The following is a 41,189-nucleotide window of genomic DNA, read 5'->3' on the forward strand; positions in this document are numbered from 1 at the left end:
AAAAAAATCCCGCTTGGATAAGCAGGATTTTCACTCTTCACAGCACCGCTTTAGCTAATGCAGTTCACAAAGCCTTTGTGTCTGTACAGCTGCTGGATTATTGACGTTCCGGATTACGGCCTCTAAGACCGATAAGGCCTGCAAGACCGAGCAATCCCAGCCAGCCCCAGTCAGTTCTGTTGTTATTGCCAGCCGTTGCATTAGCGTTGTATCTGTTGGCATTCATGTTGTTCGTGTTCACCGTGTTGGTGTTCATGTTGTTGGTGTTCATATCATTCTGATTCGTGGTGTGATTTTGCGCAAAGGCAGGAACAACAAGAATCAACGCAAGGCTTAACACAGCCAGGAATGAAGCTACCATTTTCTTCATTTGAGTTGGACTCCTTTCGATTTGATGTGGATTGAAAAGCCTAGGGGACAGGTTCCAAAATTATGTTGCCCGTAACAAATATTAATATTCTTTCCCCGTCTCCAGGTAAATGTTTCCACTCAATAAATAAAGCCCCCGATTCCCATCATGCTGGGCGGGGGCAAAAAAGGCATACGGCGAAGATTCACACTTGCAGTTGCACCGTCGGCCAGCTGTTCCAGTTCATAGAACATGTTCGTTGTGCTACAAGCGTACCGTTAAGGTCACCGGGCAATGATCGCTGCCCATGATATGACAGTCGATGTCGGCGTCGACCAGCTGATCCGCCAGCTTAGCCGAGGCCAGGAAATAGTCGATGCGCCAGCCGATGTTCCGCTCCCTGACCTTGGGCATAAACGACCACCAGCTGTACACATCCGTGCGATCCGGATAGAAATGGCGGAACGTGTCGAGAAAGCCGCTGGCCAGCAGATCGGTCATCTTTCCGCGCTCCTCAAGCGTGAATCCTGAATTGCCAAGATTGGATTTTGCATTCTTCAGATCGATCTCTTGGTGGGCGACATTCAGATCTCCACACACGATGACCGGCTTGATCACATCCAAGGCAAGCAGATAGCTGCGGAACCGATCCTCCCACTCCAGACGATACGGTAGCCTGCTTAAATCCCGCTTGGCATTCGGTGTGTATACGTTAACCAGATAGTAGCTTTCAAATTCAAGCGTAATGACCCGCCCCTCCGGCTCGCTGTCCTCCTCGATTCCGTAACGGACGGACAGCGGCTCAATCCGGGTGAACACCGCCGTGCCCGAGTAGCCTTTCTTCTCTGCATAATTCCAGTATTGACGGTACTCTGGCCCAAGCTCCAGCTCGATTTGCCCCTCTTGCAGCTTCGTTTCCTGAACACAAAATATATCCGCATCGGCCTGCTGAAAATAATCGGTGAACCCTTTCTTGACACAGGCTCGCAGACCGTTAACATTCCATGATACCAGCTTCATTGTCAACCTCTCCCCTTGTTGCAATCTATCCTGAGCGCAGGCTCTGATAGGCATAATATATAGCCTCTAAATCACATAATGATACCATGCCAGCTTTTCGGCGAACAAGGCCCCCTTCTCGAACAGCGAAGTGATCGTCAGCCCAATGTATATTTCCCGGTCAAAACAGGAACAACATAACCGTTAACGTGAAGGAACCCGTGTTCCCGATCCTGTAATGATACATTCAGTATGGAGGTGGCATGGTTGACAGGAAGAAACAATAAGCCAAAAAATGACGGCCCATCCAGCAGTCCAGAACGACTGGATCAATATGGCGACAAGCTCGCCTCTGACAATGAGGAGGAGTTCACATCTGCGGCTGAAGAGCATTGCCGCGATGACGAATATTGATAGACAGCATCAGTAGCCAGAGTACCGCAAAATAACAAAACACGAGCGACGGGAAGGTAAATCCCCCTCCCGAGCTCGTGTTTTTTGTACATCCGAGCAGACCTCCGTGCATAGGACCCCAATTCCAAATCCTCTCCTAAACACCGCGCTCGAACGTTACAGCAGCCTTGTTTACTTCACCAGACTTTCCAGAACATCATCGATGATCTGGCTGTTGGCAACCGCGCCGGTGTACATCCAGGCACTGCCGACTTCATACTCATACACATGGCCGTTTTTCACCGCAGGAATGTTCGCCCACAGCGGATCCTGCAGCATCTGTGAGCCGCTCGATTTGTCGCTGTTGATCAGGAACAGGTGATCCGCGTCAAGCTCCGCCAGCTTCTCCAGCGAAATCGACAGCCAGTTGTTATCACCGCTTTGCGAAACTTCCTTCACCACGTTCGGCACGGTAATCCCGAGATCACCGTATAATACCGCTCCGCTGGACAAATTCTCATTGACGACAAAAAAGCTGTTGTTTACGAGCCAAATCGCAGCTGCCGTTTCCGACCCGATCGCATCTTTCACGCTCTCCTTCGCTTCGGCAGCCTTTTGATCATAGTCCCGGAGCACTTGCTCCGCCTTCTCCTTCTCGCCGAAAATCTCCCCGATCGTCAGCAGCTCTTCACGCCAGTCATTGTTCAGCTCTGTGCCAATGACATAAGTCGGTGCGATTCTTGCATATTGGCTGTACTTGCCGCCTTCGACCATAGCAGCGGAGTCCATGATCAGAAGATCCGGCTGGAAGCTCGCTACCGCTTCAAACGGCAAATCATGCGCGATCGTCGGTATTCCCTGCAGCGCGTCCTGCAAGTATTGCTGAATGCTTGTCCCGTCCATAACCGACCACTGGGCAACCGGGGTAATGCCGAGAGCGACCAGACTATCTTCAAGGTAAGAAGCGATGACCCGCTTCGGCTCCGCCGGAATCGTCACCTCATTGCCCATGGCGTCGGTCAGCGTGCGCTCGGTCTTGGCTTCGCCAGTGTCCTCGCCGCCGGTTTCGCTTGCGCCCGAGTTCTCTTCCTGGGCAACCTGCTCATCAGCCCCCTGCGCCGGATCAGTCTCATTTCCAGCTTGGCTATCGTTGCCGCAAGCCGCGAGCAACATCAAGGCCGCCAGCAAGCCGGCCAACCAAATCATTTTTGCACTCCTATTTTTGCTGCGAATCATGTATAATTCCTCCTATGTATATTTTCACAAATCACTCTAGCTTCGCTCGCATAAAGTGATATAATGTTGATAGAAAAATGATAATGAAATTCATTATCAATTGCAAGTGCAGATTTTAAAAATCCATAAATATGTGACAAAAGGTAAGGTTGAACATGCAGGCACAACAATCTCACAAACATGCAGGCAAGCAGGCTAAATCCAGGCCCAAAACCGCGGTGGCTTTCCTGGTACTCGGTCTCGTCTTGCTCGTTATCGCAACAGCTCTATCCATCCTTTATGGTTCGTCCAACATCAATCTTCGGACCGTCTGGGAAGGATTAACCCAATTTGATCCGAGCTCCACCGCACATCAGATTATTCACCGGCTGCGTATTCCAAGAGCGCTTGCCGCTGCGCTGATCGGCGCAAGCCTTGCCGTGTCGGGAGCGGTCATGCAGGGAATGACGCGCAATCCGCTCGCCTCCCCTTCCATTATGGGAGTAACGGCAGGCGCAGCATTTCTGATGACGCTCGGCTATGCCTTCATGCCGGCCGCATCCAGCTTGGTCATAATGCTGCTCGCTTTTGTCGGCGCAGGGCTTGGAGCTGGCCTGGTATTTATGATCGGCGCGTTGTCCAAAAGAGGGCTTACCCCCGTCAAATTGGCACTCGCCGGCTCGGCAGTCACGGCGCTGCTGAGCTCGGTATCATCCGGTTTGGCCCTTCGCTTTAATGTAGCCAAGGACATCAGCTTCTGGTACGCCGGCGGCGTAGCGGGGGTGCAGTGGGTACATATTCAACTGCTCCTTCCGGTCGTTGTCATCGGATTGGTCCTGTCCATAGCGGTTAGCAAGTCGGTCACCGTCATGAGCCTTGGCGAGGATATCGCCACCGGGCTGGGGCAGCGCACGAACATCGTCAGGCTGCTCGGCACGCTTGTCGTGCTGCTGCTTACCGGCGCCGCTGTATCCGTAGGCGGCTCCATCGGATTTGTCGGGCTTGTCATTCCGCACATCGTCCGGTTTATCGTAGGGCCAGACTACCGGCTGATCATTCCATGCTCTGCTGTGGCCGGCGGGCTGTTGCTTGTGCTGGCAGACATCGCGGCACGGATGGTCAATCCTCCGTTTGAGACTCCGGTAGGGGCTGTCACCGCGATTATCGGCGTTCCTTTCTTCCTGTATCTGGCAAGACGAGAAGGGAGGGAGCTGTAATGCTTCACACCGGCAGAAAAGTTGTCTTCGTCTCGGTCATTACCGCGATTGCCATTGCAATCGTATTTATAATCAGTCTGAACCTGGGCACCATTCGCATCAGCCCGGCTGAAGTGCTGCAGGTCATCACCGGCAGCGGTTCAGACCAGAACCGGACGGTGCTGATTCATTTCCGGCTGCCCCGGATGGTGATCGCCCTGCTGATCGGCGCCGGAATCGCCATTTCCGGTGCGATCTTGCAAAGCGTCTCCCGCAATCCGCTCGCAGACCCCGGCATCCTTGGCATCAACGCCGGAGCCGGCTTGTCGGTCGTTCTGTACATTTTTTATTTCCAGGGCGGAGCCCTTGGCTCCGGATGGCTGTCGATCTATATGATGCCGTTTGCCGCCTTGCTCGGCGCTTTTGCCGCAGCACTGCTCATTTATACCGTCGCCTGGAAGGATGGCGTCACGCCCGTGCGGCTCATCCTGTCCGGCATCGGGGTGAATGCAGGCTTCGGCGCATTCATTATCGTCTTCCAGCTCATGATGGACCCGAATGATTTCATGAAAGCCACCATATGGCTATCCGGAAGCATCTGGGGAACAAGCTGGCCGTATGTGGGCGCCGTGCTGCCATGGATCGTGCTGCTCATCCCGTGGGTGCTGTATAAATCGCGCTATCTGAACGCGATGCAGCTCGGAGATCAGGCCGCGGCCGGACTCGGCATCCGCGTGGAACGCGAGCGCCGGGTGCTGCTGTTTATCGCCGTAGCGCTGGCTGGCGCCTGCGTATCTGTTGGCGGCGGCATTACGTTCCTCGGGCTTATTGCACCGCATTTGGCCCGTAAGCTGGTAGGCCCGCGGCATCAAAGCTACCTTCCGGTCTCCGCACTCCTCGGCGCGCTGCTCCTGCTGGGCGCTGACATGATCGGTAAGATGCTGATGGCCAACGCAGAGGTCCCTGTCGGGCTCGTCGTGGCCTGCCTCGGAGCCCCTTATTTCATCTATTTGCTGATCAAGGATTAGCAGCGAATGCCAAAAACAGCGGTTCCCTGTCCTAAACAGGGCCGCTGTTTTTTTAGGATTTGCGATCTTCAGCTTTTGAAAAAATGCGGCAAATAACGGCGGTTGGTCTCCAGCATTTCATCCAGCATCGTCTCCGCCACGCTGACGGAATCCACCAGCGGGTGAGCGGATAGTGACAGCAGCGCAAGCTCCCTGCTGCCCGTCACGGCCGCCTCGATCGCCAGGCTTTCGTACGTTTTTACAGCTTGAATGAGGCCGGACACGCCGTCCGGAATCCGTGTAATAGGCACCGGAACAATACCTTCTTTTCGTACGATACAGTTCACCTCGATGCTCGCATCATCCGGGAGGAAGCCGATTGTGCCGTTATTGCGAACATTCAGCGTCTGGATCTCCCCGCTGTCGGTATGGATCGCCTTCATGAGGTTGACAGCCGCCTCGGAGTAATAGGCCCCGCCGCGCTGCTCGAGCTGCTTCGGCTTCTCGGCAAGCTCCGGCTGCTTATAGATATCGAACAGCTCATCTTCCAGCCGCTTGACGATCTGTGCCCTTGTTTCGCCACGTGCTGCCAACGCCTGCTGCTCTGCCAGCATTTCCCGATGCAAATAGTAATATTTCAAATAATAGGACGGGATCGCGCCCAGTGTGCGGATAAGCGTATCATTCCAGGCCAGCTGCGGCACATTGCTGGCGGAGTAGCTGCCCCCGGCCTCCAGCAGTTCCTCCAGCTTCGACTCGCCGTCCACCTCGATCCGGCTGATCCAGTGCAGATGGTTCAAACCGACAAATTCACAGTAGAAACGCTCAGCAGGAAGATCATATAGCGAAGACAGCCACTTGTATGCCGCGATCGGTGAATTGCACAGCCCGATCGAACGAATGCGGGTATGTTTCAGTATCGCTTCCGTCACCATGCCGGCCGGGTTGGTAAAATTAAGCAGCCACGCTTCCGGGCACAGCTCTTCCATGTCTTTGCATATGTCGAGGAGAACAGGAATCGTCCGCAGCGCCTTCATCATGCCGCCGGCCCCGGTCGTCTCCTGACCGAGCATCCCGTATTTCAGCGGAATTGATTCGTCCCAGCCCCGGGCCTCCAACAAGCCGACTCGCATTTGGGTGGATACATAATCCGCATCCTTGAGCGCCTCTCTCCGGTCGAGCGTCAGCTGAAGACGTATAGGCAGCCCGCTTCTCTCTACCATCCGCTGGGCGAGTCCACCGACAATCTCCAGCTTGCCGCGCCCCTCCGGAATATCCGCCAGTACAATATCGGTTACAGGAAACGAATCGTAATGACGAATGAAGCCTTCGATCAGCTCCGGCGTATACGACGATCCTCCGCCAATGACAGCAATTTTTAATCCAGCGCCCATTCTGTGTCCATCTCCTTTATCGCAAGCTCTGCATACAGCTGATTGTACACCGCCGTGTCTGGCGGGCCCATATGCAAGTCCATTCCCAGTAAGATCGCCCCGGCAGCCGGCTCCAGGTCGAGAATTCGAAGCCGGCTCTGCGGAGCTGTCCGGGACACAAGACGTTCAATATGCGAAACGACATAGTCCCCTTGTCCTCTCGTAAGGACGCTGCCTGCAAGCACCACGTCAAAAGCATCGTTCTCCATTCCGAGCTTTCGGATAACAGCACAAGCCACCGTTCCCAGTTCCACGCCCTGTCTCTCCAGAATCCTTCTCGCCGCCGGATCCCGGGGGGCAGCGTCAAACAACAGCTTGGCCAAATGATGGGGAATTCTTCTTCCTTCATCCAGCGAGCGGTGAAACATCTCCTCCACATTCGCGAACCCCAATGCCTTTAACGTAGGCGCAGTCAATAACGTGGGCTCTTCGCGGCCTTCCCATGCCCGGATGACCGTCCGGAACACTTCAACCGCCAGATCATATCCCCCGCCAAAATCTCCGTATGCATACCCGAAGCCTCCGATTTGAATTTCCTGACCAGCTGCATTGACCCCATAGCTGTTGGTGCCGCTCCCGCAGATCAGTACAACCCCATCCGTCTGCCTCGTCCCCGCTCTCATGGCGATCACGGTATCACACACAATATGATAATCGGCAAAGCCCAGCCCCCCGATCATCGGTCTTAACACAACATAATCCGCCTCGCGGTCTGCCCCGGCCAGCCCAAATGATGCGAAAGTAATATCTCGATGCACAAGTCCCGATTGTGCAAGCGCTTCATCAACAGCGTGTCTAATGCTGCGCTCCGCAAGCGCCGCACCGAGCTGATGATTGCCACAGCCGCTGCTTCCCCTCCCTCTTATGCGTCCGGTTTCATCCGCGACAACAGCGATAGTCTTGCTGCCGCCGCCATCTACCCCCAGATAATAATTCATGGTTAATCTCTCCTATGTGTTGCCTGGCTATGAAAGCCGCGCCCCAAGCTGAACCCTGCGCTGTCCTCCAGCATCTGCCCGGGCCGCGGCCTCCTGCCAAGTCGATTTATTCTATTTCATCTTCTCGAGGTTTTCTTTCCATCTTGCCGTTTTATACTCCAGCAGTTTGCTGTAGCCTGCCTTCTGCGCATCCTCTTCCGCTTTGTCCAGGATAGCGATAACTTCTTCATCGGACGCTGTCATGCTGATTGCCGTCGCTCTCGCTTTCTCGTATATTTCGAATACGCGTTGAGCGATGATCCCTTCCTCGCTGTCGCCAGCCGGATCCAGGTTGACGAATTCGGTTGTATTCATCTGGGTCTTCCATGTAATCTCGGACTGCCAGTACGTCTCGAAATTCCGCTGTTCCGGCGATAGAGTAGACTCGAACTTCATCTTGGAATTGTCAACGTATACCGTGTTACCGTTCCACTGGAAGTTCACGGTCGAGTTCATCAGCTCATCGCGCCCCTGCGGGTCGTTGACAAATTTGTCGGTGAACAGTGGCATATCCTCTTCATCCGTTCCGTCCCAGTACAACCCTTCAGGTCCCCACATAATGACACGCTGACCCTCCGGTCCTGTGAACCAATCCAGGAATGCAAAGACCGCTTCCGGATCTTTCGCCGACTTTGTAATAACACTGACGTTCCAGCCGAGCTGCTTGTAATCCCCCGGGAAAATTTTGTTCCGGTCGAGCCCCTCCTTATGAACCGGCCAGATCATGATGTAACCGGCATCCGGATCTTCGGCTGACAGGATGCTGTTTCCTTTCGACCCGAACTCTGTCGGGCTGGAGGCGACGTAAACAGCCACTTTGCCCGTAATGATCTTCTGCTCCACCTGCTCGATCTTCTGGGTGAACGTATCCTGTGACATCAGCCGCTCGCGGTACATGCGGCTCATATATTGAAGCAGCTCGCGATAGACAGGATCGGTAAACAGAGAGACCAGCTGATCTCCTTGCGGAACAGCGATCATGCTGTTGAACAAGTACGGACGGTTCTCCGCAAAAGCCGATACCATAATGTCCACACCTGCCGCGGATTGACCGACCTCAAGCGGCACCACATCCGGGTAGTTCGCCTTCACCAGCTTCAAATATTCATACAGATCTTCCGGTGTTTCGAGCGGCGGAGCACCCAGCTCATTGTAGATTTTCTTGTTCACGAGATAACCGGCGTTGCCGTTAGGCTGCGTCGTATACCAGTTCGGGAACTGATACAGCTTGCCGTCCGGAGAACGAAGCATGTCGATGGTTGAATCACCGGCCCATTTTTTCAAATTCGGATATTTGTCTAGATAATCATCGAACGGAACAAGCATGCCCTCCGCACGAAGCTTCTCCACATCCGCACCTCTCTCCATCCAGATCACATCCGGCAGCTCGCCGGACACAATCATCGTGTTCAGCTTGTTTTTGGCGTTTCCGCCTGAGCTGATTGGCACCACGTTCACCTTTTTGTTCTCTTGAATCCACTTGGTGGCCAGGTCGCCGCCCCATTCAGGCATGGTATACCAGTCATAGTGACCGTAGAAGGAAAATTCCAGAGGCTTCTCGCCCAGCACAAACTCTCCGCTTTCCGGCGTGCCTGTTGGCTCGCTTGTCTCTTCGCCGGTGGAGCTGCCTTCTTTTGACCCCGAACACCCCGCTAGAATCATGACCATAACCAGTGTGACTGACCATATGGATAGTAATGCGCGCTTCCCTCTTTTCATCGCTTGATCTCCCTTCTATTCTGTTCATCTATGGTCAAAGCTGACGCTTCAAACCCTTGAATCAAGACCCGCCTTCGCTATTCCTTAAGAGAGCCGATCAGCACACCCTTCACAAAATACTTCTGCACAAACGGGTATACGAGCAAAATCGGGATGGTGGCGACCATCATCGTAGCCATGGACAGCGACTTCGTCGTTACTGCTCTCATGGCACTCATTCTGCCTTGGGCTGCCGCATCCACATTCTGCATCTGCTCCAGCATGATGTTGGCGTTCAAGATCTGCTGAAGCTTCGTCTGAATCGGGAGCAGATCTGTATTGGAAATGTAAATGCTCGGTGCAAACCAGTCATTCCAGTGGTACACGGCCGTGAACAGCGATAAGGTGGCAATGACCGGACCGGAGAGCGGCAGTACGATTCGAAACAATACGCCCCAGTTGGAAGATCCGTCGATTCGGGCCGATTCCTCCAGCCCTGCCGGTATTCCTCGAAAAAAAGTCCGGAATATGATCATGTTCCATACATTGATAATCCCGGGCACAACCATCACCCAAAAGGTGTTCATCAGACCCAGTTCGCGAATGAGCAAGTAGCTTGGAATCAGACCTCCGCTAAAATACATCGTGATGATGCACAGCACCATATACACATTGCGCCCCGATAATTGAGGCTTGGAAATGCCGTAGGCAAGTATGGCTGTCGCCATCACCGATAGCAATGTGCCAACGATCGTACGGAAGATCGAGATGATGAAGCCGTCGATCAGGCGCTCATCCTTAAATACCACTTTATAATTCTCAAGCGTGAATTCCCTTGGCCAGAACGTAACGCCGCCTTGCATCGTGTCTGTGCCGGAATTAAACGAGATCACCGCCGCGTTCCAGAACGGGTAAAATGCAACAAAGGCAAGCAATACCAGAAACACGTAAATCGAGCCAATAAACAAACGATCACCGCTGGATAGTCTCAAGATGCATACCTCCCCCTACCATAGGCTATTCCCTGATTTTCTGGCCAAATAGTTGGCTAACGTCAGCAGGATAACGCTGATGACCGCCTTGAACAGTCCCGCTGCCGTTGCGTAGGAATACCTGCTGTTCTGTATGCCGATGCGGTATACGTAAGTATCCAGCACATCGCTTACATCCCGCAGCACCGGATTGCCTGCCAGCAGCAAGATGTCCTCAAAGCCGGCATTGAGCAGGTTGCCGATGGCAAGGATCAGAAATACGATCACAACCGGCAGAATCGACGGGATCGTAATCGCCGTAATCTGCTTCACCCGGCTCGCACCGTCCATGGAAGCCGCCTCATACAGCTGCGGATTGATACCAGCAATGGCCGCTAAGTATACGATGGAAGAGAAGCCGATCTCCTTCCACACATTGGTCGCGGTCAGAATGCCCCAGAAGTATTTGGGCTCGGACATGAAGTTGATTGGTTCGTCGATGAGGTTTAGCTTCTGCAGCAGAATATTCAGGCTGCCATTGTCGGTGGATAGAATGGAGATAATCATGCCGGATACGATAACCCAGGACAAAAAGTGGGGCAAATAACTGATCGTTTGAATCACTCTTTTGAACGTTCGCCTTCCGATCTCGTTCAGCATCAGCGCGAGCAGGATCGGTGCGGGAAATCCGATGCACAGTTTAAGCATGCTGATCACCAGCGTGTTCCGCATAATCGTCCAAAACTCGGGCGCCTCAAAAAACATCACAAAATGCTTGAACCCGACCCAAGGACTGTTCATAAAGCCCCGAAACAGGCTATAGTCCTGAAATGCCATCAACACCCCATACATCGGAATGTAGCTAAATACAAAAATGAAAAGCATGGCAGGAATGACCATAAGCTGGAGATCCCACTGTCTGGCCAATTTCGTCCATGGCCCCTTCTTGCGATTAGGTTCCGGGTTGCGCTGGATTTCGGATGGCAACGACATTTTACTCCCCCTTTCTACATCTAAGGTCAGTTTATCTGACATATATCTTTAAGAATACTTGTCATTATTGTAGTGCAGCCCTTAGCTCATTTCTCTGCTAAAACGAGTAAAAACCAGCACTATTCCACTGGTTTTTACAACTGCTGTCTCTGTGAAGCCTTTGGCGTCATGCCAACATGCTTTTTAAAGAGCCTATTAAAATTGGTTAATGTGCGGAATCCGCATTCCAAAGCGACGTCCGTCACCTTCATCTGTCCTCCCTCCAGCAGCTTTATCGCCTGCTCAAGTCGGATATGAATGAGATACAGGAGCGGCGGCATGCCTACGGCCCGCTTGAAGATTTCGCTGAAACGGGACGGGCTGAGGTAAACGAGGGCAGCGAGCTCCTCCAGCGTCCAGGGATGGGCATAGTTCTCCTCCATGATCATGATCACCTGGCGCATCTTCTCCAGCTGCCTTTCACTGATGCTCGGCTCACTGCGGCCCTGGCCTTCAAAACGGCACTCCCGATTGACCGTGGCAAGAAATTGCAGCAGAAGCGAGTGTACCATCGTGGTGTAGGATCGCTGCTCTTGCTCATGCTCTGCCTGCATCTGCAGCAAAATAGGGCGGAGTTTATCCATGGCCGGGTGATCGCGGGGAATCAGATTGGAGAAATGCTTGCCCATTTCGCGAAACGGGCTGAACAGCTCGGGGTCGAATCTGAGGTTGTGAATAAACCACGTGGAGTCAAATGAGATGACCAGCATGACAAGGTCCTGGGATTCGTAAGCACAGTGCAGATCATTGGAGTTGATGAGCAGCACATCCCCCTGCTCGAACTCAAATTTCTTCCCGTTGATGACGTAATAACCGGTGCCGCTCTTGATGTAATTAATCTCCAGTACATTGTGCCAATGGAGCTTCTGATACAGGCTGGTCACACCGATCGTATCGGCGATTAGCACCGGATAATTTCTAGCCAATCTTACTTTTTCCTTGGGGATCGCTTCTTCGCGCAGCACAAATGTCATGACTAACACCTCACATCTTTTGTGTGTTTTATAACATTTAAACATACGTTTTTATGTTAATTATACTACCACCTCACCTTTGTTACTGTAAACGAGCAAAGTCTTAGTTTTTTCGCCAACAGAAACAAGCTGTCCCCCGCCATTTTCGGCTTCAGACAGCTTGTTTCTGTGTGACGATATCAAGTAAGACCGTTCATTCGTCAACGAATGACTCGATCGGGTCAGCTTCTCATGTGCTTACGAAGGACCAGCTAGCAGCTAGCTTGCAGGCGTAAATTTAATCCAGTCATAGTAAGCGCGGATCGGATGACCTGGATAGGTGAATTTCCCCGTCCATATTTCTGCCGGCCCCGCACCAGACCACAGGTTGACCATAATATACCCCGGACTTGTCGGCAGCGGGCCCCTCGAACCGGTTTCGGTGTGGACCAGCCTGCCGTCAACATACCACTTGATTGACGTCGGCGACCATTCAAAGGCATAGTCATGGAAATCGAGCGAAGCATCAAAGCCCAGGTCGATCACGGTGCTATGCCCACCAACCCCGTTCGTAAAATAGTTGGTTTCCATCTTCGTGGTGTCTTTGCCCAAAATTTCGATGTCGATTTCGTCATTGGAGGTACCTGGAGCAGCTCCGGAATAAGTAAACAGGCTTGTGACAAGGCCGGCTCCTTTGGCGGCCTTAATCCGCGCTTCGACCCGCCCGTATCCATATTTCTGGGTCGTGGCATATTCGGCTGATGCATAGGGTTTGCCCGAGCAGTTGGACGGGCAGCCTACATTATCGAGACGCAGAGCCATAATGCCATTGGAAAATTCCTGGTTGGACGCTTTCCAGCCAACGCCGAAGTCCACGCCGTTGCCCCAGCCGTCCGATGTGTAGAACATGCCGGGATTCGGCCCGTTCAGCGGCTCGGTAAACGCGGCCCCCTGGGCCTGGACCGGCTGGGTTGCAGATACGCTGATCAGCAGCGCAGCTACGGCCAGCAAAGCCGTCATTTTCACTCGGATTGACATCCATTTTGTCATGAGTCACACCTCTTCCATGGATTTTTGAGAATGTGCTTGAACATCGCTGTCCTTGCCCTCCTGCTTTCTCGATTCCACCTCCTTCTCTTATTTACCTGTTATAATACACGAGCCTTGTTTGATGAACTGCGCTATTCCTATCAAAAACCTACACTATTATACTTTTTTTCCATATTTCTGTTCATCCTGTTTGCCATGCGGATCTGTAACAGGCAGCGAAATATGAATCACGGTGCCTTCGGTCTCTGTATCCAGCCTAACTTGTCCACCATGCTTCTCCACCGCCGCTTTCACGATGGAAAGTCCAAGGCCGCTGCCCCCGTCACTTCTGCGGGCCTGATCTCCGCGCACAAACGGATCGAAAATCGCTCTGCCCAGATGTTCAGGGATTCCTGGTCCGTTATCCCCCACCGTTAGATGAACGCCATTCTGTTCACGTAGCACCACCCAGACCCTGCCTCCCCTGCGGTTATATTTCAGTGCATTGGTCAGCAAGTTGGCAACCGCTCTTCTCATGTAGCCTTCAAGACCATGAAGCCGCACGGGCCGCTCCGGTATGGAAATATCCAGTTCAATCCCCTTCTGCTCGAACGAGTCGTACAGATCGGCTGCGGTGGTCCGGCACAGCTCTGCAAAGTCCAATGGTTTCCGCTCAAAAGGAAGCTCGGTGCTCTCGAACTTCGTTAACGCAAACAGGTCATCGACCAGGGCAGCAATGTAAATCGCCTTGTTAAAAATATGGCTGGCATATTTCCTGCGCTGACGCTCATTCTCCTCGATGCCTAGGCGAAGCACCTCGGCATAGCCCTGGATCGTTGTGATTGGCGTTTTCAGATCATGGGCAATATCCATCAGCATCCGGCGTCGATCCTCCGCAAGCTTTCGATTCATCTGCTCCGCTTGCTCCAGCTTGTCCGCCATCCGGTTGAAATTACGCTGGATGTCCATCAGCTCACGGTTCGCAGGCATATGAAGCCGGCCCCCTTCCTCCCCCTCAGACATCTTCCCGAGCCGCTGGGAAATAGCAGCAAGAGGAGCCGTAATTCGTCTGGCTGTCATGCGGCTGTATAGCCACAGGCTCAAGAGAAATGCCAGCAGAAATAAGAGCAGCCCGCGGAGTATAAAACCCGAGAACACCCTGGTCTGTTCTTCATTCGGCTTCACCATCCGGCTTTCCTTCACAACAGCCCCGCTCGGGATAGCTACGAGCAACCGGTATTCCCGGCCCTCTTCGGTTATAAAAGGCGCCGCGGAATAATAACCTGAGCCGCCTTCATAGAACAGAGCGTTCAGCTCTTTTTCCGTGTAGCTGGTCCGGGCTTGTCCTTCACCTCGCACAAAGACCGAATTCAAGTTATCATCAAGGATCTGGATATAGCCCCCGAAATGGTGAACCGTCTCATACGGGATGTCCTCCCAGTTGTCGCGGATCAATTCATCCGCCTTCACCATAGGCAGCGTTTCGCTTAAGTAGACATCGCGCGCCCCGTACATATGGTTATACACCAGAAATCCGATCAGTCCCAGGATGACGGAAAACAGGATATAATTCATCATCAGGCTCGTATGCACACTCCTGCCCTTCATCTGAAATCATCCCCCTGGAGCGCCAGTTTATAGCCAAGACCCTTGATCGTAACGAGAAAACGCGGATCGCGGGCATTGTCCTCCAGCTTGTCCCTCAGCCTGCTGATCTGCACCATCACGGTGTTGCTGTCCTCAAAATAAGGCTCATTCCACACAGCTTCATAGATTTGCCGCTTCGTAAATATCCGTCCGGGCGCGCCCATGAACAGCTGTAGCAGCTTGTACTCGAGCGGTCCAAGCTGAACGGCCTCCCCCCGCTTGTACAGCATACAGGCACGGTGGTCCAGCGTTAGCGGACCGCATACCGTCCTTGAAGGCGGAGGCTGATCGGCCCCGGGGACAAGCGGCCTCCCCTCGTTTAACTCATAGTAGCGCCGCAGCTGCGCCTTGATCCTGGCGACCACCTCAATCGGACTGAACGGCTTGGAAATAAAGTCATCGGCTCCAAGCGCAAGTCCGGTAACTTTATCCACGTCGCCCGTCTTGGCTGACACGATAATGACCGGAAGGCGGAGCTTCTCGCGGATGCGGGCAATGAGCTGAAAGCCATCCAGCTCCGGCATCATAATATCAACCAGGGCCAAATCCACATGCTCCTGCGAAAGGATATGCCAGGCCTCACGGCCGGAATAGGCTTCCAGTACCCGGTAGTGCTCCCGTTCCAGAAACAGCCGGAGCAGCTCCACGATTTCCGTCTCGTCATCGGCGACAAGTATCGTATGCTTCTTCTGACGTTTTACTTGAAATTCCACAGTGATTTCCTCCCCAACAGTTAACGGCTGACCGCTGCTTCCTATCAGCCCAATATACACGATACTCCGCGAATTCAGGCTGCTGTTTTCACAAATTTAAGTTTTATGTAAGGTTGACTACAACCCGAGGACAGGTTGGCTTGATATGATCGTGATATGATGTAAATATGGAGGATCAATATGCGTACTTTCGAAATCTTACTGCTTATCGTTAACCTCGGACTGCTTATCATCTGCACGCTCTGGCCAAGCAGGCATCCGTTAAGGCTGCGCGCTGCGGCAGCCGGAATAACGGCGCTGCTGAGTATGATCCAGATGGTGGCCGAGGGCTTCCGCTGGCAGATGATCCCCGTGTATGCGGCAAGCGTACTGCTGGGACTGTCAGCACTTGATCTGATCCTAAGCAAGCACAAGCGCTCCCGGCAACCACGCCCAGGACCCCGCTTCGGCATCCGCTGGCTGCGGACCTGTGTTACGGTGCTGCTGCTTGTGATGTACACCAGCGTTTCTGTGGCGCTTCCGTCCCTGCTTCCGGTGTTCGCATTTGCCACACCAAGCGGACCGCACGGCGTCGGGACAACCTCCTTGATTCTCGTAGACGAGCGTAGAGATGAGCCCCATACGGAGGATCCATCCGACCACCGAAGGCTGGCGCTTCAGATCTGGTATCCTGCCAGCGTCGAGGAGCGTCCCCATGACAAGAGGGCCGATTATATCGAGCATCTCCCCGTTATATTGGAAGGCTTAGAGCAAGCGATCTCCATACCTCCGTTCCTGATGAGCCAGTTGCGATATGTGAAAACCCATGCCTACTGGGAAGCTGAAGTCGCTCTAGATCAGGAGCGCTATCCTGTGCTGCTTTTCTCCCATGGATTGACTGGCTTTCGCAATCAGAACACGTTTCAGGTTGAGGACCTGGCAAGCCGGGGCTACATCGTAGTTGGCATCGATCACCCTTATGACGCTGCTGCCGTCGTCTTCCCGGATCATACGGCCATGTTGAAGCTGGATAACCTGTCGGGCTTTGAAGCTTATGAGGCCAAAAACCGGCTGTGGGTTGAGGACATCAAGTTTGTACTTGATTATTTGGAGCGCGTAAGCCCGGCGGAAGAGGAGCATTTCCTGTCAGGCCGCATGGATATGGACAAGGTGGGCATGTTTGGCCACTCCTTCGGCGGAGCAACTGCCGCACAGATGCTGATGGAGGATCCCCGGATAAAAGCCTCCTTGAATATGGATGGCGCGCTGTACGGACAGCCGATTCCGGAAGAAGGCTTTGACAGACCCTATATGCAGATGAACGCGGACACAAGCATCGATTACGAAAATTTTGTCCAGTCTTTGGATGAAGCCATCGAAGCGTCCGGCAGCAGCCGCGAGGAATACGAAGCCTTCTGGGCCGAGATGACTTCCAGGCGCAACCATGCTGCTTCCGGAGATTCAGCGTATTCTATCGTATTGGCCAAAGCCGACCATATGAGCTTTACCGATTTCTATCTGTTCTCGCCGCTGCTTGCGCTGAACAGCACGTCTCCCCGGCAGCTGCACCATTCGGTTAATGAAGTGACGGCGGCATTTTTCGATCAATATGTGAAGGGGGAAGACGGCATATCCATTGAACGGACGATCGACAGCCTGCATGGCATCACAGCGGAACAACGCTGAATGACAGCCGGGGATAAGTCCGATGAACCAACGAAAAACCGGAGCGCACATGGGGTTCAAACAAAAGCCAGCTGTGCATCTCCGGTTCTATTGCGTTATGATGTCAAGCACGGATGATTAGCTTATGCCGAATAAACACAGGCCTTATTGTCCGCTTGCCGCCTGAAACTCTTCCAGATGCAGGACCCGTTCAGCAAAATTCCGTACATAATCCGCATCACGCAGCCTGTCGCGGATCTGCTCTTCCCAGACCTCGGCATCCCGAAGCACGGATAAACTTCCTTCTTCTCCATACCAGGATTCCACCAGCTCCCTGTCCGCCACAAACACAGTCTCATCCTCAAACACAAACTTCAGCTTCTCGAGATTATCGATCATAACGAAATTCGCCGTTGCATTATATAGAAGAATTTCCTTCAGCTTATGCGGGTCCGTATCGCCAGCGGCAGTCTGGTACCGGATTTCTGCCGTCAACACTTCGGGATATAGCTGGAACGTCCGCCCTATATTCCGAAACGGAAGAGAAGCGTTCAAGTTGATCAAATTCCCCGCATCCCCCATATATGGGCTGGCATAAGCCAAAGTGGGCTCAATGTGATGGGTGAGGGGATCATTCTGGTCCATTTCATACTGCTTAGCCTGCCTATCAAGCTGGGGCTTCACGTAACCTTCCATGACGGCCAACCCGATCATGCCGACCACCAGCAGCACGACAATCCATACGCCTGTACGTCTCATGACTGCTTCACCTCATACTTCGTGATATACTGCCCCGCCTTTCGCGCCGCCAGCGGAATAATGATCGTTGTCAGCGGAAGAACAAGCTGCAGCATCGTTTCATAGAAATCATAAGGCCCGCTAAAACCTACCTGTCGCCCAAACCATAGATCTGAGCCAAACTTAATGAGAAGACTGTATCCGGTTATCACGATAGCAAACAGCCCCCATAATATCCACACTCTTCGAATCATCCGCCCAATCTTGCCGGTATCTACCTGATCGATTTCAGCCGAGCTGGGAAAGCCTTTCTGCAGCATCGTAAGCAGCAGCACGCCGCCCGCTATCCCGAGCACCATGAACAGTGTGTTCACCATCACGCCTGAGAGGGTGAGCCTGGCGGGAATGGTCACAATCCAGGCGATGAAAACATACAGCAACGCTCCCTGCATGACATCATATCGATAACGATGAATATACACCGTCTGCTTGTCGTCAATAATGCTGTCGATATCGTCCAGATCCCGGATCGCCTGACTGATGGCTTCCTGATAATCCATACCGCTGCTCATACAGTCTGCGACCTTCGCTTCCAGATTGCTGAGAATCTCCTGTTTCAGCTCCATCACAGCTTTCGTCTTGCGCTTGTTGGCAAATAATCGGTCTACAAAAAGATTCAGATCATTTCTGTCCGTCACCTGATGCCAGCTCCTTTCCATCTCCAATGAGAACATCAATAATGGCTCGTGCAGCTTGCCATTCCTGCCATTTCACCTTAAATCGCTCCCGGCCATCGGGGGTAAGCGTGTAATATTTGCGGCGGCCGCCTTGCGTCTCCTGGCCCCAATAGGATCGGATCAGCCCCTGCTGCTCCAGCCTGCGTAGACTCGAATATAGCGTGGGCTCTTTGAGCTCAAATCTGCCGCCACTGCGAATGCCAAGCTCTTTAATAATCTGATAGCCGTAATTATCCGCATCCAGCAGTACCCGCAAAATAAAGGCGTCGATGTTCCCGCGAACCAGATCACTGTTATGTAACGACTCCATTAGGCTGTAACCCCCTTATTAACAACACAGGTACAATATAACGCATATAACTATGTCTGTCAAAGTAATATTAGAGACATAACGGACACCTTCCCTCTGTACTGTTCATGCAGCAGCGTTTACACATAAAAAAACGACCCGGAAAAGGTTGGCCCTCATTCCGGATCGTTTCGATCCCCATCGATGATGGTGGTCAGGTTACATCCATCTCGTAACCCTGCGCTGAAGTGATTTTATGATTTCGATTCAAGCGTTTTCTTCCAAACGCCAAGCAGCATGGCTGAAATAACAGCCCCAATCGCTACGGCCAGCAGGAAGAGCATCGCATGATTAGCCAGTGCGGCCACAAATATGCCTCCGTGTGGTGCCGGCACATTAATGCTCCACAGCTGGGTCAATCCGCCAGCAACCGCCGAGCCGAGAATACAGGAAGTGAGCACTCGCAGCGGGTCGGCTGCTGCAAACGGAATCGCCCCTTCCGTAATGAAGGATAATCCCATAACATAGTTTGTTATGCCTGATTTGCGTTCCTGCTCTGTAAACTTCGGTTTGAAGAAGGTTGTTGCCAATGCAATCGCAAGCGGAGGCACCATCCCTCCAGCCATAACAGCGGCCATCATAGCTCCATTCGTGTTGCCGCTAGAGGCAAATACCCCGATCGCGAACGTGTAGGCCGCCTTGTTAAAGGGGCCGCCCATGTCAATAGACATCATGCCTCCAAGCACAAGGCCAAGGATAACCGCATTGGCGGTTCCCAGATTGTTCAGGATGTCTACCATGCCCAGGTTCAGCCAACTGAACAACGGGGAGAAGAGGTAGAACATGATTGTTCCGGTGATGAGCAACCCTAACACCGGGTACAGCAGTATCGGTTTCAGTCCATCCAGCGCTCTCGGCAGGCCGGCAAACCACTTGCGAAGCAGAATCACGACATACCCCGCCAGGAATCCGGCTGCCAGTCCGCCAAGGAAGCCCGAGCTCGAATTCAATGCGATCAATCCCCCGACCATGCCAGGCATTAAAGCTGGACGATCGCCGATGCTGATCGCAATGAATCCAGCCAGTACCGGGATCAGGAAATGAAAGGCCCCTTCGCCTCCGCCAATGGTCTGGAGCAGCTGGACAAGCGGATGGTCAGCGCCCGCCAGCTGCTCCAACAGGAATGAAACAGCCAGCAGAATGCCTCCGCCAACAACAAACGGAAGCATATGGGAGATTCCGTTCATCAGATCCTTGTATATTTTGCTTCCAATTCCGCTCTTCTCGCCATCCTCCTGTGCGTCCGCGCCGCCGCTGCTGTGATAAATCGGGGCATCTCCTGCCAGCGCTTTGCGAATCAGCTCCTCCGGTTTGCGGATGCCATCACTGACTGGCCTCTGCAGCACAGGCTTTCCGTCAAACCTGGACATTTCCACCTTTTTGTCTGCAGCGATGATGACCCCTTTCGCGCGCCGAATTTCATCCTCTGTCAGCACATTTCCTGCCCCTTCAGAGCCATTGGTTTCTACACGGATATTGACGCCCAGCTCTTGAGCCTTCTTAATGAGAGCGTCTTCAGCCATGAACGTATGGGCAATGCCGGTCGGACACGCCGTGACCGCTACGATCAAATCGTTTCCCTCATTCATATCCGCGTGTTCCTTCTCGGCTTTCTTCGCCTGCGAAGCTGTTGCCTTCTCCGCCTTGGCCTGTTCGGCTTTGGCTTCTTCTGCCTTAGCTTGTTCTGCCTTGGCTGCTGCTTCAGCCTGCTTGCTATCGAACAGCGCTGTAACTTCATCAGGCGTCCTGGTCTCCATTAACTGGCCGATAAACTCGGCATCGATTAACAGTTTCGACAGCGCAGCTAGCGTACGCAAATGGGTATTGCCCGCGCCTTCAGGCGCAGCAATCATGAAGAACAGATGCGCCGGCTCCCCGTCAAGCGCTGCGAAATCTACGCCTTGGTTGCTTTTGGCGAAGACCACGGTCGGCTCATTGACGGCCTTTGTTTTGGCATGCGGCATCGCAATGCCTCCCCCGATCCCCGTGCTCGATTCGGCCTCCCGCTTTAAGATCATCTCCTTGAACAAGACCGGATCGTTGATGCGGCCGCTAGCAGTGAGGCTTGCGATCAGCTCATCGATCGCTGCTTCCTTGGATGTCGCCTTCAAATCCATGATCATCGTTTCGCGGATCATTAAATCCGTTATCTTCATCGGTTCCACTCCCTTGTCCTCAATTTAGAGCGATGCTCTCGTGTTGCCCGTCATCTTGCTATATGAAAGCCTGCATCACCACTCGGTTATATTCACCTGCGGACAAAGCTCTTCGATCCGGCTTCTTGTCGCCAGATCGTCGGAGAACGCTGTCGCGCTTCCCGAAGCAACGCCGGTTCGAAAAGCCTCCATTAGCCCTTGGCCAAGCGCCAATGTTCCTACAAACCCGGCAATCATGGAATCCCCTGCCCCTACGGAATTGCGAACCGCACCGGCAGGTACATCCGCATGGAATACCCGATCCGCTGTAATCAAGAGCGCTCCTTCTCCTGCCATCGATACAAGAACATGCTGGGCGCCCATATCCAGCAGCTTTCGGCCGTAGGTGACTAGCTGCTGCTGCGTCTCCATCGCCACACCGAACAATTCGGCGAGCTCATGATGATTCGGTTTCACAAGCAGCGGTTTATGTTTCAAAGCTTTGAGAAGCGCTTCCCCGGTTGTGTCGATGACAAAATCAGCACCGGTTGTGCTGCACACCGAAGTTAAGCGATCATAGTAATCTGAACCGAGAGACGGCGGCGCGCTCCCCGACAGCACCACGATGTCTCCTTCACGAATCCGGGATAGCTTATGAACAAGCTCCTCTGCCTCCTCTTCCCGGATCATCGGCCCCAGACCGTTCACCTCGGTCTCATCTCCATGCTTGAGCTTAATATTGATTCGCGTATCATCCTGGATCGTGACAAAATCAGTGCGGATACCGCCCTTCGTTAACGTCTCATCCACGAAGCGGCCCGTAAATCCGCCCAAAAAACCAAGCGCCGTATTCTCCGCACCGAGTTGTCCCAGCACCCTGGATACATTAATCCCCTTGCCGCCGGGAAACTTTAAATCCCGTGTCATTCGATTGAGGCCGCCTAGCTGCAGCTCTTCTACTTCCACGACGTAATCGATGGAAGGATTCAATGTTACTGTATATATCATCATGATCCCTCAATTATTTTGGTTTTCTGTGAAATGACCTTTCTCCACGACGCGGATAAGGATTCCGTAATCAGCACGGCTTCATTCATATCCAGCAGCTTGGCAAAAGACACCTCGCCTATTTTGCTGGAATCTGCCAGGACGTAGCTTGTTGCCGATAACTGATGGGCCCGCCGCTTAACAAGCGCTTCCTCGGGATCCGGTGTCGTATATCCCATCTCAGGATCCACGCCATTGGCGCCCAGAAAGCAGCGGTCAAAGCGAAAGTTGTCCATATTCTGCAAGGCTATGCTGCCGATGACAGCCTTTGTATGCATCTTCATCATCCCGCCCAGCAAATAGCTCTTGATGCGCTTGCTCACCAACGCTTCAATATGAGACAGACCGTTGGTCACTACGGTAATATTATTTGCTTTTATGAATGGAATCATCGCAAGGGTCGTTGTCCCCGCATCCAAATAGATGCTTTCGCCATCCCTCACTAACTCCGCTGCCAATTTTGCGATAGTGTTTTTTTCTTGAATGTTTTTGGAAGATTTCTCGTCCATGCCGGGCTCCAGCATCTTGTCACCAGGCAACGCGGCCCCGCCATGAATACGCTTTAACATTCGGCGTTCTTCAAGGTCGATCAAATCCCGCCTGACCGTTGATTCCGAAGCTCCCAGCAGTTCAACCAACTCCTGAAGCTTTACGACACCGCGCTCTTGTAAGCGCTCTAATATGATTCGGTATCTCTCTTCTGTCAGCATTTGAATCCCCCTCCGATTTCTATCGTACCATAAAACCCGCAAAAAACAATCATATTATTTCATAATCATTCACAATCATTCAAAAATGTCCACGACGTCAACTTACAAAAACATAGATTTCAGAAAGCGCATACGATTCAAAATCTCTGTTCATTCGACATCGTTAGCGGTATAATGACGGAAGCTTGAACATGAAATCGTATATAATAAATACTATAAGGATTTGCTTCTATATTATTTTCCGGGAGGCTACACTTTGTACCGCAAATACAGCCGACAACTGAAGTATTACATCCTCAGACTGCTTCGTATGAAAAACAGCAACCATCGTATCGCAATCGGCTTTGCTTGGGGCTTCTTCCCATGCTGGTATCCTACGTTCGGAATCGGCATGGTGTTGTCCATGGTGTTAACCCGCGTCTTTCGCGGCAATATTCCGGCTGCCATTCTCGCTGCATCTCTCGGATCCTTTATTTGGCCGGCCTTGTTCTATCTGAATTACCGAATGGGCGTACTGATTCATCTGCTCGGATCTTCACCCGAAACGTTTGAAATTCACGAAGCGATCTCGGCTCCCGTTCCCGAAACGGACTATACGGAGTACACGGTCGAGACGGACTATGTTGGTAAATTCGGCCATATGGGCCTGAACTTTGCGATCGGCTCCATCGTGAACAGCATCATCTTTACTTTCTTGATTTACTTGCTGCTGCGCATCATCTTCCCGCGGATCCAGAAACCGCTGTTGAAGAAGCTGAGAACATCAACATCCCGCAAAACGGGGGCCCATGCCTAAACCAGGCGTCGGCTCCCGTTCCTCTTTCTGTTATTTTTTACAATTCTCCCTCCAAAATTTACATATATATGGAATTTAAATCGATATTCAATTGCTAGAATGAGTTCGAAAGACGAATTCATTTGAAGTGGGAGGGATATCATCCGTGAATATGACATGGATCAAGTCAAAATGGTTGAAGCTTGTTCTCGCATTTTCGTTAGCTTTGCCGCTTCAAGCAAGCCTGCTATGGGACAGCCTGGAGCAGATTCATGCCGAAGGGCCTAGCGACCCGGCACCGTATATCGAAGCCAAGGTTGTGAATCACAACGCAGGCAAGAAGGTGCTATTCGACAACACGCATGCTCAAACCGCCGGGGCTGCAGACTGGGTCATTGATGGCGGATTTTCCGACTTTGGACATGCTCTTGCAAACGACGGGTTTTATGTAAAAGAACTGCGAAAGCTAACTCCCTTTACGTATGATGACTTGAAAGATTACGACGTCTTTGTTATTGCCGAGCCGAACATTCCTTTCAAAGCTTCCGAACAGGCGGCGATGGTGCGTTATGTTCAGGAAGGCGGCAGCATCTTCTTTATCGGCGACCATTACAATGCCGACCGCAACAAAAACCGCTGGGACGGATCCGAGTCGATGAACGGTTACCGCCGCGGTGCATGGGATAATCCGACGAAAGGCATGAGCCTTGAGGAGCGCAATTCCGAGGCGATGCAGGGCGTTGTCAGCTCGGACTGGCTGTCGGATAATTTTGGCGTCCGCTTCCGCTATAACGCGCTTGGCGACGTGACGGCCAATCAGATTGTATCCCCTAGCCAATCGTTTGGCATCACGCAAGGGGTATCGGCTGTAGCCATGCATGCCGGTTCTACCTTGGCGATTACCGATCCAACCAAAGCCAAAGGCATCGTTTATCTGCCTCAAACCCAAGCGGCCTGGCCTAACGCAGTCGATCAAGGGGTGTACAACGGAGGCGGCTTCGCCGAAGGCCCTTATGTCGCCATTGCCAAGGTAGGTGCGGGTAAAGCGGCATTTATCGGCGATTCCTCGCCAGTGGAAGATGCTACACCGAAATACTTGCGCGAAGAAAACGGCGCTCGGAAAACGACGTATGACGGATTCAAGGAAGCGGATGATGCTGTTCTCCTCGTCAATCTGATCAACTGGCTCTCTGAGAAAGAGAACTACACGAGCCTGGCCGATGTCAACGGACTGGAGCTTGATCCAGTGACCGCTCTGCATCCGTTCGAGATTCCTTCCGCTTCGACCGAACCGCAGCCTGAACCTTGGTCTGCACCGGCTGCAGGCTATAAATGGTATGATCGTTCTACCTTCAAACCGGGCTCCTATGGCGGTCCCGAAGCACCACCCGTCGTTACTTACGACTTCGTGAAGCAAAATGTGCTTCCAAACGCAGCCGATTTCCAAATTCGTGTCGTGGCAGAGCGTATGCCGCCAAATACAACGGTATCCGGATTCACAGCCGGGATTTACCTTACCGGAGGCACGCAGGTGGCGATGGTACAAAATGCAAACGGCAGCTGGCCGACATCCTATGGCTACAGCGCCCCATTCAGCCTGACCTCCGACAGCAGCGGACGAGCATACACGGATCTGACCGTACGCATCCGCCCTGGAACGAATGGTGCAGCGAATCTTCGCCTGCGGCTGAACGGCAACAATCTGATTACACAGTCGGTAACGATCGCGAACGTGCCGGCCGAGCCGCTTCCAGGCCTTGAGAATCCGGTTCCTTCCCTGCTATCCATCGCTGAAGCGCGCAGCCGCGCTGTCGGCTCCACCGTGACTGTAGAGGGTGTCATTACGACCAAGCCGGGCAGCTTCGGCGGACAAGGCTTCTACATTCAGGACCAAACGGCCGGCATCTACGTATTTCAAAACGCAACCGGGTTCAACCAAGGAGACCGCGTGAAAATTACGGCGCCGACTACACTGTACAACTCGGAGCTCGAGCTGACTGACCTGATCTCGATTGAGAAAAACGGGAACGCCTCCCTCCCTGCACCGGTACGGGTAACTTCCATTCACGAGCAAAATCAGGGCCAACTCGTTCAGCTTCAAAATGTGACCATCCGCAACATTCAAAGTGCAGCGCCCGCAGGCTCGTTTGAATTCAATGCCGTCGCAGCTGACGGTGCTGTAACGCTCGTTCGCGTCGATGCTCGCACCGGTCTGTCGCAATCCTCCTTCCCTTACCGGGAAGGGCAGCAAGTCAGCATTACTGGCGTGTCATCGATCTTCAGAAACACATACCAGCTGAAACCGCGGGATCTGGCCGATTTTGCACTGGCACAGCCATCGACGCTTCACAGCTCGCCGGAAGAGCTGGAGTGGGATCTGGCCAGTTAACATCTGATTTGACTTATCGTCTTATCGTCACCCTGTACAAGCAAATAGTAACCATTCCATCCCCTATCCGTTAATAAATCCACACAACCTAAAAGGTCGAAGCCAGGCTCGCACTGCAGCCATGTCTTCGACCTTTGGTCATTCTGTATAACATTACATACAGCCTCCCTGACCCTTGGTCCGGAAGCTTGGAACGATCAAGCGATAAGCCTGCCTCCGCTTATACAAGCTTCTTGCGAATATAACCGGAAATGAGATCAATTATCGTAATCATGACAATGATACCAAGCAGAATGATGCCAACGCGCGGCCAGTTTCGCGTACTGAGCGCAAAGATCAGCGGCGTGCCGATACCGCCAGCACCGATAACTCCCAGAATGGTAGCTGAGCGCACATTGATTTCAAAGCGGTACAGCGTATAGTTCAGGAAGCCGGGCAGCACCTGCGGCACGACCGCATACCATAGCTGCTGAAGCCGATTCGCTCCCGATGCCATCAGCGCCTCGGACGGCCCGGGGTCAATCGCTTCCACCTCGTCGGCATACAGCTTGCCCAGCATGCCGATCGAGTTCAAGCCGAGTGCAAGCACACCGGCGAAGGAGCCAGGGCCAACCGCTTTGATAAAGAGCAACGCCATGATAATTTCTGGAAAGGTACGGATGAAGCTGAGCACCATTTTACCGGAACCGGAGATGAAGCGAAACCGGCTTATATTGCGCGCAGCCCAGAAGGCAAACGGAATGCAGATCACAGCCGAAATCACTGTCCCCAGAATCGAGATGGCCAGCGTGTCCATCAATCCGCGCAGCAGATCCTCCCCCTCCGGGAGATACACATAATTCCAGTCAGGCGAGAAGATGCCTGCAACAATCGACCGCATAATTTGTCCGGCTGTTTCCTTGAACCCCGTAAACGGAACTCCGGAGAAGGCCCACACGTACAACAGCACGAGCGCGATATAAATCAGCCAACGATATGGATTTTTCCGCGGTTTGCGGATGACAGTTGTCCCATTTTTCATCATAATAATTTCTCCCGCAGCTTCATGCTTACATAGTCGATCACCAACACAATCGCAAGCGTGAACAGAATAATGACACTGGTCTTGTCATATTCCAGAAAGCCCAGGGTCGCCTCATAATACAGCCCGATCCCTCCGGCACCGACAAGGCCCAGGATAGCGGCTGCACGCACATTGATTTCAAAGCAATACAGCACATACGACGTAAACTGGGCAGCTACCTGCGGCACAACGCCAAAGATGATCAGCTGGGTGCCGGTTGCCCCCACCGATCGCATCGCTTCGAGCGGCCCCTTGTCTATCGTTTCCAGCGACTCATAGGTCAGCTTGGCAATCAGCCCGACCGAGAAGACCGCCAATGCCAGAATGCCGGGGACCGGCCCAAGGCCAAATACGGCTACGAATAACGCGGCCAGCAGCAAATCCGGAATCGTCCGGACAAGATTGAGCACGAATCTCGCTGGAAAATAGATCCACCGGCTGGGCATTAAATTGCCCGCACACAGAACCGCTACCGGAATCGCCAGCAGTCCGCCGATCGTTGTACCGATCAACGCCATCCGGATCGTCTCCAGCATGCCGTTTGTGATGTTCTTAAAATAACTCCAGCGCGGAGGGAACATATCCCGGAGCAGATCGAGCATGTTGGGCAGTCCTCTAACCAGCTTGCTGAAACTTGCATCCGTCTGGACGGCACTTGCCCAGATGAGCAGCAGAATGATTACGGCGGTCAGCCCGTGCTTCATTCGAGTCGGCGGCTTGGAAGGATGTACCGCAGACTTGGCTGACGTTTGAAGAGGTGTTTTCATGCTGTCGTCACTTCCCCCAACAGCTCATCCTGCTGGATCGGCCGGCCATAGATTTCGGCAAAACGCTCGTCCGTTGCCTCGGAAACGGGCCCGTCGAACACCACTTCCCCTGCGCGCAGGCCTACAATTCTCGTCGCATATTCCCTCGCCAGGTCAATAAAGTGAAGGTTCACAATCGTAGTAATCCCGAGCTCGCTGTTAATCCGCTTCAGGTCATCCATAACCTGCTTGGTCGTTAGCGGATCAAGAGAAGCGACCGGCTCGTCGGCCAAAATGATTTTTGCCTCTTGCGCCAGCACGCGCGCAATGGCCACACGCTGCTGCTGTCCGCCCGAGAGCTGATCCGCACGGGTATAAGCCTTTTCTGAAATGTTGACCCGCTCCAGCGCTTCAAACGCCAGCTCGATGTCAGACTTCGGAAATCTGCCAAGCAGCGTGCGCAGTGTTGAATGATAGCCGACCCGCCCGGCCAGCACATTGCGCAGTACGCTGGATCGCTTGACGAGGTTGAAGCTTTGGAAGATCATCCCGATGTCGCGTCGAATCAGCCGCAGCGCCTTGCCCTTGGCGGCCGTAATCGATTTCCCTTCGATCAGGATTTCGCCTTCGCTTATATCGTGAAGTCGGTTAATGGATCGCAGCAGCGTCGATTTGCCTGCTCCCGACAAACCCACCACAGCTACAAACTCTCCCTTATCGAACCTCAGATTAATATTATTCAAGCCTTTGGTGTTGTTCGGATACACCTTGGATACATTGTGCAGCTCGATCATGATTAACTCCTTCTTTCCAAAAATAATAAGAAACTTGCCGTCAGCAAGCGGACAGAACGAACAGAGAAATAGAATGAGACAAGCCAGTACAGCGCGTTTGACGCTGAACCGGCTTGTCCGCTGTCCTTATACCTGCTGCGGCGAATGACCGCTATTCCGTTTTTACTTTGTTGTTGTATTCACGGACAATTTCGAAGTTGCTGTCATCGGACTTGACATAGCCTTCGTGGGTGTAGATGTCCTGGATAATGCTGCGGCCTTCAGGATCGTTGCCGATGTCGATAAAGGCCTGCGTAATTTTCTCCGACCATTCCGGATTCATATCTGTTCGCACGGAGATCGTGTCATTCGGAATCGGCTCCGTAAATGCCAGTACCCGTGTATCTTCAAATACCGACGCGTAGTCCTTGACGACCGTGTTGCGCGCATCCTGGAAGATCGCGGCTGCATCCACATCACCGTTCAGAACGGCGATTACGCCTTGGTCATGCCCTTTTACCGTTACCGGCGTTACATCCTGCAGCGGGTCCAGACCGTTGTCCATCAGCAGCGCAGCTGGCCATACATATCCGGCAGAAGAGGTTACGTTCTGGTAAGCAATCTTCTTCCCTTTCAGATCGGCTGGCGACTGAATTGGCGAATCCTTCTTCACAATCAGCATCGATTTATAAGAATCTACAAGTTCTTCTGTCGGGGCTCCCGTGGCATCGTCAACACCATAGCGCTGAGCCTGCAAAATCACTTCTGCAGCGCCCTTCTCTTTAGCCAGCACATAAGCCGTTGGCGGCAGGAAACCTACGTCAACCTGCTTGGAGGCCATCGCTTCAATGATCGTGTTATAGTCTGTCGATACGCTGACCTTTACCGGAATGTTCAGGCGATCACCGAGCAATTTCTCCAACGGCTTTGCTTTCGCTTCCAGCGTGTCGGCATTTTGGGATGGAACGAATTGAACCGTCAGCTCAGTCGGAACATAGCCAACCGGGGCTTCCGCTTCAGTTTCCGCAGGAGTGCTGGCTGGTTCGGACGCTGAACCGTTGCTCGTGCTCCCAGTGTCTGTCGCACCTGTGGATGTGTTGTTACCGCCGCATGCACTCACGAGCAGTACCATGAGCAACAAAGGTAAAAACAATACAGACTTCTTCAATCTAAACCCTCCAAATGAGTTCTATTTTTTATTACTCGTCTACTATAAGTTCCATTTATTTACGGAATGTGAAACAAAAATCATAATTATGTAAAATTATAGGACATGCTGTCAGTTCAGACGCAATCTGCTAGAATAGCTTCAGCATACTGAATTCGCAAATAAGGAGCTGCGAGAATGACCATTCAAGAGCAACCCCGTCGTTTCACATGCGACATCGTGGTAACCAGCGATCTTCACGGTGCCATTCGTCCCGTTAATTACAGCACCAACAAGCCTGTCTCCACAGGTCTGGCCATGCTGGCGTCCCGGATCAGGGAGCTGCGAGAACAATCCCCAGAGCTGCTGCTCATTGACAACGGAGATCTGATCCAGGGCTCACCGCTGGCGGCACTTGCCGCGGCGAGCGCTGCCAGCCAGGGCGAATTCAGTCACCCGTGCATCCTTGCCCTGAACGAGTTGGCCTACGACGCGGCGGTCATCGGCAATCATGAGTTCAATTATGGACAAGCCCTGCTGCGCAAGGCTGTCCTAAGCTCCCGCTTCCCCTGGCTGTCAGCCAATATTGTGGAAACAGCCACCGGTGAACCCGCTTTTGGCCCCCCTTATCTCATTAAGGAACTGCCCCCTGGTATCAAGGTTGCCTTGCTTGGCGTCACCACCCACTACATTCCGAACTGGGAGCAGCCGGATCACATTGAAGGCTTGGCCTTTAAGGACGCGCTGGAAACGGTTCAAATCTGGGTAGAGCGGATTCGTGAGCAGGAGAATCCGGACCTCCTAATCGTCTGCTATCATGGCGGGCTGGAGTGTGATCCTGTCAACGGCGAGCCGACGGAGCGGCTGACGGGAGAAAATCAGGCATATGCCATGGCTCGGCATGTCAGAGGAATCGATGTGCTGCTCACCGGTCACCAGCACCGGCTGCTGGTCGAAGAGATTGACGGCGTTACGGTTGTACAGCCTGGTTCCGGAGGAACGGCGGCAGGCCATGTCTCTGTCGAGCTGGAACAGCTGCCCGGCGGCAAGTGGCGAATTCGGCAGAAACAGGCCCGTCTTCTGTTCCCAGAGAAGCAATTGCCACCGGATCCCATGATCATGAGGCTGACCGACGAGCTGGAGCACAGCACCCAGCAGTGGCTGGATCAGCCGATCGGCCACACCGAAACTGACCTTTCCATAGCCAGTGCCTATGAACTCCGCCTGGCCGCTCATCCCTTTATCGATCTGGTTCATCAAGTTCAGATGGAGGCAACAGGTGCAGAAATATCCTGCACGGCACTGCTAAGCGAAAGCTCCCCGGGCTTCAAGGGGGAAATTACCGTACGCGACGTGCTGTCCAATTTCATCTATCCCAACACATTGACGGTGCTGGAGCTGAAAGGGCAAGACATCCGCGATGCCCTGGAGCAAACCGCACTTTATTTTCAGCTGAGCGAAGATGTCGCTATAATGGTAAACCCGGCATTTACCACGCCAAAGCCGCAGCATTTCAATTACGATATGTGGGCCGGGATCGAGTATGTGCTCGATATCGGAAGACCGCCAGGCAGCCGGGTAGTGAAGCTGGAGCGCGGCGGCATCCCGCTGGATATGGAAGCGACCTATGCCGTTGTCATGAACAACTATCGTGCCGCTGGGGGCGGGGACTATTCGATGTATGTGGGGAAGCCTGTCCGGCTGGAGCTAGCAACCGAAATGGCCGAGCTGGTTCAGGACTATATCAGACGAAATCCGAAACTGTCAGCTTCACCGGTCAGCAGCTGGAAGATTACGGCTCGCGGTGAGCAAGCTGCACACCATTTGTAATAGGAAAGCAACCATCAACGACAATTCTCAGAAGAACCAGAAAGAGCAAGCCGCCGCACGAACGTGCAGTGGCTTGCTCTTCTGGTCTAAGCTGAATCAAGATGTATCTCTGCTTATCGTTAGACCCTTGTCCCCCTGGAAGAATCCACGCTCTACGCGATAAAGATCGAAAAAAAACGCCAAGTTGGACGGGTTAAATTGCTCTCCTCCGGGACATCCACAACTTGGCATGCACAATTATGAATTCTTTCGATAACGCTTTCTGAAAATCAGTTCTTTTATTGTAAGTAATTGGCATATCATATACTACAGTAGACCAGCAGCTAAAGGGTGGCAGAATAGGAGGTGAAGAGAATGGCTGTGAATGAAGCCTTAACCTTAATGATTTCGTTCGCCACTCTGGTCGTGTCCATTCTTGCTTTCCATAATAAGAAATAGATCCATACCGCTAAAGAAGAATCTATTTCTTACGTCTGGCAGGAGCAAGCGGCAATTAACCGCCCTTTTACTAGCGGCGTCTGCTGTCCCAGGAGTCGGCCGACACCCGGCTCCTAAGCAATCCCCGGTTTGCTCCCTTGGTTGATACACAAAAATATCCTATTCCACGCAAAATCAAATTATTACTTGGGAATTTGTCAGTTATGCAAAAGCGGCTTCACCTTTTTAATGATATCCATCAGCTGCTCGGCACTGTTCTCATACATCGTTTTGGCATCTTCATTCGTCGTACTGAGGCTGAACAATTCAAGATCCGCCTGGCTCTTCTTGAGATTGGCGAATAACAGCTGCCGTTCATGGAACTGCGGCGTCTGAAGCATATCATCATACAGATCCACCGTTAATTCACCATAAGTGTCCACCTGTGCCAGAAATACATCCTCGATCTTCGCCTGGTGCTTGGCCAGCTGATCGCGAAGCCAGCCTTCCGTATAGCCCATCATTCGCAGCGGTTCTGTCATCACCCTTCCGTCCATGACCACAATCTCAGACGGCTTCTCGGGGCCAACCTGAATGCCCATATGCTTTGGGGTGAGCGACTGGTTCTCCCGCTTCAGCAGAACGTTAATCTCCCCGCTTCCTTCCATTAGCGCAAACTCGACATCAGCGAGCTTAAATATATTTTTCTTCCGAAGCTCCTCCATTAATTCGTCTGCTGACAAACGCTCTTTTCGCATATTGTCTTCCAGCACCTTGCCATCCTTGATGAGGACGGTAGATTTGAAGCCGATAAAATCTCTCGCCTTCTTGCTCTTGATTTGCGCGTATTCTGTCAGCAGCGTGATGCCGCCCCATACCCCCAGCGCAATCAGGCCCAAATACCAGTTCGATTGCACATCCAGCGACACGTAGGCAGTCAGGTTCCCCATCGTAATCCCGGTCAAGTATTCGAATAAAGATAACTGGGAAACCTGCCGCTTGCCCAGCAGTTTCGTCAGCAGAAAAAGCGCGATGGCTGCTACCAGCGTTCTTGCCGAGACTTCAAGCCATACAGGCATGAGTCCAACCTCCCATCTTTGAACGATCGACAGAGCAATATCTGTATAATTGTATCTGAAACCGGCCGCACCCAGGGTGGAAAAATCCGCATGATCGTTTATGCATGGATCCCACCGAAATGTATCACATTATGAAGCAGGAAAGGAGTTGAACGAGAGATGACGGTGGCTTCAGATGTCAAAACCTGCCTCGCCTCTTTAAAGAGTGCCCAGGCAAGCCTTGAACAATTCGCCTTGTCCACACAAGACCAAAATGCCAAAAATGTCTTCACACAAGCGGCATCGCAAACCCAGCAGATTGTGGATCAACTTACGCAGCGAGTACAGCAGCTGGAGCAGGAAGAGCCGCAATACAAGGGCTTCTAGCGCAACGCATTGAAGCAGTGATTACGACTTGCCAACGATACAACAAGGCGCTATCCCCATCCCCCTGCTCCGCTTAGCAGGGGGTTTTCAGGTGTGCAACATTTGATATTGAGTTCTCCTTCTGCGCAAGGTAAAGTGTTACATAACGGAATTGAATAAGGGGGTAGAACTTATGGCATTAGGCAATCGCAAGTTCGATGTGATTACATTCGGGGAGTCGATGGGGTTATTCTATCCGGAAGGCGCCCGGGGGATCGGACAAGGCGGCAGCATGGCCCAATCGTTTGGCGGTGCTGAGAGCAACCTCGCCATTGGCCTGGCCAGACTGGGCTGTAGTTCCGGGTGGTTCGGTCAGCTCGGACAGGACCCGATCGGAACCGGCATATTAAAGACGCTTCGCGGCGAAGGCGTTGACGTCACTGCGGCCAAACAGACGGACAAGGCGCCGACAGGATTGATGCTCCGGCAGACCGTCCGCGGACAATCCTCCGTCTATTATTATCGGGCCGGATCTGCTGCCAGCGTGATGACGCCAGACGACATTGATCCTGAATACATAGGGCAAGCCCGCATTGTGCATTTCACCGGCATTACGGCCGCGCTCAGCAGCAGCTGTCTGGAGACCATTCGCCACGTCATTGCCGTCTGCAAGGAGCGAGGGGTCAAGCTAAGCTTCGATCCGAACCTGCGGCTTAAGCTGTGGAGCATCGAGCAGGCTCGACCGGTATTGCTGGAGCTCGCCCAGTCCTGCGACTACTTCCTGCCCGGATACGATGAATGCAAGCTGCTGTTTGAAACCGAGGATGAGCGCGAGATCATTCGCCGGCTGCGAGAATTCCCAGCGATGACCGTGATCAAGAGCATCGGGGACCGCAATGTACTTCTCAATGGAAGCGATACCATTTCCCTTCCGTTTGAAAAGGTCGAGCATGTGGTAGATACCGTAGGAGCAGGTGACGGATTCTGTGCCGGCTTCCTGGCCGGCATCGCCAAGGGCTGGTCGCCGGAAGAAGCCTTGTCGCTTGGTGGCTTGACCGGATCGATGGTGATTCAGGCGATGGGCGACTGGGAGGCGCTTCCGACCTGGGATGAAGTGGAGCAGCGGCGCGGTCTTACAGCCCATATCGAGCGCTAAGCCCCGTGATTTCCTTGATGATCGCTTGCAGGCTAACTGCAGTCGCGTCTTGACCTTATTATGACAAACCGATTAAAGGAGCATGAATCTATGAAAAAGCTAAGACTGATCCAACAGATCCAAGATGCCGGCGTTGTTGCCGTCTTGAGAGGAGATTCCCCGGAGGAAGTTATCCGTATGGCAGAGAAAGCAATCGAAGGCGGTATTAAAGTGATCGAAGTGACAATGACCGTTCCTTTTGCCAACGAAGCGATTACCGCACTTGCCAAGAAGTACACCTCCAGCGATCCTGAAGCGGACAATTACGCCATCATCGGGGCGGGCACCGTGCTGGATTCGGAGACAGCCAGAATTACAATTCTGGCCGGTGCAGAATTCGTGGTCTCCCCCGGGTTCGACCGTGACACCATTATGCTCTGCAACAGATATCGCGTTCCGGTTATGCCAGGCGCGGTAACCGTTCATGATATCGTCGCTTCCCTGGAGCTCGGGGTGGACGTCGTGAAGCTGTTTCCTGGCAACCTCTATTCCCCATCTGTCATTCCGTCGCTGAAGGGACCTCTGCCGCAGGCGAATATTATGCCAACCGGCGGAGTCAATCTGGATAATCTCCATGAATGGATTCAGGCAGGCGCCTTCGCGGTCGGCATCGGGTCCGATCTGACCAAGGATGCGCTCAAGACCGGAAACTATGATCTGATTGCAGACAAGGCGGATGCGTATATGAAAGCTTTCGACAAAGCTACAGCTTTCAAGAAGGCCAAGGCCCGCGGCTGACCCCTTGAAATGAAATAACCGTGCACTTCCCGGACTTGCAGCGGAAGGCACGGTTATTTATGATGCCATGAAGTTCTGTTTAACGTAATTAGCCCCGTAGCTATTCCTCCGGCAATTATGGTGCAGAGTGAATAGGCAAACGTGCTGCCTGACAGCAGCACTCCCCCGATCCCGATAATGACCAGATCCATCAGCAGAATAATGACGCCGACATTAAGCCGGACATAGCGGGAGAGAAAATGCGCCAGCAGGTCGGTCCCCCCGGTGCTTGCATTATTCCTCAACATAATTCCAAGGCCTGTCCCGATCAACGACCCGCCGAGCAGCGCGCTTGGAAATGCGCCCGGGGCAAACAGATCTAGGAAGTCTGCTCGGAAAGAAGAGAGAAGATCAATAACAAACGAGGATATCAGCATGCCTGACAGACTGTTATAGAAGATTTCGCGGTTCAGAATCCAGGCTGCCGCGAACATCGGAATACTGCACAGAATAATGACAAACCCGATATGAAGACCCAGCACATAATTGGCAATCAAGGCGATCCCGATCACCCCGCCGTCCAGCACTTTATGCGGGACAAGGAAAAAATCGGTGCCCATTGCAATCAGAAAGCTTCCGAGGACAATAATGACATGCTTTCGAAATGACAGCATTTCCCACATCTCCATTTTTCAGGCATGTCTAATCATATGCTTGTCATTTCAAAAACATTTCTCGACGAGGGGCAGCTCTTCATTTAATCCTTCACATAGATCATCCGTTCGGTTCGGGCCATAACCTTTGTTTTCAGGTACGGATCATACTCATAGCAATAATCTATGAAATATCCCGGCCGTTCCCCGTTCCACGCAAACACATCGTAATGGAGCGGAATCGTAAGATCAAATTTGGCCGCGGAGGCTAATTTCACCGCTTCACGAAAATCCATATTGCCCACGATGCCGTCCTGTCTGCGGAAAGCATCGCCGCCGTTGATCGGAACCATCCCGATATCAATCGGCTGCTCCTGCAGACGCTCCAAGAGCCCGGGATATACAACGGTGTCGCCAGCATGGTAGATCATCACCCCATTCATATCGATCATGTAACCGACATAACGATGCCCGTGCTCCGTCTCCTCCAGCTCCTCATGGGCGGCCGGAATCGGCTTGAGGCGAAAGCCGTCGTATTCCTTCCAGCGGTCGCATTCCGCGGCATAGAGACGGTCTTCCGCCACTCCCGCTTCGCGCATGGCGGCATGACAGCATCCCGGGGCCACAAAGATCGTGCAGGGATTCTGTTTCGCTATCACGGAAATCGTGGTCAGATCCATATGATCGTCATGTTCATGCGTAATCAGAACCGCGTCGGCATTTCCGACATCGGACGGGGACAGCGGAGCAGGATAAGCACGCTGTATCCCGGCTTTCTGCTCAAGTTCATCCGACAGGTACGGGTCAACATAGATGATCCGGTCTCCCCCCTTGATAACGACGCTCTCCTGTCCGAGAAACCAGACGGCTGCCGTATCCTGCGGCGTTCTCGTCCGGTTCATTTCCTCAATCAGCATCTTCGGGGTTCTTGCGGCTTGGGCATGAGCCTGGTCCGTCATAAGCCTTTCATCTCCTTTCAATTATCGAACCTAAGCGGATTTTGGATATGAACCTAGGTTACGCTTATGCATTACATTTCGGTGCCTTCTTGTTCATATACTACTGTAACCGATTTCTTTACTTGCTTGAAGCAGATTTATACCGATCCGTTTCATTTCTCCGGGTTATTTGCATTTCTAGTCAAAAAGTCATGAATCCGTTTGTATCCGGTAGTCCCTTCACTATATACTGTTACTAGGAAACTCTCACAGTACAGAAGAGGTGACTCGCATGGATTCAATGAAAGAAGCCTACGAACGATTGAATTTACCGGAAAATGCGTCCCGTGAGGAGCTTGAGGAACGCTATACACTGCTGATGAAGCAGTTTCGTTCGGAACAGCGCCGCAATCCGGACAACGCCGAAGAGATCGAAGCCCGCTTCTCCGAAATTACAAAAGCGTACAAATTCATCCTGGAGGAAGAGCGCAGACGATCAGTAGAGGAAATGGCCCGGCAGCGTTATGCCAAATTCAAGGGCTTTGCCGGAACGGCCGAGAAGATTGATCATTTCCTTCGTTATTACAGATTTCACCTTCTTGGTGCAATCGCTGTCATTGGAATTCTCGTGTATGCTATCATCAGCTTTATCAATCATCAGGAAGAGAAACAGCGGCTGGCCAGCCTGCCTCCGGTCGATTTGTCCGTCATGTTCCTCGGGACTTACATGCTCGGGGATGCCGGCACGGATTACACACCGGTTGAGGAAGCCATACTGGACCAGTTCCCGGAATGGCAGCGGGTCGAAGTGACGGTGACCTATGTGCCTCCGCTTGACTCTAGCAATCCGCAGGACGCCGCCATGCTGCAAAAAGCGCTGCTTATGCTGTCCACCGAACGGCCGGATATGTATATCATGGACGAGAACGCCTTCAATTGGGTCGGACATCAAGGCATGCTGCAGAACCTGGAGCCTCTCCTCCAAGGCGAACTTAAAGATTTGACGGCATCCGAGCAGATGCTCTCCGCTCCTATAGAAGAGGGCGGGCCGGAAGTGCCCGTACTGATCGATCTGATGAGCAGTCAGCTTGAAGAGCAGCTGCCGCTGCTTCGAAATGAATATTATGCAGGCATCAGCCAAGGTGCGGAGCGCATTGAGCAGTCGGTAACCTTTATCAAGCGTTATCTCGAGAATCCGAAACAGCCGTGATCGCGGCGCTGCTCCCTGAAGGGATGTTTCAATCATTCCTTTTTCACACCAAACAAGTTATTCTATTAGTTAAGTAACCTAGTAAAGGGAGATGTTCATGTCTGGAAAAATAAAAATCTTCGCCGACAGCACCTGTGACCTTCCTTCTTCCTGGATTAAGGAATATAATATCGGAATTGTCCCTTTGTATGTCGTTTTTGGCGATGAATCGCTGCGGGATGGCGTCGACATCACGCCGGAGCAGCTATACGCCCGCGTGGATCAGGAAGGCAAACTGCCGAAGACAGCAGCTCCTTCCCCGTCCGACTTTATTTCTGCTTTCACACCTTTTATTGAACAGGGAGATGACATTCTGTTCATCGGCATATCCACCGAGCTGTCCTCCACATGCCAGAACGCACTGATTGCGGCCTCGGAGCTGCCGGAAGGAAGAGTGACCGTATTCGACTCCCGCAACCTGTCATGCGGCATCGGCCTGCTTGTTATGAAAGCGGTGCGGGCAGCCGAGAACGGAGCTGCCATGCCGGAGATTGTAGAGCTGCTCTCCAAGACCGTCGGCGAGGTCGACTGTGAATTTGTCATTGACACACTCGAATATCTATATAAGGGCGGACGCTGCTCGGGCATGCAAAATATCATCGGCAGCCTGCTCAAAATCAGGCCTGTCATCAAGGTCATTGACGGCAGCATGACCCCGGCTTACAAGGTTCGCGGCAAAAAGGAAAAGGCGCTGGAGCAAATGCTCAGCAACGCCCTCAGCCAGATCGATCAGATGGATAAAGATCTTATCATTGTTGTTCATACGATGGCTGAAGAGGAAGCCCTCTTCCTTCAGAAGGAGCTGCAAGCGAAGAGCGGTGCCCGCGAAGTTCAAATCTCGACCGCCGGCTGCGTCATTTGCAGTCACTGCGGGCCACAAACCGTCGGCATCATGTATACGAAGAAGACCGCCTGAACCGCAATTTCATATCATAGTTCATGAAACAAGACAGTGTTGCTCCCTTAATACAAGGGAGCTGCAGCTGTCTTTTTTTCAAGCACGATTCAGTATGAGTTTAGAAGCGAATTTTGCGCGCTCCGCTAAAATAGCCCGTCCGGTACAACATGGTGTGGAAGATAAATTCGAACACACCGAGTACAGCCACGATCAGAATGAGCTCCATAATGCTGATCTCCCAGCCTGATGTGCGTGAAATGCCCCATAACAGCATAAACGCCAGAAAAGCATCCGCTGCCGTGGCCGCCGCATTATTCGTTCTGGGCAAAATAATTAAATCTCCAAGCAAAAATGCAATTATCGTCAGTGCCAGAGCCGTTGTTGCCGCACCGATAAACGATGCACCCCCCAGCAGCATTAACAAACCTGCAACGATGACACCATTTCCGATGACCTTCACCATGAACATTCTCATGCCATTCACCATCCTCATCAGAGTTATTGGCTATCTGTGACAATATTAAACGGGTTGTCCCTTGATTAAACCTTCCTTATGAATTAGATTGAGCAGCGGATGCCCAATCTATACGTCACTGGACTTTGGTCTAGGTGTACACTTCCCCCGGGACGGAAGACAAATACGAAACCGCATGATATGGTTGTTCTAGCCAACGCCATTCGGCGAATCTTTATAAGAAAGGAGGTCAAGTTGCATGAAGAAACAAACACTCGGGGCGGGACTGCTGATTGTGCTCGGAGTTTTTCTGTTAATGAACCAGGGAAGCTCTATTGAAGCGGGGAACATCTTCTCGAACTTCTGGGCCGCTATTTTTATCATTCCGCTCGGCGTCCTGTTCCATTGGATGTATTTCTCGCTCACAGGGGCTAAAGGTGTCGGTCTTCTCATTCCAGGCGGAGTCCTGCTGACGGTAGGCATTATCTGTCAGATTGCTACCTTGTTTGACAGCTGGGATATCATGTGGCCGGGGTTCATTCTGGCTCCTGCAGTGGGGCTGTTTGAGTTTTACTGGTTTGGGCGGCGCAACAAGTTTCTGCTGATTCCGATTAATATTTTGACCGTGCTGTCCCTGTTGTTCTTTGTTGTGTTCTCGATCGGTCCTATGCTTACATACGTCTCTGCTGTACAACCTTTTATCGCAATTGTGCTGCTTCTTGCCGGAGTATGGATGATGCTCGGCGCCAAAAAGCGCCAGGAGCCTTAATTGACATGACCTTGATAACAGCTGCAAAAGGAGCTATCGCGCATGGGACAACATCTCGCCCATCATGGCAATAGCTCCTGTTGTTGTACAGTGCCATCCTGCTGATCCTTCCTGCTCCTTCGCACCCGGTTGTGATGCCCCTTCAGGCCCGGGACCTTACAAGGAAGAGACGGCTTGCGTGCGGACCTCGGCCACGGGGTCCGCATGCCGGAATCGATGATGGACACTGCGAAGATAACGAACCGTTCGCGTCCCCGAGTACATCATGACCGAATGCGTTTCCGCCCGTTGTCCCGTCAAGTATTTGACCCCGCGCAGAAACTCGCCTGAGGTGACTCCCGTGGCGACAAACATGACACCCTCGGAACCGACCATATCCTCCAGTTGCAGCAGCTGCTCAGGATGCTCCAGTCCCATCCTCGTGCAGCGCTCATAGTCCTCCGCCGTCTCCGGAATAAGCCTCCCCTGAATTTCGCCGCCAAGGCATTTCAGTGCGGCGGCTGCAAGCACCCCTTCCGGGGCACCGCCTGAACCGACATACAGATCAACTCCGCTATCCAGGCAAGTCTCGATCGCGCCCATGACATCGCCATGGGTCAGAAGTTTGATTCGCACCCCGGCATTTCGGAGCGCCTTGATCATGTCCTCGTGCCTTTTCCGATCGAGGATCGATACCGTCATTTCGGACAGCGGTCTGCCCAGAATCGCCGATGCCTTCCGCAGCGTCAGCTCGATTGGATCATCCAGGCTCAGCTTGCCTGCCAGCTCGGGGCCAGCTGC

At 52.6% G+C, this 41,189-nt stretch carries 40 protein-coding genes and 1 pseudogene; 14 read left to right on the plus strand and 27 right to left on the minus strand.

Features of this window, described 5'->3' with window-relative positions; all coding sequences use genetic code 11:
* Positions 1 to 97: 97 nt before the first annotated feature.
* Both CHH75_RS18690 and CHH75_RS18695 read right to left on the minus strand, forming a co-directional pair.
* Positions 98 to 370, minus strand: coding sequence for a WGxxGxxG family protein (locus CHH75_RS18690; RefSeq protein WP_095266415.1), 273 nt, complete (start codon positions 368 to 370; stop codon positions 98 to 100).
* 243 nt (positions 371 to 613) lie between these two features.
* On the minus strand, positions 614 to 1,369 hold the full coding sequence (locus CHH75_RS18695; protein ID WP_095398904.1) for an exodeoxyribonuclease III: 756 nt from the start codon (positions 1,367 to 1,369) through the stop codon (positions 614 to 616).
* Positions 1,370 to 1,615: 246 nt separating this feature from the next.
* Here CHH75_RS18695 and CHH75_RS24940 point away from each other — a divergent pair, with 246 nt between their 5' ends.
* Positions 1,616 to 1,762 (plus strand): hypothetical protein, encoded by a 147-nt coding sequence (locus CHH75_RS24940; RefSeq protein WP_176475611.1) that lies wholly within the window; start codon positions 1,616 to 1,618, stop codon positions 1,760 to 1,762.
* Positions 1,763 to 1,933: 171 nt separating this feature from the next.
* On the opposite strand, the gene CHH75_RS18700 is transcribed toward CHH75_RS24940, so the two are convergent.
* On the minus strand, positions 1,934 to 2,947 hold the full coding sequence (locus tag CHH75_RS18700; protein ID WP_244908231.1) for an iron-hydroxamate ABC transporter substrate-binding protein: 1,014 nt from the start codon (positions 2,945 to 2,947) through the stop codon (positions 1,934 to 1,936).
* Between the two features lie 185 nt (positions 2,948 to 3,132).
* On the opposite strand from CHH75_RS18700, the gene CHH75_RS18705 reads away from it, so the two are divergent.
* Both CHH75_RS18705 and CHH75_RS18710 read left to right on the plus strand, forming a co-directional pair.
* Positions 3,133 to 4,173: a FecCD family ABC transporter permease gene (locus CHH75_RS18705; protein WP_095398905.1), complete on the plus strand. Its 1,041-nt coding sequence runs from the start codon at positions 3,133 to 3,135 to the stop codon at positions 4,171 to 4,173.
* Positions 4,173 to 5,180, plus strand: a complete 1,008-nt coding sequence (locus tag CHH75_RS18710; protein WP_095266411.1) for a FecCD family ABC transporter permease — start codon at positions 4,173 to 4,175, stop codon at positions 5,178 to 5,180. Before CHH75_RS18705 ends, CHH75_RS18710 begins: the two co-directional genes overlap by 1 nt.
* Before the next feature lie 68 nt (positions 5,181 to 5,248).
* Here the strand turns inward: CHH75_RS18710 and CHH75_RS18715 are convergent, their stop codons facing one another.
* The 9 genes from CHH75_RS18715 to CHH75_RS18755 form a co-directional block, all read right to left on the minus strand.
* Positions 5,249 to 6,553 (minus strand): 6-phospho-beta-glucosidase, encoded by a 1,305-nt coding sequence (locus CHH75_RS18715; RefSeq protein ID WP_095266410.1) that lies wholly within the window; start codon positions 6,551 to 6,553, stop codon positions 5,249 to 5,251.
* Positions 6,538 to 7,530, minus strand: a complete 993-nt coding sequence (locus CHH75_RS18720; RefSeq protein ID WP_095398906.1) for an N-acetylglucosamine kinase — start codon at positions 7,528 to 7,530, stop codon at positions 6,538 to 6,540. The genes CHH75_RS18715 and CHH75_RS18720 overlap by 16 nt, the downstream gene beginning before the upstream one ends.
* Before the next feature lie 111 nt (positions 7,531 to 7,641).
* Positions 7,642 to 9,288: an extracellular solute-binding protein gene (locus tag CHH75_RS18725; RefSeq protein ID WP_176475612.1), complete on the minus strand. Its 1,647-nt coding sequence runs from the start codon at positions 9,286 to 9,288 to the stop codon at positions 7,642 to 7,644.
* A gap of 77 nt (positions 9,289 to 9,365) precedes the next feature.
* A complete protein-coding gene (locus CHH75_RS18730) occupies positions 9,366 to 10,262 on the minus strand; it encodes a carbohydrate ABC transporter permease (RefSeq protein WP_095266408.1) in 897 nt (298 codons plus the stop codon).
* Positions 10,263 to 10,274: 12 nt separating this feature from the next.
* Positions 10,275 to 11,231 (minus strand): ABC transporter permease, encoded by a 957-nt coding sequence (locus CHH75_RS18735; protein WP_095266407.1) that lies wholly within the window; start codon positions 11,229 to 11,231, stop codon positions 10,275 to 10,277.
* Between the two features lie 134 nt (positions 11,232 to 11,365).
* Complete coding sequence (locus CHH75_RS18740) at positions 11,366 to 12,244, minus strand: AraC family transcriptional regulator (RefSeq protein ID WP_095266406.1); 879 nt, start codon at positions 12,242 to 12,244, stop codon at positions 11,366 to 11,368.
* 258 nt (positions 12,245 to 12,502) lie between these two features.
* Positions 12,503 to 13,273: a beta-glucanase gene (bglS, locus tag CHH75_RS18745; RefSeq protein WP_095398907.1), complete on the minus strand. Its 771-nt coding sequence runs from the start codon at positions 13,271 to 13,273 to the stop codon at positions 12,503 to 12,505.
* Between the two features lie 156 nt (positions 13,274 to 13,429).
* Complete coding sequence (locus tag CHH75_RS18750) at positions 13,430 to 14,860, minus strand: sensor histidine kinase (RefSeq protein WP_095398908.1); 1,431 nt, start codon at positions 14,858 to 14,860, stop codon at positions 13,430 to 13,432.
* Positions 14,857 to 15,612, minus strand: a complete 756-nt coding sequence (locus tag CHH75_RS18755) for a response regulator transcription factor (protein WP_095266403.1) — start codon at positions 15,610 to 15,612, stop codon at positions 14,857 to 14,859. Before CHH75_RS18755 ends, CHH75_RS18750 begins: the two co-directional genes overlap by 4 nt.
* 180 nt (positions 15,613 to 15,792) lie before the next feature.
* Between CHH75_RS18755 and CHH75_RS18760 the strand changes: the two genes are divergently transcribed.
* The gene (locus CHH75_RS18760; RefSeq protein WP_095398909.1) at positions 15,793 to 17,277 is read left to right on the plus strand and encodes an alpha/beta hydrolase family protein; all 1,485 of its coding nucleotides are present in this window, start codon (positions 15,793 to 15,795) and stop codon (positions 17,275 to 17,277) included.
* Positions 17,278 to 17,421: 144 nt separating this feature from the next.
* On the opposite strand, the gene CHH75_RS18765 is transcribed toward CHH75_RS18760, so the two are convergent.
* The 6 genes from CHH75_RS18765 to CHH75_RS18790 form a co-directional block, all read right to left on the minus strand.
* Positions 17,422 to 18,015: a DUF4825 domain-containing protein gene (locus CHH75_RS18765; RefSeq protein WP_095398910.1), complete on the minus strand. Its 594-nt coding sequence runs from the start codon at positions 18,013 to 18,015 to the stop codon at positions 17,422 to 17,424.
* Positions 18,012 to 18,692, minus strand: a complete 681-nt coding sequence (locus CHH75_RS18770) for a permease prefix domain 1-containing protein (RefSeq protein WP_095398911.1) — start codon at positions 18,690 to 18,692, stop codon at positions 18,012 to 18,014. Before CHH75_RS18770 ends, CHH75_RS18765 begins: the two co-directional genes overlap by 4 nt.
* The gene (locus CHH75_RS18775; RefSeq protein WP_095266400.1) at positions 18,676 to 19,041 is read right to left on the minus strand and encodes a PadR family transcriptional regulator; all 366 of its coding nucleotides are present in this window, start codon (positions 19,039 to 19,041) and stop codon (positions 18,676 to 18,678) included. Before CHH75_RS18775 ends, CHH75_RS18770 begins: the two co-directional genes overlap by 17 nt.
* Before the next feature lie 233 nt (positions 19,042 to 19,274).
* A complete protein-coding gene (locus CHH75_RS18780; RefSeq protein ID WP_095398912.1) occupies positions 19,275 to 21,236 on the minus strand; it encodes a PTS fructose transporter subunit IIABC in 1,962 nt (653 codons plus the stop codon).
* A gap of 75 nt (positions 21,237 to 21,311) precedes the next feature.
* Entirely contained in the window at positions 21,312 to 22,223 is a 912-nt protein-coding gene (gene pfkB / locus CHH75_RS18785) for a 1-phosphofructokinase (protein WP_095398913.1), read from the minus strand.
* Entirely contained in the window at positions 22,223 to 22,972 is a 750-nt protein-coding gene (locus CHH75_RS18790; RefSeq protein ID WP_095266397.1) for a DeoR/GlpR family DNA-binding transcription regulator, read from the minus strand. The genes pfkB and CHH75_RS18790 overlap by 1 nt, the downstream gene beginning before the upstream one ends.
* A 256-nt stretch (positions 22,973 to 23,228) precedes the next feature.
* Here CHH75_RS18790 and CHH75_RS18795 point away from each other — a divergent pair, with 256 nt between their 5' ends.
* Complete coding sequence (locus CHH75_RS18795; RefSeq protein WP_095266396.1) at positions 23,229 to 23,768, plus strand: DUF2062 domain-containing protein; 540 nt, start codon at positions 23,229 to 23,231, stop codon at positions 23,766 to 23,768.
* 151 nt (positions 23,769 to 23,919) lie between these two features.
* Positions 23,920 to 26,076, plus strand: a pseudogene (locus CHH75_RS18800) (DUF5689 domain-containing protein); the annotation flags it as partial.
* Between the two features lie 280 nt (positions 26,077 to 26,356).
* Here CHH75_RS18800 and phnE (CHH75_RS18805) read toward each other — a convergent pair.
* The 4 genes from phnE (CHH75_RS18805) to CHH75_RS18820 all read right to left on the minus strand — a co-directional run bounded on the left by phnE (CHH75_RS18805) (position 26,357) and on the right by CHH75_RS18820 (position 29,886).
* Positions 26,357 to 27,160, minus strand: a complete 804-nt coding sequence (gene phnE / locus CHH75_RS18805) for a phosphonate ABC transporter, permease protein PhnE (RefSeq protein WP_095266395.1) — start codon at positions 27,158 to 27,160, stop codon at positions 26,357 to 26,359.
* On the minus strand, positions 27,157 to 27,966 hold the full coding sequence (phnE, locus tag CHH75_RS18810) for a phosphonate ABC transporter, permease protein PhnE (protein ID WP_095398914.1): 810 nt from the start codon (positions 27,964 to 27,966) through the stop codon (positions 27,157 to 27,159). Before phnE (CHH75_RS18810) ends, phnE (CHH75_RS18805) begins: the two co-directional genes overlap by 4 nt.
* Entirely contained in the window at positions 27,963 to 28,739 is a 777-nt protein-coding gene (phnC, locus tag CHH75_RS18815) for a phosphonate ABC transporter ATP-binding protein (RefSeq protein WP_095398915.1), read from the minus strand. Before phnC ends, phnE (CHH75_RS18810) begins: the two co-directional genes overlap by 4 nt.
* 151 nt (positions 28,740 to 28,890) lie before the next feature.
* On the minus strand, positions 28,891 to 29,886 hold the full coding sequence (locus CHH75_RS18820) for a phosphate/phosphite/phosphonate ABC transporter substrate-binding protein (RefSeq protein ID WP_095266392.1): 996 nt from the start codon (positions 29,884 to 29,886) through the stop codon (positions 28,891 to 28,893).
* A 177-nt stretch (positions 29,887 to 30,063) separates the two neighbouring features.
* Between CHH75_RS18820 and CHH75_RS18825 the strand changes: the two genes are divergently transcribed.
* Positions 30,064 to 31,695: a bifunctional metallophosphatase/5'-nucleotidase gene (locus CHH75_RS18825; protein WP_095398916.1), complete on the plus strand. Its 1,632-nt coding sequence runs from the start codon at positions 30,064 to 30,066 to the stop codon at positions 31,693 to 31,695.
* A gap of 354 nt (positions 31,696 to 32,049) precedes the next feature.
* Positions 32,050 to 32,133, plus strand: a complete 84-nt coding sequence (locus CHH75_RS25570; RefSeq protein WP_369680154.1) for a putative holin-like toxin — start codon at positions 32,050 to 32,052, stop codon at positions 32,131 to 32,133.
* 197 nt (positions 32,134 to 32,330) lie between these two features.
* Here CHH75_RS25570 and CHH75_RS18830 read toward each other — a convergent pair whose 3' ends face one another.
* Complete coding sequence (locus tag CHH75_RS18830) at positions 32,331 to 33,191, minus strand: DUF421 domain-containing protein (RefSeq protein ID WP_095398917.1); 861 nt, start codon at positions 33,189 to 33,191, stop codon at positions 32,331 to 32,333.
* Between the two features lie 159 nt (positions 33,192 to 33,350).
* Between CHH75_RS18830 and CHH75_RS18835 the strand changes: the two genes are divergently transcribed.
* From CHH75_RS18835 to CHH75_RS18845, 3 genes are all read left to right on the plus strand, one after another.
* Entirely contained in the window at positions 33,351 to 33,557 is a 207-nt protein-coding gene (locus CHH75_RS18835; RefSeq protein ID WP_095398918.1) for a DUF1657 domain-containing protein, read from the plus strand.
* 172 nt (positions 33,558 to 33,729) lie between these two features.
* Positions 33,730 to 34,692: a sugar kinase gene (locus CHH75_RS18840; RefSeq protein WP_095266389.1), complete on the plus strand. Its 963-nt coding sequence runs from the start codon at positions 33,730 to 33,732 to the stop codon at positions 34,690 to 34,692.
* Between the two features lie 90 nt (positions 34,693 to 34,782).
* Complete coding sequence (locus CHH75_RS18845) at positions 34,783 to 35,469, plus strand: bifunctional 2-keto-4-hydroxyglutarate aldolase/2-keto-3-deoxy-6-phosphogluconate aldolase (protein WP_095266388.1); 687 nt, start codon at positions 34,783 to 34,785, stop codon at positions 35,467 to 35,469.
* Positions 35,470 to 35,522: 53 nt separating this feature from the next.
* On the opposite strand, the gene CHH75_RS18850 is transcribed toward CHH75_RS18845, so the two are convergent.
* Together CHH75_RS18850 and CHH75_RS18855 are read right to left on the minus strand one after the other, a co-directional pair.
* Positions 35,523 to 36,122: a YitT family protein gene (locus CHH75_RS18850; RefSeq protein WP_095266387.1), complete on the minus strand. Its 600-nt coding sequence runs from the start codon at positions 36,120 to 36,122 to the stop codon at positions 35,523 to 35,525.
* Positions 36,123 to 36,205: 83 nt separating this feature from the next.
* On the minus strand, positions 36,206 to 37,060 hold the full coding sequence (locus CHH75_RS18855; RefSeq protein WP_095398919.1) for an MBL fold metallo-hydrolase: 855 nt from the start codon (positions 37,058 to 37,060) through the stop codon (positions 36,206 to 36,208).
* Positions 37,061 to 37,331: 271 nt separating this feature from the next.
* On the opposite strand from CHH75_RS18855, the gene CHH75_RS18860 reads away from it, so the two are divergent.
* Together CHH75_RS18860 and CHH75_RS18865 are read left to right on the plus strand one after the other, a co-directional pair.
* Positions 37,332 to 38,249 (plus strand): J domain-containing protein, encoded by a 918-nt coding sequence (locus CHH75_RS18860; RefSeq protein WP_095398920.1) that lies wholly within the window; start codon positions 37,332 to 37,334, stop codon positions 38,247 to 38,249.
* A 97-nt stretch (positions 38,250 to 38,346) separates the two neighbouring features.
* The gene (locus tag CHH75_RS18865) at positions 38,347 to 39,204 is read left to right on the plus strand and encodes a DegV family protein (protein ID WP_095266384.1); all 858 of its coding nucleotides are present in this window, start codon (positions 38,347 to 38,349) and stop codon (positions 39,202 to 39,204) included.
* 100 nt (positions 39,205 to 39,304) lie between these two features.
* Here CHH75_RS18865 and CHH75_RS18870 read toward each other — a convergent pair whose 3' ends face one another.
* Positions 39,305 to 39,661 carry a DUF2512 family protein gene (locus CHH75_RS18870; protein WP_095266383.1) on the minus strand — a complete coding sequence of 119 codons (357 nt, stop codon included), beginning with the start codon at positions 39,659 to 39,661 and terminating at the stop codon, positions 39,305 to 39,307.
* Positions 39,662 to 39,899: 238 nt separating this feature from the next.
* On the opposite strand from CHH75_RS18870, the gene CHH75_RS18875 reads away from it, so the two are divergent.
* Complete coding sequence (locus CHH75_RS18875; RefSeq protein ID WP_095398921.1) at positions 39,900 to 40,409, plus strand: hypothetical protein; 510 nt, start codon at positions 39,900 to 39,902, stop codon at positions 40,407 to 40,409.
* A gap of 156 nt (positions 40,410 to 40,565) precedes the next feature.
* On the opposite strand, the gene CHH75_RS18880 is transcribed toward CHH75_RS18875, so the two are convergent.
* Positions 40,566 to 41,189 (minus strand): fructose-bisphosphatase class II (locus CHH75_RS18880; RefSeq protein ID WP_141235864.1); only part of this gene is annotated, 624 nt, incomplete at its 5' end.

Origin of the sequence: Paenibacillus sp. 7541 (genome assembly GCF_002276395.1) — a bacterium.
Classification (GTDB): domain Bacteria; phylum Bacillota; class Bacilli; order Paenibacillales; family Paenibacillaceae; genus Paenibacillus_AQ; species Paenibacillus_AQ campinasensis.

What these genes read in the sequence shown, in the direction of transcription:
- CHH75_RS18690 (WP_095266415.1), bottom strand. Translation starts at nt 370, where the DNA reads ATGAAGAAAATGGTAGCTTCATTCCTGGCTGTGTTAAGCCTTGCGTTG.
- CHH75_RS18695 (WP_095398904.1), bottom strand. Translation starts at nt 1,369, where the DNA reads ATGAAGCTGGTATCATGGAATGTTAACGGTCTGCGAGCCTGTGTCAAG.
- CHH75_RS18700 (WP_244908231.1), bottom strand. Translation starts at nt 2,947, where the DNA reads ATGATTTGGTTGGCCGGCTTGCTGGCGGCCTTGATGTTGCTCGCGGCT.
- CHH75_RS18705 (WP_095398905.1), top strand. Translation starts at nt 3,133, where the DNA reads ATGCAGGCACAACAATCTCACAAACATGCAGGCAAGCAGGCTAAATCC.
- CHH75_RS18710 (WP_095266411.1), top strand. Translation starts at nt 4,173, where the DNA reads ATGCTTCACACCGGCAGAAAAGTTGTCTTCGTCTCGGTCATTACCGCG.
- CHH75_RS18715 (WP_095266410.1), bottom strand. Translation starts at nt 6,553, where the DNA reads ATGGGCGCTGGATTAAAAATTGCTGTCATTGGCGGAGGATCGTCGTAT.
- CHH75_RS18720 (WP_095398906.1), bottom strand. Translation starts at nt 7,530, where the DNA reads ATGAATTATTATCTGGGGGTAGATGGCGGCGGCAGCAAGACTATCGCT.
- CHH75_RS18725 (WP_176475612.1), bottom strand. Translation starts at nt 9,288, where the DNA reads ATGAAAAGAGGGAAGCGCGCATTACTATCCATATGGTCAGTCACACTG.
- CHH75_RS18735 (WP_095266407.1), bottom strand. Translation starts at nt 11,231, where the DNA reads ATGTCGTTGCCATCCGAAATCCAGCGCAACCCGGAACCTAATCGCAAG.
- CHH75_RS18740 (WP_095266406.1), bottom strand. Translation starts at nt 12,244, where the DNA reads ATGACATTTGTGCTGCGCGAAGAAGCGATCCCCAAGGAAAAAGTAAGA.
- bglS (WP_095398907.1), bottom strand. Translation starts at nt 13,273, where the DNA reads ATGACAAAATGGATGTCAATCCGAGTGAAAATGACGGCTTTGCTGGCC.
- CHH75_RS18750 (WP_095398908.1), bottom strand. Translation starts at nt 14,860, where the DNA reads ATGAAGGGCAGGAGTGTGCATACGAGCCTGATGATGAATTATATCCTG.
- CHH75_RS18760 (WP_095398909.1), top strand. Translation starts at nt 15,793, where the DNA reads ATGCGTACTTTCGAAATCTTACTGCTTATCGTTAACCTCGGACTGCTT.
- CHH75_RS18765 (WP_095398910.1), bottom strand. Translation starts at nt 18,015, where the DNA reads ATGAGACGTACAGGCGTATGGATTGTCGTGCTGCTGGTGGTCGGCATG.
- CHH75_RS18775 (WP_095266400.1), bottom strand. Translation starts at nt 19,041, where the DNA reads ATGGAGTCGTTACATAACAGTGATCTGGTTCGCGGGAACATCGACGCC.
- CHH75_RS18780 (WP_095398912.1), bottom strand. Translation starts at nt 21,236, where the DNA reads ATGAAGATAACGGATTTAATGATCCGCGAAACGATGATCATGGATTTG.
- pfkB (WP_095398913.1), bottom strand. Translation starts at nt 22,223, where the DNA reads ATGATATATACAGTAACATTGAATCCTTCCATCGATTACGTCGTGGAA.
- CHH75_RS18790 (WP_095266397.1), bottom strand. Translation starts at nt 22,972, where the DNA reads ATGCTGACAGAAGAGAGATACCGAATCATATTAGAGCGCTTACAAGAG.
- phnE (WP_095266395.1), bottom strand. Translation starts at nt 27,160, where the DNA reads ATGATGAAAAATGGGACAACTGTCATCCGCAAACCGCGGAAAAATCCA.
- phnE (WP_095398914.1), bottom strand. Translation starts at nt 27,966, where the DNA reads ATGAAAACACCTCTTCAAACGTCAGCCAAGTCTGCGGTACATCCTTCC.
- phnC (WP_095398915.1), bottom strand. Translation starts at nt 28,739, where the DNA reads ATGATCGAGCTGCACAATGTATCCAAGGTGTATCCGAACAACACCAAA.
- CHH75_RS18825 (WP_095398916.1), top strand. Translation starts at nt 30,064, where the DNA reads ATGACCATTCAAGAGCAACCCCGTCGTTTCACATGCGACATCGTGGTA.
- CHH75_RS25570 (WP_369680154.1), top strand. Translation starts at nt 32,050, where the DNA reads ATGGCTGTGAATGAAGCCTTAACCTTAATGATTTCGTTCGCCACTCTG.
- CHH75_RS18830 (WP_095398917.1), bottom strand. Translation starts at nt 33,191, where the DNA reads ATGCCTGTATGGCTTGAAGTCTCGGCAAGAACGCTGGTAGCAGCCATC.
- CHH75_RS18835 (WP_095398918.1), top strand. Translation starts at nt 33,351, where the DNA reads ATGACGGTGGCTTCAGATGTCAAAACCTGCCTCGCCTCTTTAAAGAGT.
- CHH75_RS18840 (WP_095266389.1), top strand. Translation starts at nt 33,730, where the DNA reads ATGGCATTAGGCAATCGCAAGTTCGATGTGATTACATTCGGGGAGTCG.
- CHH75_RS18845 (WP_095266388.1), top strand. Translation starts at nt 34,783, where the DNA reads ATGAAAAAGCTAAGACTGATCCAACAGATCCAAGATGCCGGCGTTGTT.
- CHH75_RS18850 (WP_095266387.1), bottom strand. Translation starts at nt 36,122, where the DNA reads ATGCTGTCATTTCGAAAGCATGTCATTATTGTCCTCGGAAGCTTTCTG.
- CHH75_RS18855 (WP_095398919.1), bottom strand. Translation starts at nt 37,060, where the DNA reads ATGACGGACCAGGCTCATGCCCAAGCCGCAAGAACCCCGAAGATGCTG.
- CHH75_RS18860 (WP_095398920.1), top strand. Translation starts at nt 37,332, where the DNA reads ATGGATTCAATGAAAGAAGCCTACGAACGATTGAATTTACCGGAAAAT.
- CHH75_RS18865 (WP_095266384.1), top strand. Translation starts at nt 38,347, where the DNA reads ATGTCTGGAAAAATAAAAATCTTCGCCGACAGCACCTGTGACCTTCCT.
- CHH75_RS18870 (WP_095266383.1), bottom strand. Translation starts at nt 39,661, where the DNA reads ATGAGAATGTTCATGGTGAAGGTCATCGGAAATGGTGTCATCGTTGCA.
- CHH75_RS18875 (WP_095398921.1), top strand. Translation starts at nt 39,900, where the DNA reads ATGAAGAAACAAACACTCGGGGCGGGACTGCTGATTGTGCTCGGAGTT.